General features: G+C 67.6%; 52 protein-coding genes (2 of these 52 only partly in view). 26 read left to right on the top strand and 26 right to left on the bottom strand.

The genetic code is table 11. The annotated features are described in order from the left end of the window. Positions 1 to 289: the final stretch of an FAD-binding oxidoreductase gene (locus tag SR870_RS15320; protein WP_322514399.1), read on the top strand. The gene continues 1,013 nt to the left of window position 1, outside the view; the window shows 289 of its 1,302 coding nt (coding positions 1,014–1,302); its start codon lies off the left edge, out of view; the stop codon is at positions 287 to 289. A 338-nt stretch (positions 290 to 627) separates the two neighbouring features. Here the strand turns inward: SR870_RS15320 and SR870_RS15315 are convergent, their stop codons facing one another. From SR870_RS15315 to cysD, 6 genes are all read right to left on the bottom strand, one after another. Continuing rightward, positions 628 to 2,265 (bottom strand): ABC transporter ATP-binding protein, encoded by a 1,638-nt coding sequence (locus SR870_RS15315; protein ID WP_322514398.1) that lies wholly within the window; start codon positions 2,263 to 2,265, stop codon positions 628 to 630. Beyond that, positions 2,262 to 3,092 carry an ABC transporter permease gene (locus tag SR870_RS15310; protein ID WP_322514397.1) on the bottom strand — a complete coding sequence of 277 codons (831 nt, stop codon included), beginning with the start codon at positions 3,090 to 3,092 and terminating at the stop codon, positions 2,262 to 2,264. The genes SR870_RS15315 and SR870_RS15310 overlap by 4 nt, the downstream gene beginning before the upstream one ends. A gap of 4 nt (positions 3,093 to 3,096) precedes the next feature. Then, positions 3,097 to 4,074, bottom strand: a complete 978-nt coding sequence (locus tag SR870_RS15305; protein WP_322514396.1) for an ABC transporter permease — start codon at positions 4,072 to 4,074, stop codon at positions 3,097 to 3,099. Between the two features lie 24 nt (positions 4,075 to 4,098). Next, positions 4,099 to 5,715 carry an ABC transporter substrate-binding protein gene (locus SR870_RS15300; protein WP_322514395.1) on the bottom strand — a complete coding sequence of 539 codons (1,617 nt, stop codon included), beginning with the start codon at positions 5,713 to 5,715 and terminating at the stop codon, positions 4,099 to 4,101. A gap of 156 nt (positions 5,716 to 5,871) precedes the next feature. Beyond that, positions 5,872 to 7,788, bottom strand: a complete 1,917-nt coding sequence (gene cysC, locus SR870_RS15295; protein WP_322514394.1) for an adenylyl-sulfate kinase — start codon at positions 7,786 to 7,788, stop codon at positions 5,872 to 5,874. A 43-nt stretch (positions 7,789 to 7,831) separates the two neighbouring features. Continuing rightward, positions 7,832 to 8,626, bottom strand: coding sequence for a sulfate adenylyltransferase subunit CysD (cysD, locus tag SR870_RS15290; protein WP_322518280.1), 795 nt, complete (start codon positions 8,624 to 8,626; stop codon positions 7,832 to 7,834). A gap of 368 nt (positions 8,627 to 8,994) precedes the next feature. Here cysD and SR870_RS15285 point away from each other — a divergent pair, with 368 nt between their 5' ends. From SR870_RS15285 to SR870_RS15265, 5 genes are all read left to right on the top strand, one after another. Further along, positions 8,995 to 9,729, top strand: a complete 735-nt coding sequence (locus SR870_RS15285; protein WP_322514393.1) for a phosphoadenylyl-sulfate reductase — start codon at positions 8,995 to 8,997, stop codon at positions 9,727 to 9,729. A 124-nt stretch (positions 9,730 to 9,853) separates the two neighbouring features. Beyond that, the gene (locus SR870_RS15280) at positions 9,854 to 10,843 is read left to right on the top strand and encodes a sulfate ABC transporter substrate-binding protein (RefSeq protein WP_322514392.1); all 990 of its coding nucleotides are present in this window, start codon (positions 9,854 to 9,856) and stop codon (positions 10,841 to 10,843) included. A gap of 271 nt (positions 10,844 to 11,114) precedes the next feature. Further along, entirely contained in the window at positions 11,115 to 11,951 is an 837-nt protein-coding gene (gene cysT, locus SR870_RS15275) for a sulfate ABC transporter permease subunit CysT (RefSeq protein WP_322514391.1), read from the top strand. 4 nt (positions 11,952 to 11,955) lie between these two features. Further along, complete coding sequence (gene cysW / locus SR870_RS15270; protein WP_322514390.1) at positions 11,956 to 12,885, top strand: sulfate ABC transporter permease subunit CysW; 930 nt, start codon at positions 11,956 to 11,958, stop codon at positions 12,883 to 12,885. Then, positions 12,875 to 13,921, top strand: a complete 1,047-nt coding sequence (locus SR870_RS15265; protein WP_322514389.1) for a sulfate ABC transporter ATP-binding protein — start codon at positions 12,875 to 12,877, stop codon at positions 13,919 to 13,921. Before cysW ends, SR870_RS15265 begins: the two co-directional genes overlap by 11 nt. A 195-nt stretch (positions 13,922 to 14,116) precedes the next feature. Here the strand turns inward: SR870_RS15265 and SR870_RS15260 are convergent, their stop codons facing one another. Next, positions 14,117 to 14,974, bottom strand: coding sequence for an alpha/beta hydrolase (locus SR870_RS15260; protein ID WP_322514388.1), 858 nt, complete (start codon positions 14,972 to 14,974; stop codon positions 14,117 to 14,119). Between the two features lie 173 nt (positions 14,975 to 15,147). On the opposite strand from SR870_RS15260, the gene SR870_RS15255 reads away from it, so the two are divergent. Continuing rightward, a complete protein-coding gene (locus SR870_RS15255; RefSeq protein WP_322514387.1) occupies positions 15,148 to 15,573 on the top strand; it encodes a metalloregulator ArsR/SmtB family transcription factor in 426 nt (141 codons plus the stop codon). A gap of 18 nt (positions 15,574 to 15,591) precedes the next feature. Here SR870_RS15255 and SR870_RS15250 read toward each other — a convergent pair whose 3' ends face one another. Next, positions 15,592 to 15,960: a rhodanese-like domain-containing protein gene (locus SR870_RS15250; protein ID WP_322514386.1), complete on the bottom strand. Its 369-nt coding sequence runs from the start codon at positions 15,958 to 15,960 to the stop codon at positions 15,592 to 15,594. Between the two features lie 22 nt (positions 15,961 to 15,982). Beyond that, on the bottom strand, positions 15,983 to 17,113 hold the full coding sequence (locus SR870_RS15245; RefSeq protein WP_322514385.1) for an NAD(P)/FAD-dependent oxidoreductase: 1,131 nt from the start codon (positions 17,111 to 17,113) through the stop codon (positions 15,983 to 15,985). Positions 17,114 to 17,307: 194 nt separating this feature from the next. On the opposite strand from SR870_RS15245, the gene SR870_RS15240 reads away from it, so the two are divergent. Further along, positions 17,308 to 17,922, top strand: coding sequence for a class I SAM-dependent methyltransferase (locus SR870_RS15240; RefSeq protein WP_322514384.1), 615 nt, complete (start codon positions 17,308 to 17,310; stop codon positions 17,920 to 17,922). Positions 17,923 to 17,940: 18 nt separating this feature from the next. Here the strand turns inward: SR870_RS15240 and SR870_RS15235 are convergent, their stop codons facing one another. Then, a complete protein-coding gene (locus tag SR870_RS15235) occupies positions 17,941 to 18,333 on the bottom strand; it encodes an ArsC/Spx/MgsR family protein (protein WP_322514383.1) in 393 nt (130 codons plus the stop codon). Positions 18,334 to 18,345: 12 nt separating this feature from the next. After that, the gene (locus SR870_RS15230) at positions 18,346 to 18,969 is read right to left on the bottom strand and encodes a DUF2478 domain-containing protein (RefSeq protein ID WP_322514382.1); all 624 of its coding nucleotides are present in this window, start codon (positions 18,967 to 18,969) and stop codon (positions 18,346 to 18,348) included. A 235-nt stretch (positions 18,970 to 19,204) separates the two neighbouring features. Between SR870_RS15230 and modD the strand changes: the two genes are divergently transcribed. Continuing rightward, positions 19,205 to 20,053 (top strand): ModD protein, encoded by an 849-nt coding sequence (gene modD, locus SR870_RS15225; protein ID WP_322514381.1) that lies wholly within the window; start codon positions 19,205 to 19,207, stop codon positions 20,051 to 20,053. A 427-nt stretch (positions 20,054 to 20,480) separates the two neighbouring features. On the opposite strand, the gene SR870_RS15220 is transcribed toward modD, so the two are convergent. Beyond that, positions 20,481 to 22,118: a class I adenylate-forming enzyme family protein gene (locus SR870_RS15220; RefSeq protein ID WP_322514380.1), complete on the bottom strand. Its 1,638-nt coding sequence runs from the start codon at positions 22,116 to 22,118 to the stop codon at positions 20,481 to 20,483. Between the two features lie 173 nt (positions 22,119 to 22,291). On the opposite strand from SR870_RS15220, the gene SR870_RS15215 reads away from it, so the two are divergent. From SR870_RS15215 to SR870_RS15200, 4 genes are all read left to right on the top strand, one after another. Then, positions 22,292 to 22,915 carry an NUDIX hydrolase gene (locus SR870_RS15215; protein WP_322518279.1) on the top strand — a complete coding sequence of 208 codons (624 nt, stop codon included), beginning with the start codon at positions 22,292 to 22,294 and terminating at the stop codon, positions 22,913 to 22,915. Between the two features lie 118 nt (positions 22,916 to 23,033). Next, the gene (locus SR870_RS15210; protein WP_322514379.1) at positions 23,034 to 23,408 is read left to right on the top strand and encodes a protocatechuate 4,5-dioxygenase subunit alpha; all 375 of its coding nucleotides are present in this window, start codon (positions 23,034 to 23,036) and stop codon (positions 23,406 to 23,408) included. 13 nt (positions 23,409 to 23,421) lie between these two features. Then, positions 23,422 to 24,279, top strand: a complete 858-nt coding sequence (locus SR870_RS15205) for a class III extradiol dioxygenase family protein (protein WP_322514378.1) — start codon at positions 23,422 to 23,424, stop codon at positions 24,277 to 24,279. Positions 24,280 to 24,448: 169 nt separating this feature from the next. Then, positions 24,449 to 25,636, top strand: a complete 1,188-nt coding sequence (locus SR870_RS15200; RefSeq protein WP_322514377.1) for a cytochrome P450 — start codon at positions 24,449 to 24,451, stop codon at positions 25,634 to 25,636. A 190-nt stretch (positions 25,637 to 25,826) separates the two neighbouring features. On the opposite strand, the gene SR870_RS15195 is transcribed toward SR870_RS15200, so the two are convergent. The 7 genes from SR870_RS15195 to SR870_RS15165 form a co-directional block, all read right to left on the bottom strand. Then, positions 25,827 to 26,096, bottom strand: a complete 270-nt coding sequence (locus tag SR870_RS15195; RefSeq protein ID WP_322514376.1) for a hypothetical protein — start codon at positions 26,094 to 26,096, stop codon at positions 25,827 to 25,829. 213 nt (positions 26,097 to 26,309) lie between these two features. Next, positions 26,310 to 26,690, bottom strand: a complete 381-nt coding sequence (locus SR870_RS15190) for a hypothetical protein (RefSeq protein WP_322514375.1) — start codon at positions 26,688 to 26,690, stop codon at positions 26,310 to 26,312. A gap of 64 nt (positions 26,691 to 26,754) precedes the next feature. Then, positions 26,755 to 27,738 (bottom strand): small ribosomal subunit Rsm22 family protein, encoded by a 984-nt coding sequence (locus tag SR870_RS15185; RefSeq protein WP_322514374.1) that lies wholly within the window; start codon positions 27,736 to 27,738, stop codon positions 26,755 to 26,757. A gap of 218 nt (positions 27,739 to 27,956) precedes the next feature. Next, the gene (gene smc, locus SR870_RS15180) at positions 27,957 to 31,421 is read right to left on the bottom strand and encodes a chromosome segregation protein SMC (protein WP_322514373.1); all 3,465 of its coding nucleotides are present in this window, start codon (positions 31,419 to 31,421) and stop codon (positions 27,957 to 27,959) included. A 495-nt stretch (positions 31,422 to 31,916) separates the two neighbouring features. Then, positions 31,917 to 32,099 carry a hypothetical protein gene (locus tag SR870_RS15175; RefSeq protein WP_322514372.1) on the bottom strand — a complete coding sequence of 61 codons (183 nt, stop codon included), beginning with the start codon at positions 32,097 to 32,099 and terminating at the stop codon, positions 31,917 to 31,919. A gap of 963 nt (positions 32,100 to 33,062) precedes the next feature. Continuing rightward, positions 33,063 to 33,734 (bottom strand): DsbA family protein, encoded by a 672-nt coding sequence (locus tag SR870_RS15170; protein ID WP_322514371.1) that lies wholly within the window; start codon positions 33,732 to 33,734, stop codon positions 33,063 to 33,065. A gap of 133 nt (positions 33,735 to 33,867) precedes the next feature. Next, the gene (locus SR870_RS15165) at positions 33,868 to 34,365 is read right to left on the bottom strand and encodes a DUF721 domain-containing protein (RefSeq protein ID WP_322514370.1); all 498 of its coding nucleotides are present in this window, start codon (positions 34,363 to 34,365) and stop codon (positions 33,868 to 33,870) included. 28 nt (positions 34,366 to 34,393) lie between these two features. Between SR870_RS15165 and mutY the strand changes: the two genes are divergently transcribed. The 3 genes from mutY to SR870_RS15150 all read left to right on the top strand — a co-directional run bounded on the left by mutY (position 34,394) and on the right by SR870_RS15150 (position 37,469). Next, positions 34,394 to 35,518, top strand: a complete 1,125-nt coding sequence (gene mutY, locus SR870_RS15160; RefSeq protein ID WP_322514369.1) for an A/G-specific adenine glycosylase — start codon at positions 34,394 to 34,396, stop codon at positions 35,516 to 35,518. 129 nt (positions 35,519 to 35,647) lie between these two features. Further along, positions 35,648 to 36,184 carry a PAS domain-containing protein gene (locus tag SR870_RS15155; protein ID WP_322514368.1) on the top strand — a complete coding sequence of 179 codons (537 nt, stop codon included), beginning with the start codon at positions 35,648 to 35,650 and terminating at the stop codon, positions 36,182 to 36,184. Then, on the top strand, positions 36,147 to 37,469 hold the full coding sequence (locus SR870_RS15150; protein WP_322514367.1) for a methyl-accepting chemotaxis protein: 1,323 nt from the start codon (positions 36,147 to 36,149) through the stop codon (positions 37,467 to 37,469). The genes SR870_RS15155 and SR870_RS15150 overlap by 38 nt, the downstream gene beginning before the upstream one ends. Before the next feature lie 320 nt (positions 37,470 to 37,789). On the opposite strand, the gene SR870_RS15145 is transcribed toward SR870_RS15150, so the two are convergent. Then, a complete protein-coding gene (locus SR870_RS15145; protein WP_322514366.1) occupies positions 37,790 to 38,923 on the bottom strand; it encodes a site-specific DNA-methyltransferase in 1,134 nt (377 codons plus the stop codon). A gap of 363 nt (positions 38,924 to 39,286) precedes the next feature. Between SR870_RS15145 and SR870_RS15140 the strand changes: the two genes are divergently transcribed. The 4 genes from SR870_RS15140 (at position 39,287) to SR870_RS15125 (ending at position 42,580) form a co-directional block, all read left to right on the top strand. Beyond that, entirely contained in the window at positions 39,287 to 40,201 is a 915-nt protein-coding gene (locus SR870_RS15140) for a neutral zinc metallopeptidase (RefSeq protein WP_322514365.1), read from the top strand. A gap of 154 nt (positions 40,202 to 40,355) precedes the next feature. Continuing rightward, positions 40,356 to 40,904, top strand: a complete 549-nt coding sequence (gene moaB / locus SR870_RS15135; RefSeq protein ID WP_322514364.1) for a molybdenum cofactor biosynthesis protein B — start codon at positions 40,356 to 40,358, stop codon at positions 40,902 to 40,904. 108 nt (positions 40,905 to 41,012) lie between these two features. Beyond that, positions 41,013 to 41,831: a CoA transferase gene (locus SR870_RS15130; protein WP_322514363.1), complete on the top strand. Its 819-nt coding sequence runs from the start codon at positions 41,013 to 41,015 to the stop codon at positions 41,829 to 41,831. Beyond that, the gene (locus tag SR870_RS15125; protein ID WP_322514362.1) at positions 41,828 to 42,580 is read left to right on the top strand and encodes a CoA transferase; all 753 of its coding nucleotides are present in this window, start codon (positions 41,828 to 41,830) and stop codon (positions 42,578 to 42,580) included. The genes SR870_RS15130 and SR870_RS15125 overlap by 4 nt, the downstream gene beginning before the upstream one ends. Positions 42,581 to 42,589: 9 nt before the next feature. Here SR870_RS15125 and SR870_RS15120 read toward each other — a convergent pair whose 3' ends face one another. The 5 genes from SR870_RS15120 to SR870_RS15100 form a co-directional block, all read right to left on the bottom strand. Continuing rightward, positions 42,590 to 42,745, bottom strand: a complete 156-nt coding sequence (locus tag SR870_RS15120; RefSeq protein WP_322514361.1) for a hypothetical protein — start codon at positions 42,743 to 42,745, stop codon at positions 42,590 to 42,592. Continuing rightward, entirely contained in the window at positions 42,745 to 43,668 is a 924-nt protein-coding gene (locus SR870_RS15115; protein ID WP_322514360.1) for a helix-turn-helix domain-containing GNAT family N-acetyltransferase, read from the bottom strand. Before SR870_RS15115 ends, SR870_RS15120 begins: the two co-directional genes overlap by 1 nt. 85 nt (positions 43,669 to 43,753) lie before the next feature. Further along, positions 43,754 to 45,109: an APC family permease gene (locus SR870_RS15110; RefSeq protein WP_322514359.1), complete on the bottom strand. Its 1,356-nt coding sequence runs from the start codon at positions 45,107 to 45,109 to the stop codon at positions 43,754 to 43,756. Positions 45,110 to 45,180: 71 nt separating this feature from the next. Next, on the bottom strand, positions 45,181 to 45,966 hold the full coding sequence (locus SR870_RS15105) for a class I SAM-dependent methyltransferase (protein ID WP_322514358.1): 786 nt from the start codon (positions 45,964 to 45,966) through the stop codon (positions 45,181 to 45,183). Positions 45,967 to 46,127: 161 nt separating this feature from the next. Further along, the gene (locus tag SR870_RS15100; protein WP_322518278.1) at positions 46,128 to 46,691 is read right to left on the bottom strand and encodes a glycosyl transferase; all 564 of its coding nucleotides are present in this window, start codon (positions 46,689 to 46,691) and stop codon (positions 46,128 to 46,130) included. 164 nt (positions 46,692 to 46,855) lie between these two features. On the opposite strand from SR870_RS15100, the gene SR870_RS15095 reads away from it, so the two are divergent. The 3 genes from SR870_RS15095 (at position 46,856) to SR870_RS15085 (ending at position 50,615) form a co-directional block, all read left to right on the top strand. Beyond that, entirely contained in the window at positions 46,856 to 48,019 is a 1,164-nt protein-coding gene (locus SR870_RS15095; RefSeq protein WP_322514357.1) for a PA0069 family radical SAM protein, read from the top strand. 185 nt (positions 48,020 to 48,204) lie between these two features. Next, a complete protein-coding gene (locus SR870_RS15090; RefSeq protein ID WP_322514356.1) occupies positions 48,205 to 49,035 on the top strand; it encodes a ribonuclease HII in 831 nt (276 codons plus the stop codon). A 71-nt stretch (positions 49,036 to 49,106) separates the two neighbouring features. Further along, positions 49,107 to 50,615 carry a glycosyltransferase family 39 protein gene (locus SR870_RS15085; RefSeq protein WP_322514355.1) on the top strand — a complete coding sequence of 503 codons (1,509 nt, stop codon included), beginning with the start codon at positions 49,107 to 49,109 and terminating at the stop codon, positions 50,613 to 50,615. 12 nt (positions 50,616 to 50,627) lie between these two features. Here the strand turns inward: SR870_RS15085 and SR870_RS15080 are convergent, their stop codons facing one another. After that, positions 50,628 to 51,473 carry a uracil-DNA glycosylase gene (locus SR870_RS15080; protein ID WP_322514354.1) on the bottom strand — a complete coding sequence of 282 codons (846 nt, stop codon included), beginning with the start codon at positions 51,471 to 51,473 and terminating at the stop codon, positions 50,628 to 50,630. A gap of 198 nt (positions 51,474 to 51,671) precedes the next feature. Between SR870_RS15080 and SR870_RS15075 the strand changes: the two genes are divergently transcribed. The 3 genes from SR870_RS15075 to SR870_RS15065 all read left to right on the top strand — a co-directional run. Continuing rightward, positions 51,672 to 53,330 (top strand): electron transfer flavoprotein-ubiquinone oxidoreductase, encoded by a 1,659-nt coding sequence (locus tag SR870_RS15075; RefSeq protein WP_322514353.1) that lies wholly within the window; start codon positions 51,672 to 51,674, stop codon positions 53,328 to 53,330. 235 nt (positions 53,331 to 53,565) lie between these two features. Beyond that, a complete protein-coding gene (locus tag SR870_RS15070; protein ID WP_322514352.1) occupies positions 53,566 to 55,344 on the top strand; it encodes a tetratricopeptide repeat protein in 1,779 nt (592 codons plus the stop codon). A gap of 13 nt (positions 55,345 to 55,357) precedes the next feature. Then, positions 55,358 to 55,887, top strand: partial view of a 4-(cytidine 5'-diphospho)-2-C-methyl-D-erythritol kinase gene (locus tag SR870_RS15065; protein ID WP_322514351.1) — the 5' portion only. It continues 361 nt past the right edge of the window; only the first 530 of its 891 coding nucleotides appear in the window; it begins with the start codon at positions 55,358 to 55,360; the stop codon falls past the right edge of the window.

The raw sequence follows: 55,887 nt of genomic DNA, 5'->3' as shown, positions 1-55,887 counted from the left end.
GTTCGACTACGTCTGGAACGGCTTCATCGGCATGACGACGGACTACCTGCCGCACATCCACCGCCTCGGCCCCAATGCCTATGGCTGGACCGGCTGCAACGGCCGCGGCGTCGCGCTGTCGATCGCGCTCGGCGACGAATTGTCGAAAGCGGTGCGCGGCGTACCGGATGGCGAGCTGGCGCTGCCGTTCACCGAGCCTGTGCCGATCCCCGCCAACGAGCTGCTCCGCCCGTTCGCGCCGCTGATGATGGTGTTGTACCGGCATCGCGACAGCAAGGAGATCGCGTAGTTCGCGTAGCGTTGAGAGGCAGGCCCAGATGCGATTCTGCGCCCACCTCTCAACCGTCATGCCCGGGCTCGTCCCGGGCATCCACGTTCTCGAGCCGTGCAGCGTTGGAAGACGTGGATGGCCGGGACAAGCCCGGCCATGACGGGTGGAGAATGCGACCCTGAGTTTACAACAGGCACAACCTCATGGTGAGGAGGCGCGAAGCGCCGTCTCGAACCATGCGCCGCCGGCACCTGCCTCCTCATCCTTCGAGACGCCCGGCTGCGCCGGGCTCCTCAGGATGAGGAGGCAGTGTGCGCTCAAAAGCTGCCTGGCGATCCGATCAATCGGTAAGCGCGCTACACCACCGGCTCGACCGGATGGCTTCGCGCGAAATCGCCGCCCGGGATCGAGGCCAGCAGCGCCTGCGTATACGGGTGCTGCGGCGCGTTGAAGATGTCGCCCGCCGGGCCGTGTTCGACGACTTCGCCGTCCTTCATCACCGCGACGAGGTCGCAGATCTGCGCGGCGACGCGCAGGTCGTGGGTGATGAAGATGATCGACAGACCGAGCCGCTCGCGCAGGTCGGCGAGCAGCCGCAGCACCTGCGCCTGCACCGAGACGTCGAGCGCCGACACCGCTTCATCGGCGATCAGCACGTCGGGCTTCAGTGCGAGCGCGCGGGCCAGCCCGATGCGCTGGCGCTGGCCGCCGGAGAATTCGTGCGGCAGGCGGTCGCCGGCCGATGGATCGAGCCCGACCAGCGCGAACAGCTCGCGCGCCTCGGCGATCGCCTGCTTGCGCGGCGTGCCGTGGATGATCGGGCCCTGCGCAACTAATTCCTCGGCCTTGTGGCGCGGGTTGAGTGAGGCGAACGGATCCTGAAACACCATCTGCATGTGGCGGGTTTCGCGGCGGACGTCTTCGCGCGGCATCGTCGCCCAGTCGCGGCCGTCGAGCAGGATCGAGCCGCCGTCGGGATCGAGCAGCCGGATGATGCAGCGCGCCAGCGTCGACTTGCCGGAGCCGCTTTCGCCGACGATGCCGAGCGTGGCGCCGCGCGGCAGTTGCAGCGAGACTGACTTCACGGCGTGGGTGACGCGCGTGCCGCGGCCGAGGAAGCCGCCGGTGCGGAACGTCTTGGAGACGTTGTCGATGCCGAGAATAGTCTCGGCCGCGATCGGCCGCGGCGGCGGCGCCGTCAAGGGTGGCACCGCGGCGATCAGTTGCCGCGTGTAGGGATGCTGCGGACGGTGCAGCACGTCGTCGGCCGCGCCCTGCTCGACGATGACGCCGTGCTGCATCACCGCGACGCGATCGGCGATCTCGGCGACGACGCCGAAATCATGGGTGATGAACAGCACCGCGGTGTTGCGGCGATGCTGCAATTCGCGGATCAGCGTCAGGATCTGCGCTTGCGTCGTGACGTCGAGCGCGGTGGTGGGCTCGTCGGCGATCAACAGCTTCGGGTCGAGCGCCAGCGCCATCGCGATCATCGCGCGCTGGCGTTGCCCGCCGGAGAGCTCGTGCGGATAGGCATCGGCGGCGCGCGCCGGATCGGGGATCCGCACGTCTTCGAGCAGCGCCAGAACCTTGGCGCGGATGTCCTTCTTCGACAGATTGGTGTGGATGCGGAACATCTCGCCGATCTGGTCGCCGATGCTGCGCAGCGGGTTGAGCGCCGTCATCGGCTCCTGGAACACCATGGCGATGCCGGCGCCGCGCACCGCGCGCATCTCGGCGGCGCTGGCCTGCGCCAGATCGCGGCCCTCGAACAGCACGCGGCCGCCGTCGAGGTCGACGCCGCCGGGCAGCAGCCGCATCACCGCATTCGCCATGATCGATTTGCCGGAGCCGGACTCGCCGACGACGCAGAGGATTTCATCGGCGGCGATCGACAGCGAGGCGTCGCGCACGGCGTGGCTGCGGTCGGCGCCCTTGGGCAGCCGGACGCTGAGCTTGTCGAGTGTCAGGACGGCGGGCCTGGTCTCCGTCATCGTCCCTTGAGCCTCGGATTGAGCGCGTCGTTGAGGCCCTGTCCGACCAGCGACACCGCCAGCACGGTGAGCAGGATGGCGATGCCGGGGATCGCCGCGACGTACCATTGCACGCGCAGCACGTCGCGGCCGAGCCCGATCAGATTGCCCCACGAGGCGACGTTGGGATCGGACAGCCGCAGGAACGCCAGCGCGCTTTCCAGCAGGATCGCCACCGCCATCACCACGCTGGCATAGACGATCACCGGGGGCAGCGCGTTGGGCAGGATCTCGCCGAGGATCAATTGCAGATCTTTCATGCCCAGCGTGCGGCCGGCCTGGACGAATTCGCGGTTGCGCAAGCTGAGGAATTCGGCGCGCGTCAGTCGCGCCGGCGCCGGCCACGACACGATGCCGACCGCGATCGTCACCGTGGTCAGCGTCGAGCCGAACACCGCGACCAGCACAAGTAACAAAACGAAGTTCGGCAGGATCTGGAACGCCTCGGTGATGCGCATCAGCACGGTGTCGACCCAGCCGCCGAAATAGCCCGCGAAGGCGCCGATCAGCACCCCGATCACTACCGCGATCACGGTGGCGGCGCCGCCGATCAGCAGCGCGATCCGGGCGCCGTGGAAGATCTGGGCTGCGATGTCGCGGCCGGAATTGTCGGTGCCGAGCAAAAAGCGCGGATTGCTGAACGGCCAGATCAGCGGCCGGCCGGCGAGCGACAAGGGATCGCGCGGGTAGAACCAGCCGGCACTGATCGCCATGCCGATCACCACCAGCAGCAGCAGCAGGCCGACGATCGCGGCGGGGCTGCGGAAGTAACGCTTGATCGCATCCATCGCTTTACGTCCCGGCCGAGATGCGCGGGTCGAGCCGCGCATACAACAGGTCGACCAGGAAGTTGACGGCGATCACCAGCAGCGCCGAGACGAACACGATGCCGAGCAATGTGTTGAGGTCGCGCTGCACCACCGATTCATAGGCGAGCCGGCCGAGGCCGGGCAGCGAGAACACGCTCTCGACCACCACCGAGCCGCCCAGCATGGTGCCGGCCTGCAGCCCGATCAGCGTCACCATCGGCAGCAGCGCGTTGCGCAGCACGTGGCGCACCACGATGCGGGTCTCGTCGAGGCCCTTGGCGCGGGCGGTGCGGACGAAATCGAGGTTGAGCACTTCCAGCATCGAGGCCCGCATGATGCGTAAGTAGATCGCCAGAAAGATCAGCCCCAGCGTCAGCGTCGGCAGCACCAGATGGCTGGCGATGTCGAGCGTCCGCGCCAGCCCGGTCGAGGCCGCGCCGATGTCCTCGAAGCCGCCGGCCGGCAGCCATTGCAGATAGACGGAGAACACCACGATCGCCATCAGGCCGAACCAGAAGGACGGCGTCGCGTAGAAGATCAGGCCGAGCGTCGAGATCAGCGTGTCGGGCCATTTGTTGACGCCGCGCGCGGCGATCACGCCGAGCACGAGGCCGGCGAAGAACGCGAACGACAACGATGCGGTCATCAACAGCAGCGTCGGCGGCAGCCGCTCCAGAATCACGGTGGCGACCGGCTTGCCGTAGATCGACGAGAAGCCGAGATCGAACCGCACCAGCCGCCACAGATAGTTGCCGAGCTGCATCGGGATCGACAGGTCGAGCCCGTAGAACTGCCGCAGCTCGCGCGCGGTCGCGGCGTCGCCGCCACCCATCTGCGCCATCATCGCGTCGACGGTGTCGCCCGGCGCAAATTGCAGCAGCAGGAAGATGCCGATCAGGATCAGCAACAAGGTCGGGATCGAGGCGGCGAGTCGCCGCCCCGCAAGATTCAGGATACGCATGACTCTATCTTGGCGGAGTTGGTGCTATTCGGCCAGCCAAAGATCGTGCCAGGTCGACGACGCCCAGCGCGGATTGTTGGAGGCATTGCGTGCCTTCGCCGAGATCACCGTGACGAATAATTGTTCAATCGGCATCCACAGCGGCAGCTCGCCATTGGCGCGGGTGACGAAGTCGGCATACAGCGCCTTGCGTTTGACCGGATCGACTTCGGTGGCGGCGTCGTCGATGATCTTGTCGATCGCCTCGTCCTTCCAGCCCCATTGATTGGTCCAGGGCGCGCCCTTGGGCTGGCCGGAGCGGTACCACACCGTGGTCGAGACCGCCGGATCGTTGCGATACTGATGCCAGCCGGTGGCGAGGTCGAAGGCGTGCTCGTCATAGACCTGCTTGAGGAAGCCGCCGCCGTCGTTGCGCACCACCTCGACCTGGATGCCGACTTCGCCCAGCGACTGCTGGATGAAGGTCGCCCACAGCGAGATGTCCTCGCCCCACGGCGCGGGCAGCAGCCGCAACGTGAGGCGGTTGCCGCCGGCGGCCGGCTTCAGCCCGGCCTCGTCGAGCAGCGCGATCGCCTTCTTCTTGTCGTAAGCGTATTGCGGCGTGTTCGGGCCGGGATAGAAGTCGGTCGAGGTCGAGGGGATCGGGCCGGTGCCGAGCTTGGCGAAGTCGCCGAGGAAGTTCTCGATGAAGAACGGCACGTTGATCGCGTGCGCGATCGCCTGGCGGACGCGGATGTCCGACAGCTCCTGGCGGCGGAAGTTGAACTCCAGCGTGTTGGTGCGGGCGTTGCCCTCGTTGCCCTTGGTCGAGACGATGAAGCGCTTGTCCTTGCCGAGCCGCGCCATGTCGGAGATCGTCAGACCCGAGAACGGGCTGAGATGCAGGCTGCCGGCTTCGAGCTGCGCCGCCGCCGCGGCGCGGTCGGTGATCACACGCCAGACGATGCGGTCGAGATAGGGCGCGTTCGGCCGCCAGTAATTGTCGTTGCGGTCGGCGATGATGTACTGGCCGCGCTCGTATTTGTTGAACTTGAACGGGCCGGTGCCGATCGGCGCGAGATTGACCGGGTTCTGGCGGATATCGCCGGTCTCGTAGATGTGCTTCGGCGAAATGTAGCCGAGGTCCGGCAGCGCGCGCAGCAGCAGGTTGAGCGGCATCGGCCGCTCGTAGCGGAAGATCGCGGTCTGCGGATCGGGGGTGTCGACCGCGGTCAGGAACAGTTGCAGCGTCGATCCGTAGTTCAGGATCTTCTTCCACATGTTCAGCGCGGTGAAGGCGACGTCCTCGGACGTGAACGGCTTGCCGTCGTGCCAGGTCACGCCCTTGCGCAGCCGGAAGGTGATGGTCTTGCCGTCCGGCGTCGATTCCCAGCTCTCCGCCAGCACGCCGACCGGATTGCCGGCGGCGTCGAGATCGACCAGCGGCTCCTGGATCTTGCCGCCGATGATGTAGACGCCGGTCGAGGCCTGCAAGCTGGGGTTGAGCTGGCGCTGCTCGGCGCCGTAGTGAACGTTGAACACCCCGCCCTTGCGCGGCGTTTCCTGCGCGAAGGCCCGCATCGGATTGATCACGTTGGCGGCGATGGCGGCCGACGTCATCAGGACGGTCCGGCGGTTGATCTCGATGCGCGACAAGGCCATGCGGTCTCCTGGAGTGATGCTGCAGTGCGGGGCGGACCCATCAAACGATAAGGGGCCGCCGCTGATCAAGCCATTTCTAATTGCGGCCGGCCCCGGCAGATTTCTGCTGCCGGATGCGGATGGCGTGAATGATCAGTTTCGGCGGGCCGAAGACGATCAGATATTCGCGGCGAGATCGACAAGTTCGTCGACCAGCACGCCGCTGCGCGCCAACATCGCCTCGATCGTGTCGGCGGCCTCGGCCACGGTCAGCGCCGAGGTGTCGATCACCAGTTCGCTCGCGGTCGGCGGCTGATAGTCGTTGCCGATCCCGGTGAAATTCTGCAGCGCGCCGGCGCGCGCTTTCGCATAGTGCCCCTTCGGGTCGCGCTGCTCGCAGATTTCGGCCGGCGTCGCGACATGGATTTCGCGGAAGCGATCGCCGGCGATGCGGCGCGCGGCGGCGCGATCATCCAGCGCCGGCGACACCGCGGCGACGATCGCGATATGGCCGTTGGCGGCGAGATGCGCGGCGATCTCGGCGAGGCGGCGGATGTTCTCGGCGCGGTCCTGCGGCGCAAAGCCGAGGTCGCTGTTGAGCCCGGCGCGCAGCGTGTCGCCGTCGAGCAGGATCGGCGAGCCGCCGCGATCGAACAGCCGCCGCTCCAGCGCTTTCGCCAGCGTCGACTTGCCCGAGCCGGGCAGGCCGGTGAACCACAGCACCGCGCCCTTGTGCCGGAAGCGCGCAGCGCGCTCGTCCGGCCGCAGCGCGGATTCCACCGGCACGATGTCGGCGGTGGCGGCGCGCTGGCCGCTATCGACGCTGAGCACCAGCCCGCCGCCGGCGATCCGGCCGCCGACCTCGATCACCAGCCGGCCGCTGCGCGGGAATTCGTCGGCCTGATCGGCCGCCACCGGCTGCGCCAGCGACAGGTCGATCTCGCCGACATGATTGCGCTTGATCGCGGTGGCCGCCTCGCTGGCGAGATCGCCGGGATCGACCGCCTTCTCGATCGCCACCACGGTGGCGCGGGTTTCGCGGGTGCCGAGCCGCACCAGGATCGACGCGCCGGCTTCGAGCGGTTGATCGTGCAGCCAGAAGATCCGCGCGCGCAGCCGTCGCGTATCACGCGGCGCCGAGCCCGCATGCGCGATGACGTCGCCGCGCTCGATGAACAATTCGCGGTCGAGCGTGATGCCGACCGAACGGCCGGCGCCCTGCGGGCCTTCGACCGGCGTCGCCGGCCAGCTCTCGACGGTCTTGATCTTCGCGATCTTGCCGGCCGGCATGATGACGATGTCGTCGCCGGCTTGCAGCTTGCCGGACTCGATGCGGCCGGCGACGATGCGGCGATCGTCGAATTTGTAGATCGCCTGCACCGGCAGCCGCAGGGCGAGCTGATCGAGCGGCTGCGATGGCGTCAGCGAATCCAGCGCCTCGACCACGGTCGGGCCGATGTACCAGTTGATATTGTCGGTGCGCTCGGCGACGCCGTCGCCGTCGCGCGCCGAGATCGGGATCACCGCAGTGGGCGTGACGCCGAGCCCGATCAGATGGGCGCTGATCTCGTCGCTGATCGCGCCGAAGCGCTCGGCCGAGAAGTCGACGCGGTCCATCTTGTTGACGACGACGGCGACCTGCTTGATGCCGAGCAGTTGCAAGAGATAGCCGTGCCGCCGCGTCTGGTCGCGGACGCCTTCCAGCGCGTCGATGATCAGCACCGCGCCGTCGGCCTGCGAGGCGCCGGTGATCATGTTGCGCAGGAATTCGGCGTGGCCGGGCGCGTCGATCAGCACCACGTCGCGCGAGCGGGTGCGGAACGAGATCTGCGTGGTGTCGATGGTGATGCCCTGGTCGCGCTCGGTCTGCAGCGCATCCAGCAGGAACGACCATTCGAACGGCATGCCGCGCCGGGCGCTGACTGCCTTCAGCATTTCGAGCTTGCCGTCGGGCAGCGAACCGGTCTCGTGCAGCAGGCGGCCGACCAGTGTCGATTTGCCGTGGTCGACATGGCCGACGATGACGATGCGCACCAAGGGGCGGGTGGTGCCGTTCGGCGTGGAAAGCGTGGCGGGCGGGACGGCGATGGTCATGGCGTCACTCATTGTCGGGAATCACTTGGTGCGAAGTCACAGCTCACAGATAGCCGGCGACGCGCAGCCGCTCGAACGCGTCTTCGGTCTCGTGATCGAGCGCGCGGCCGGCGCGTTCCGGCACCTTGGTGGTCTGCAATTCGTGCAGGATCTCGTCGATCGACGACGCATTCGACGACACCGGGAAGGTGATGTCCTGATCGCCCAGCGAGCGATAGCGCTTGCCGTTCTGCGACAGATACAGCGGGATGATCGGGATGTTCTCGCGCTTTGTGTAGGCCCAGATGTCGGCCTCGGTCCAATGCAGGATCGGGTGAATACGCAGATGAGCGCCGGGCGGCGGCGAGGCGTTGAACTGATCCCAGAATTCCGGCGGCTGGTCGCGCACGTCCCATCCGCCCTCGGTGCCGCGCGGCGAGAACACGCGCTCTTTGGCGCGGGTCGCTTCCTCGTCGCGGCGGATGCCGGCGATCAGTCCGTCGAAGCCGTATTTGGCGAGCGCGAGTTTCAGCCCTTCGGTCTTGCGCGCCGCCGAGCGCGCCGCCGGCGGCAAAGTCGGGTCGACGCTGTCGATCGGCGGGCAGGGATCGACCCGCAAATCGAGATCCCACTCTTTCGCGTAGTGCTCGCGGAAGGCGTACATCTCGGGAAATTTCTTGCCGGTGTCGACGTGTAGCGCCGGGAACGGCACCTTGCCGAAGAACGCCTTGCGCGCCAGCCAGATCATCACATTGGAGTCTTTGCCGAGCGACCACAGCAGCGCCAGCTTCTTCAGCCGGGCAAAACCTTCGCGGAAAATGTAGATGCTCTGCGCTTCCAGCGCGTCGAGATGATCCATCGGGCGGAGCCGTTCGCGCGGGTCGAGATCGGCGAAGGACACCGGCTCTGGGATGCGTGTTTCGCGTGCGGCAGAGGTCATTCGCGGCTCCCGGAATGGCAGTCCCGGATTGCGCCGGGATGGTCGTGATGGCGCGGCCGGGACGTCGCCTTGATCATCAGGAGAACGATCATCTCTGCCGCAGGCTGGTAAGGGATAGAATTTCTCTCAAGAAAGCCGCCAATAGGAAGAATAATTTTCTATCAATCTGGCTTGCAAGATACTTAGATAGAAAATAATTCTAGTCAATCCTCCTTCGGATCATTCGGCACCGGCAGTCGCGGTTTTGCTGTTTGAATGGCTGCCGCGGCGATCAGGACGTAACGAGCATGAGTGAATTGGCGCAGTCCCTGTCTTCGCGATCACCGAGTCCGTCCGAGATCCGCGCGCGCGATCTGGATGCGGCGCTGCGCAGCGCGTCGCCGCCGGAGATCATCGCCGCGGCGCTGCGCGAGGTCGGCCGCGACAGGCTCGCGCTGGTGTCGTCGTTCGGCACCGAATCGGCGGCGCTGCTGAAGGTGATGGCCGACGTCGATCCGGCGATCCCGGTGGTGTTTCTCGACACCGGCTGGCTGTTCGCCGAGACGCTGGCCTATCGCGACACGCTGATCGATCAGTTGGGGCTCACCGACGTCCGATCGATCAAGCCGCTTGACGCCGATCTCGACCGCGACGATCCGGCGCGCGATCTGTGGTTCTCCGATCCGGACCAGTGCTGTTTCATCCGCAAGGTCGAGCCGCTGCGCCGCGCGCTGGCGCCGTTCGATGCGTGGCTCAACGGCCGCAAGCGGTTCCAGGGCGGCGTGCGCGCCGAGATCCCGGTGGTCGAAGCCGACGGCGTCCGGCTCAAATTCAATCCGTTCGCCAACGTGTCGCGCGAGGACATCGCCGCGATCTATGCGCTCGGCAGGCTGCCGCCGCACCCGCTGCTGGCATCGGGCTTTCTGTCGGTCGGCTGCATGCCGTGCACCAGCCGCGCCGATTCGGACCAGGATACGCGCTCCGGCCGCTGGCAGGGCCGCGGCAAGACGGAATGCGGCATTCACACGATGAAGACGTCGTAGCAGATTGCTGTCGCAACGACGCCAACATTGAAATCCGGTTTCGTTGACTTGATCGGGTTTATTCCTGAGTTTCGCAGCTCCGCCGCTGACGACGACGGCGTCGTCCGGTCCATGGAGATCTGAAATGTTTCGCCGAATGATGGCTCTGTTCGCCGGCCTTCTGGTCGCGAGCTCCGCGCATGCCGCGGACGTGACGCTGCTCAACGTGTCGTACGATCCGACCCGCGAGCTCTATGCCGAATTCAACAAGGCGTTCATCGCGTCCTACAAGCAGGAAGCCGGCAAGACCGTGCAGATCAAGCAGTCGCATGGCGGCTCCGGCTCGCAGGCGCGCTCGGTGATCGACGGCTTGCAGGCCGACGTCGTCACCATCGCGCTGGCCTACGACATCGATGCGATCGCCAACAAGGGCTTGCTGGCGAAAGATTGGCAGAAGCGGCTGCCGGACAACGCTTCGCCTTATACCTCCACCATCGTGTTCCTGGTGCGCAAGGGCAACCCGAAGGGCATCAGGGATTGGGACGATCTGATCAAGTCCGGCGTCAGCGTGGTCACGCCGAATCCGAAGACCTCCGGGGGCGCGCGCTGGAACTATCTGGCGGCCTGGGGCTACGCATTGAAGACATACGGCTCGGACGACAAGGCGCGGGAATTCGTCGGCAACATCTACAAGAACGTCCCGGTGCTCGACACCGGCGCCCGCGGCGCGACGATGACTTTCGTCCAGCGCGGCGTCGGCGACGTGCTGCTGGCCTGGGAGAACGAGGCGTTCCTGGCGGTCAAGGAATTCGGCAAGGACAAGTTCGAGATCGTGGCACCATCGCTGTCGATTCTCGCCGAGCCGCCGATCGCGGTTGTCGACAGCGTGGTCGACAAGAAGGGCACCAGGGTGGTGGCCGATGCCTATCTGAAGTATTGGTACACACCGGAAGGTCAGGAAATCGCCGCACGGAACTTCTATCGTCCGCGCGATCCCGAGGTGGCGAAGAAGCACGCCGATTCGTTCGCAAAGGTCGAGCTGTTCACCATCGACGAGACCTTCGGCGGCTGGACCAGGGCGCAGGCCGAGCACTTCGCCGAAGGCGGCGTGTTCGACAAGATCTACAAGAACTGAGCGGCGCGCGGGTCGCAACGCGATCGCTCATTGGGGGTGACATGCTTCGCAGCAACGGCAGCGCGCTCCCTCTCCCCCGCGGGGAGAGGGGTGGGGTGAGGGGGCGTCTCGACGAGTCTGAGCCTATGCGGGCGATCTTCAGCGCCTCCCCACGTCATTGCGAGCGGAGCGAAGCAATCCAGAAGCCTCACGCCCGAGACTGGATTGCTTCGTCGGCTTTGCCTCCTCGCAATGACGGCGCAGGTCGCAATGACGGCGCGCAGGTGACACTGTGAGCGCGATCGCACGACGACGGTCGCTGCCCGGGTTCGGCCTCACCATCGGCCTGACCCTGATGTGGCTGTCGCTGATGATCCTGATTCCGCTGGCCGGGCTGTTCGTCAAGACCGCCGAACTCAGCCCCTCGGAATTCTTCGCGACGGTGACGGCGCCGCGCACGTTGCACGCGTTGAAGATCTCGTTCGGCCTGGCCTTCGCCGCCGCCTGCGTCAACCTCGTCGCCGGGGTGCTGATCGTCTGGGCGCTGGTGCGCTATCGTTTCCCCGGCCGGCGGATCTTCGACGCCATCGTCGATATTCCGTTCGCGCTGCCGACCGCGGTGGCCGGCATCGCGCTGACGACGCTGTTCGCGCAGAACGGCTGGCTCGGCGCGCCGCTCGCCGAACTCGGCATCAAGGTGGCGTTCACGCCGCTCGGGATTTTCCTGGCGATGGTGTTCATCGGGATTCCGTTCGTGGTGCGCACCGTGCAGCCGGTGCTGATCGACCTCGATGTCGAGATCGAGGAAGCCGCCGAATCGCTCGGCGCGTCGCGTTGGCAGACCATCCGCCGCGTCATCCTGCCGTCGCTGGCGCCGGCGGTGATGACCGGCTTCGCGCTGGCCTTCGCCCGCGCCGTCGGCGAATACGGCTCGGTGATCTTCATCGCCGGCAATCTGCCCAACGTCTCGGAGATCGCGCCGCTGCTGATCGTGATCCGGCTGTCGGAATTCCGCTATGCCGACGCCACCGCCATTGCGGTGGTGATGCTGATCTTCTCCTTCCTGATCATTCTCGTTCTGAACCGGCTGCAGCATTGGGCGCAGACCCGGTCGCTGGCCGGAGCGTGACGCGATGACGCTGGTCGCGACCACGCCGGTGCGGCGCTCCGCCCGCAAGCCCGCCGCCGCCACCGCAGCAGCCGCTGCCGGCACGGGACATTCGGCGCGGCGCCCGACGCACAGCGAGCCGGCCTGGGTGCGCCTGCTGATCATCGGCTTCGCCGTGAGTTTTCTCACCGTCTTGGTGGTGCTGCCGCTGATCCTGGTGTTCTCGGAGGCCTTGTCGAAGGGCGTTTCGTTCTATCTCGATGCGCTGGCCGAGCAAGAAGCGCTGGCGGCGATCCGGCTGACGCTGGTCGCGGCGGCGATCTCGGTCGGGCTCAACCTGGTGTTCGGCGTGATCGCCGCCTGGGCGATCGCGAAGTTCGAATTTCGCGGCAAGACGCTGCTGATCACGCTGATCGATCTGCCGTTCTCGGTCAGCCCGGTGATCTCCGGCCTGGTGTTCGTGCTGCTGTTCGGCGCGCAGGGCTTCGTCGGCCCGTGGCTGATGGCCCACGACGTGCGGATCCTGTTCGCGCTGCCGGCGATCGTGCTGGCGACGACCTTCGTGACCTTCCCGTTCGTCGCGCGCGAACTGATCCCGCTGATGCAGGAGCAGGGCCAGCACGAGGAGGAAGCCGCGATCTCGCTCGGCGCCAGCGGCTGGCGAACGTTCTGGCGGGTGACGCTGCCGAACATCAAATGGGGCCTCTTGTACGGCGTGCTGCTGTGCAATGCGCGGGCGATGGGCGAGTTCGGCGCGGTGTCGGTGGTGTCGGGTCACATCCGTGGCGAGACCAACACCATGCCGCTGCTGGTCGAAATTCTCTACAACGAGTATCAGATGGTCGCCGCCTTCGCGATCGCCTCGCTGCTGGCGCTGCTCGCGCTGGTGACGCTGATCGTCAAGACAATCCTGGAAGGCCGTATCGAGGAAGGGCTGCACACCGATGACCATTGAAGTCCGCAATATCGTCAAGGAATTCGGCAGCTTCCGCGCGCTCGACAATGTCGACCTGCGGGTCGAGACCGGCGAGCTGATGGCGCTGCTCGGCCCGTCCGGCTCCGGCAAGACCACGCTGCTGCGGATCATCGCCGGGCTGGAATGGCCCGACGCCGGCTCGATCGCGTTCGACGGCGAGGACGCGCTGGCGCGCGGCGCCGCCGAGCGCCATGTCGGCTTCGTGTTCCAGCACTACGCGCTGTTCCGGCACATGAGCGTGTTCGAGAACGTCGCCTTCGGGCTGCGGGTGCAGCCGCGCAAGATCCGCAAGAGCGAGGCGGAGATCAGGAAGCGGGTCGGCGATCTGCTCGATCTCGTCCAACTCGGCTGGCTCGCCGACCGCTATCCGAACCAGCTCTCCGGCGGCCAGCGCCAGCGCATCGCGCTGGCCCGTGCGCTGGCGATCGAGCCGCGCATCCTGCTGCTCGACGAGCCGTTCGGCGCGCTCGACGCCAAGGTGCGCAAGGAACTACGCGCCTGGCTGCGCAATCTGCACGAGGAGATCCACGTCACCTCGATCTTCGTCACCCACGATCAGGAAGAGGCGCTCGAAGTCGCCAACCGCGTGGTGGTGATGGACAAGGGCCGGATCGAACAGATCGGCTCGCCCGGCGACGTCTACGAGCGCCCGGCCTCCGCCTTCGTGCACGGCTTCATCGGCGAGTCCATCGTGCTGCCGGTCGAGGTGCAGGATGGTCGCGTCCGGCTCGGCGATCGCGTGCTCGACCTCGCGCCGACCGACACGGCCTCCGGCCCGTCGAAGCTGTTCGTCCGCCGCCACGACGTCGCGGTCGGGCCGAGCGGCAGCGGCGTGTTCGAGGGCGCCGTCAAGTCGGTGCGCGCGTTCGGCCCGATGCAGCGCGCCGATATCGTGCTGCAAGGCGTCGGCGGCGACACGCTGGTCGAGATCGACGCGCCGCGCGATCACTCGCTCAAGGTCGGCGACCGCATCGGCCTGCAGCCGCAGCGCTACCGGATTTTTGCCGACCGCTGAGAGCATGATCCCGAAAAGTCGCCGCAGGCACAACCTCATGGTGAGGAGGCGCGAAAGCGCCGTCTCGAACCATGCGCCGCCGGCCATCATCTGTCGCCCCATCCTTCGAGACGCCCGGCTTCGCCGGGCTCCTCAGGATGAGGGGGCAGTGCATCTGGCAAGGGCCATACCGCTTCGATCAATCGATGAAACGCTCTATCCGAGCAGGAATTCGCGGATCAGCCGCAGCACCTCGTCGGGCCGGTCGTGCTGCAGCCAGTGGCCGGCGCCGGCGACGGTTTCGGCGCGGGCCTGCGGGAAGTAGTCGGCGATGCCCGCGGCGGCCGCGTCGCCGAGAAAGCTCTCGCCGGCGAACAGCAGCAGCGTCGGGCAGGCGATGCGGCCCCACAAGGCGACGTGATCGTCCGGCCACAGCCGGTGCGGCGCCATCACCCGCTGATACGGATCGAACTTCCAGGAGTAGCTGCCGTCGTCGTTCTGCTTCACGCCGTACGTGGCGAGATGCAGCGCCAGCTCCGGCGCCAGCCGCTTGTTGTGCGCCTGCATCTGCGCCGCGGCCTCGGCGATGTCGCGATAGCGCCGCGGCTCGCGCTGTTCCAGCGCCTCGAGCTGGCCGATCCATTTGCGGGTGCGCTCGTGCACCGGCGGCTTCGCGGCATTCGGCAGCACGGTGACGCCGTCGAGCACCACCAGCTTGGCGATCTGCTCCGGAAAGGCGCCGGCATAAATCAGGCTCACCATGCCGCCCATCGAATGGCCGATGATCGTGATCGGCCCGCGGCCTTCGAACGCCGGCAGCCGCGTCAGGTCGTAGACATATTCCGGCAGGCTGTAGCTGCCCCCCAGCGTCCAGTCGGAATCGCCGTGGCCGCGCAGATCCGGCGCGACGACGTGGAAGTCCGGCCGCAGCGACCGCGCCAGATGATCCCAGCTCCGGCCGTGGTCGCGGCCGCCATGGATCAGCAGCAGCGGCGGCGCGGTGTCGTTGCCCCAGTCGGCGTAGTGAAGCCGCAGCCCGTGCGACCGATAGAAGCGACTTTCCGGATTCTGCATGGTCTCTCGCGGGTGAATCTGCCGGGCCGTCGCGCGCGGGGCGCGATGACGCGCCATGGTGGCGCGACAACAGGCTTGCTCGGACGACAATGTGTTGCAACATCGGATCGATCGTCGGATTATCCTGCGAGCGGTGAATTTCCAACTCCCTATTCCTGCAAGAGGCGAACTTGATGTCCGTGCCGAAGCGAGCCCGAAGGCCATCGACCGATGGGCTGAGGGATGTCGACACCAGCGATCTGCGCGACAATGCGAGGGTCGCCAGCGAATTTCTCAAGACCTTGTCGAACCCGTCGCGGCTGGTGATGCTGTGCCTGCTCGCCGAGGGCGAGAAGTCGGTGTCGGAACTCGCCGCGACGCTGGACGAGCGTCAGCCGACGGTGTCGCAGCAGCTCGCGCGGCTGCGCGGCGAGCGGCTGGTGGAGACCCGTCGCGACGGCCAGCAGGTGTTCTATTCGCTCGCGAGCGAGGAAGTCCGCAGCCTGATTCTCGCGCTTCACGCGATCTTCTGCGCCAAGCCGCGGAGCAAGGCGGCCAAGGTCACGGTGCTGCGGCCGGTCAAGGCGGTCGCCGCGAAGAAGACCTCCGCGCGCCGGTAGTCCGGATCGCGGTGACGATCAGTCGGTGTTGCCGCCGAACAGGCGCTTGAACAGGCCCGGCGGTTGCGGGCCTTTGACGGTGTCGAAGCCGGCCTTGCGCCACGCCAGAATGCCGCCGCCCAGCACATAGGGCTCGCAGATTCCGTTAGCCTTGGCGGCGATCTGGCCGGCATACATCCGCGTCCGGCCGCCGGAATGGCAGAAGAAGATCGCCTTGCGGCCGCGCGCGTCGTGCAGGTCGCCGTGCCTGAAGCCGGTCAGCGGCAGTTCGATCGCGCCGTCGATGCGCTCGCGCTCGATCTCGTGGCGCTCGCGGACATCGACCAGCACCGCGCCGGCGTCCAGCAACCGCTGCGCCTCGATCGGCGATATCGTTTTCACACCCATCATCGGCTCCCGGCGGGCTGCATCAGCGGAACGTCGTCAGATAATGCCGTTCGAACAGCCGCTTCAGCCAGTGGAACAGCTTCATCTTCGGCCCGACGAAATTGAACTTCTCGTTGCGGAACACCAGCATGCCGGAATCCAGCGTGTCGACGATGCACACCAGCTCCGGCTTGAACCGCGTGGCGGGCTCGGCGCCGGTCTCGACCGCGGCGATGTTCGCCGCCACCGCGAGCGCCTGCAGGTCGGCCTGATGCGCCTGCTTGGGCATCCAGTCCGGGCCGGGGAACGACCCGGCGTCGCCGGCCACCCAGACGTTCGGCAGCCCCTCGACGCGGCAGCATTCGTCGGCCTTGATCATGCCGCCCGGCGACAGCGGCAGTTCGGTATTCGCCAGCCATGCCGGGCCGGTCAGGCCCGGCATGAACAGGATCAGATCGGCGTCGATCTCGCCGCCGCCGTCGAGCACGACCTTTCGCTCCTCGATGCGCAGGATCTTGCGGCCGAGCTGCGTGGCGATGCCGCGATCCTTCATCTCCCGCAGCAGGCCGTCGACGGCGCGTTCGCCGAGCCGCGCGCCCGGCCGTGCCGCTGGGCTGAAGAACACGATCTGGAACCCCGGCCGCTTGCCGCGCTGGCGCAGCAGCGTGTCGATGATGAACAGGAACTCGAACATCGGCCCGCCGCGCATCGCGCCGGGCTCGTCCGGATTGGTGGCGAAGCCGACCGCGATGGTGCCGCCCTTCATCGCGTCGAGCCGCCGGCCGATCTCCTCGCCGACCGCGATGCCCTCGCACGGGATCAGCGCATGCTCGATGCCGGGCAGCTTGCGGATGAAGCGGGCGCCGCTGGCGACGATCAGATGATCGTTCGCATAGTCGCCACGATCGGTCTCGACGACGCGGCCGCCGTCCTTCAGTCCCGTCACCGAGCCCTCGACGAAATCGATCCGGTGCTTTTGGAAGAAATGCGCCAGCGGCACTCTCAGCCGCGCGCCGCTGCGGATGCCGGCCGGAATCCAGATCGTGCTCGGCAGGAAATGCAGCTCGCGCCGCGGCGAGATCATCGTGATCGTCGCATCGACCTTGCGCTTGCGCAGCGCGCGGGCCGCGGTGAGCGCCGCGAAGCCCGAACCGATGATGGTGATGTTGGTCATCCCTGGCATTCCCATTGGCGTCGGCGGCCTCCGCCTCTGCGCCCGGTTGCTCGCATGGCCGCGCCAAAGCGTCTGTGACGATGTCACCGCGGCCGCGTCCGATGGCTGCCATCGACGGATCGGGGATTGCGCCGGACCGCCGGCGCGGCCTAGCCTGCGCTGCGTGCTTGCGTGATGGGAAAGTCGGGACGCTGATGGCATCGGACGAATTCAACCGCTGGGAAGGCCGGTTCGCGGTCGAGGACTATGTGTTCGGCACCGCGCCGAACGCGTTTCTGGCGTCGTGCCGGGACATCCTGCCGAAGCAGGGGCGGGCGCTGTCGATCGCCGACGGCGAGGGCCGCAACGGCGTGTTCCTGGCGGAGTGCGGATTGTCGGTGCTGTCGGTCGACTTCTCGCCGGCCGCGCAGGGCAAGGCGCAACGGCTCGCCGCCGAGCGCGGCGTCACGATCGAGACGCAGACCGCCGATCTGCTGAGCTGGGACTGGCCGGGCGGCTTCGATATGATCGCCGGGATCTTCTTCCAGTTCGTCGAGGCAGAGCAGCGCCCGCGAATCTTCCAGGCGATCCGCGACGCGCTGAAGCCGGGCGGGTTGCTGCTGATCGAGGGCTATCGGCCGAAGCAACTGATCTACAAGACCGGCGGCCCGAGCCGCGCCGACAATCTCTACACCCACGAACTGCTCGAAGTCGCATTCGGCGATTTCGACAATCTCAGCATCCGCGAGCACGACAGCGAAATCGCCGAAGGCAGCGGCCATGTCGGGATGTCGGCGCTGATCGACCTGATCGGCTGGAAGCCGAAATAACGGTAGGCCCGCCGCGAACTACTCCATTGCGCAGCGATCGGTCACCGGAATGTCGGTGTGTTTGAGGCCGATCCAGGCGTCGACGGTCGGCTGATCGAAGCCGGACTCGCGGCGGTCGCCGGCCTGCAGCAGCGGCCGGCGGATCAGCAGCGGGTCGGCGATCATCAGCGCCAGCGCCGACTCCTCCGTCAGTGCAGCAAAGTCGATCGCGCCGGCTTTCACTTTCGGCGACGACGCGTTGAACCATTCAGCCAGCGGCTTGCTGCCGAAGAACGGCCGCAGCGTCTCCGGCGTCCAGGTCTCGCTCAGCAGATTGCGCACATCGAGCTCGTGGCCCGACGCGACCAGCAACGCCTTCTGCAACGCGTTGCCGACGCAACCGGGCTTTTCGTAGAACACCAGAACAGCCATTTGCTCGCTCCCTCAGCAGATCGTTCGCCACAGCCAGTCACGGTCGTCGGGCTGCCGGTCGGTGGTGCCGGTTCGGCCCTGCGCGCAGAGCGCTGCGGTGCGCTCCGAACTCGCCTCGCGCCACCACGCCTCGACGGCGGCGCGCGTGCACGGCAGTTCGGCGCCACCATCGCCGATGAAGTCGCGCCAGGCCTCGGCGCATTTCTCCGGCACCGCGGTCAGCAGCGGCCGCCCGGCGACGATCGCCTCGGCGAACTCGCTGCGCAGCCCGTGGCCGGTGGCCTCCTGTTTGGAGAATTTGTTGATGACGACGAGCGCGACCTCGGCCGCGACGGCGCGGCTCACCGCCTGCGCCGACTCCGCGAGCCCGGCGGCGTCGAGCTTGCACGATCCGGCGCCGCCGCCGAGCGTCTGCGAGATGCCGATCGCCTGCCCGGTCATCAGGTCGATCAGTTGCATGTCGGTCCTGCGGCCGGACGCGTCCTTGACGTTCCGCTGCACCACGCCGCCGAGCCGGTCGCCGGCGCGCAGCCGGTCGAACGCGAACGCCGCCAGCAGGCCGTCGACGTCGTCCTCGGCGCGATAGACGATCGCGGCGATGCGCGGGGAGTCTGCCTCGGGCGGGGTCTCGGTCATGGCCTGCGTCCTTCGGTCGGCGGGGCGGGTCGCCGCTGATAGCAGATCAGCAATCTCCATGCCGGACGTTCCGACCATCGGGGGAGCGGCCAGCACGTTGATCCGACGGGTTTATTCGCCGTGGAGCGACATGATACCGCCGTCGCAAACCCGACAGCGTTGTATAATCATAGACACAACGGTCGCGACCGGGAATGGTCCTGACCCCTCCATTGCCCGCCTGAAGGATGACCCGATGCCCGCGGCCACCACCACCGAACTGGAGCGCCTGCTCGACGACGACGTCCCGCATGGCGACCTCACCACCGAGTCGCTCGGCATCGGCGCAGAAGCCGGGGTGATGGAGTTCACCGCGCGCGACCCGATGGTGCTGGCGCTGGCCGAGGATGCGGCGGCGATCCTGCGTCTGTGCGGCTGCGAGGTCGAACAGATCGCCGCGTCCGGAGACCGGCTCGCGCCCGGCGCGCCGATCCTGATTGCGCGCGGCGCGGCGTCCGGCCTGCTGCGCGGCTGGAAGGTGGCGCAGACGCTGATCGAGATCTGGTCCGGCGTTGCGACCGCCACCCGCGAGATCGTCGAGGCCGCGCGCGCGGTGTCGCCGTCGATCGCCGTCGCCTGCACCCGCAAGAACACGCCCGGCACCAAGCGCTTCGCGGTCGCCGCGGTGAAGGCCGGGGGCGCCGGCATGCACCGGCTCGGCCTGTCGGAAACCATCCTGGTGTTCGCCGAACATCGCGACTTTCTCGACGAGCCGCTGGGCGCCACCGTGGCGCGGCTGCGCTCCGCCGTGCCGGAAAAGAAGCTGGTCACCGAAGTGTCCTCGATCGACGCGGCGCTGGCTGCGGCGGTGGCCGGCTTCGACGTGCTGCAGCTCGAGAAATTCGCGCCCGCCGATGTCGCGGCGCTGGTCGCGCGGCTCGCCGAGACGCCGCTGCGCCCGGTGATCGCCGCCGCCGGCGGCGTCAACGCCGCCAACGCCGCGAACTACGCGCAGGCCGGCGCGCAGGTGTTGGTGACATCGGCGCCCTACATGGCGAAGCCGCGCGATGTGCAGGTGCGGATCAGGCGGGAAGCTACAAAGTAACGAGTTGAGACCCCAGGCACAGCGCGCCCCCTCTCCCGCCTGCGGGAGAGGGCCGGGGTGAGGGCGCGCCGAGCACCGCGCGCTCCCTCTCCCGCCTGCGGGAGAGGTTGCGCCGCGGCTGGGCGAAGGCGGTGTTGTGCCGTCATTGCGAGCGCAGCGAAGCAATCCAGAGGCCGCGCGTGCCGTGCTGAATTGCTTCGTCGCTGCGCTCCTCGCAATGACGGAGAGGCGGAGGTGATTGTGGGCGCGCGGACGAAGTAACAATCACAATCGTCATTGCCGGGCTCGACCCGGCATCCATCCTCTTTCCAAGAGATATGGATGCGCGGGCCTACGCCGCGCCGAAGGGGCTACGGCCCCGCAGGCGGGTCAAGCCCGCGCATGACGATCCGTGGCGGTGAGAGTCGGTGCGCACAACCTGCGTCGACTAGGCCCGTGCGTAGCTCGCCGCCCGCTCCGCAATCGTCTCCCGCAGCACCGTCTTCTGGATCTTGCCGTTGGCGTTGCGCGGCAGTGGCTCGGAACGGATGATGATGCTTTCCGGCACCTTGTAGTCCGACATCCGCGCCGCGCAGTAGGCGGCGACGTCGCGCTCGCTCAGCCGCGCATCCCCGTTGGTCACCACGATGGCGTTGACGCGTTCGCCGAGCACGGGATCCGGCGTGCCGATGATCGCGGTCTCCAGCACGCCGTCGATGCCGCAGATCACGTTCTCGACCTCGGCCGAGAAGATCTTGAAGCCGCCGCGGTTGATCATGTCCTTCTTGCGGTCGAACACCCGGACGAAGCCGTCGGCATCGATCGAACCGATATCGCCGCTGCGCCAGTAGCCGCCGACGAACTCCCTGGCGTTGGCATCTTCCCGCTGCCAATAGCGCGGCACCACCATCGGCCCCGCGATCAGCAACTCGCCGGGCTCGCCCGGTGCGACCTCGCGATCGTCGGCGTCGACGACGCGGACCTGCGCATAGGGGATCGGCTGGCCGACGCTGTCCATGTGATCGCGCCAATGGGCCTGCGGCATGATCGTGGTCGGCGACGTCGTCTCGGTCGCCCCATAGGCGTTGCGCAGTTGCAGTTGCGGCAGCCGCTTCGTCAGCATCTCGATGGTCGGCACCGGCATCGGCGCGCCGCCGAAGCAGCCGATCCGCCACGCCGACAGATCGTAGCGGTCGAACTCCGGATGCATCGCCGCCAGCGTGTAGATCGCCGGCACCAGGATCGACCAGGTGATCTTCTCGCGGCTCGCCAGCGCGAGGAAGTCCGCGGTCTTGAACGCCTGCCGCATCAGCACCACGCAGCCGCCGGCGGCGAGCGTGGCGTAGGTGACGCCGACCAGGCCGGTGACATGCGACAGCGGCACCGCGACCAGGCCGCGGTCGCGTTCGGTCAGTTCATGCGCGCGGGCGAAGGCGTAGGCCGAATGCAGGATGCTGAGATGCGTCAGCTCGGCGCCCTTCGGTTTGCCAGTGGTGCCCGAGGTGTAGAGGATCACCGCGGTGTCGTCCTCGTGCATCGCCACAACAGGTGCGTCGGCGGGTGCGGCCGTCAGCAGATCGTCGAACGACCGCGCGCCGTCCGCCTCGCCATGCGCGGCGAAGCGATGCGTCAGCGTCGGGACGTCGACGGCCTCCGGAATCTCCGCGGCGAGTTCGGCCTCGAACACCAGCACCTTGGCGCCGCTGTTGCCGAGCAGGAAGTCCAGCTCGGCCTTGCGCTGCCGCGTCCCGATCGGCACCAGCAGCGCGCCGATCCGGTTGCAGGCCAGCGCGCAGGCGACGAATTCCCGGCAATTGCCGAGAAACAGCGCGACCCGGTCGCCCGCCGTGACGCCGAGGCCGGCCAGCGACGCCGCGATCCGGCGGACGAGGTCGTCGAGTTCGCGATAGGTCAGCGTGGCGTCCTCGTCGACGATCGCCGGGCGGTCGCCGAATTTCGTCACCAGATCGTCGACCATCGCCGCCAGCGTCGGCGGGCGGTCGGCGAAGCACAGCATCGTCCGGTCACCGTAATGCGTTTCGCGGCGCAGCGATCCGCCGATGCCGGAAGGGGCCCAAAAAGTCATGCGCGTGTCCTCGTCGTCGTTTCGTCTTCGTTTCTTGGGGCGCCGCGGTGCGTCCGCGATCAGCCCGGCGACGGCTCTGCGTCCGCCGCGGGCAGACTATCCGCCCGACGCGCCTGCCGCCAGTCGCAACGCGCATGTCCGCCGCACTCGCTCTGCGGCGTGGTACGTTCTATATGCTGCGCAAGCAGTTTCATGCAGCGGACGAGGATGTGACCTTGCGGGCACCAGTGCTGGCAGCGGGCGGGATTGTATTGCGGCGCGGCGGTGAGCCGTTGTTCGCCGTTGTCCACATGCGCAAGCGCAGCGATTGGGTGCTGCCGAAGGGCAAGCTCGACGACGGCGAAACGCCGCGCGACGCCGCCGAGCGCGAGGTGGTGGAGGAGACCGGGCATCTCGTCGAGGTCCACCAATTCGTCGGCACGCTCGCCTATGAGGTCGGCGGCCGCTCCAAGGTGGTGCATTTCTGGCGGATGGAGGCGGCGCCGGTGCAGACCCGGCCGCTGATGAAGGACATCCGCGCGATCGACTGGCTGCCGCTGGACGAAGCGGTCCTGCGGCTGTCGCGCAGCTACGAAAAGGCGTTTCTGGCCCATGTCGGGCCGCTGGTGCTCGACTCCGCGGCGCGGACCGTGTCGTCGCCGCCCGCGCCGGCACCCCATCCCGCGCCGCCGGCCGATGACGAACCGGTCGCCGAGCTGACCGTTTCACCGTCGCTGGCGCTGGAGCAGCCGGGCGATGCGCAACCCACCATGCTGCAGCGCATCCGAGCCTGGTGGCGCGGCCGCTCCCGCGCGTGACTGCGCCGGCGGCCCGCCGCTGATTTGATCCAGCTCAATCCCGGGTTCCCGCCTCCGCATATCGTTCGCGAAACGCGGCCGCACGGCCGCGATCGGAAACGATCAGGAGGGGACGGCCATGAATCAGGCTGTGGCGCGCGAACGCATCGGCGCCAAGCGCGAAATCTTCGGGACGCCGATCTTCGGCCCGGAGGCGGCGCAGAAGGGCTACGCCCTCAACAAGATGTGCTTCTCCTTCAATTCCGCCGCCGCCCGCGCCGAGTTCGTCGCGGACGAAGCCGCCTATTGCGCCCGCTACGGCCTCACCGCGGCGCAGACCGACGCGATCCTGAAGCGCGACCTGCTGAAGCTGCTCGCCGAGGGCGGCAATGCCTACTACCTCGCCAAATTCGCCGGCATCCTCGGCCTCAACATGCAGGACATCGGCGCGCTGCAGACCGGCATGAGCGTCGAACAGTTCAAGGCCAAGCTTCTGGCCGCCAGAGATTCGTGAAGGGGGAGCGCTCATGGCGACGATCATCGGCGGCCTCGCCGCCTCGCACGTGCCCGCGATCGGCGGCGCGATGGCCAGGGGCCTGCAGAAGGACCCCTATTGGGCGCCGTTCTTCGACGGCTTCGACGCCACGCATCGCTGGCTCGACGCGGTCAAGCCCGACGCCGCGGTGGTGATCTACAACGATCACGGCCTCAATTTCTTCCTCGACAAGATGCCGACCTTCGCGGTCGGCGCCGCGCCGGACTATCGCAACGAGGACGAAGGCTGGGGCATTCCGGTGATGGCGCCGTTCAGGGGCGACACCAGATTGTCGTGGCACATCATCGAGACGCTGGTGGAATCCGAGTTCGATCCGGTGACCTGCCAGGAGATGCTGGTCGATCACGCCTTCAGCCTGCCGATGGAATTGTTCTTCCGCGAAAGGGCGCACGACATTCCGGCGGTGCCGGTGGTGGTCAACACCGTGCAGCATCCGCTGCCGAGCCTCCGCAGGTGTTTCAAGCTCGGCCAGGCGATCGGCCGCGCCATCGAGAGCTATCCGGAAGATCTGAAAGTCGTGGTGATCGGCACCGGCGGGCTGTCGCACCAGCTCGAAGGCGAGCGCGCCGGCTTCATCAACACCGCGTTCGACCGGCGCTGCATGGACGCGATGACCGGCGACATCGACAGCCTGCTCGGCATCGACCCGCACGAACTGGTCGAACTTGCCGGCAGCCAGGGCGTCGAGGTGATGAACTGGGTCGCGATGCGCGGCGCGCTGCTGGGCGACGTCCACGAGCTGCACCGCAACTATCATTTGCCGATCTCCAACACCGCGTCGGGAATCATGCTGCTGGAGAACCGGCCGAAGCTGGCGCAGGCGGCGTAGCGCTTCGTTGATCCGCTGAACTCGCCCCACAACAACCGTCATGCCCGGGCTTGACCCGGGCATCCACGAAGCCAAGCAGCGCGGTGCCTGTTGCCGTGGATGGCCGGGTCAAGCCCGGCCATGACGCGGTGGGAGGAGCGGCCGCTACAACACCCGAGGAAACACCGCAATGTTCAGCTTCGATCCCTACTCCCCCGCGGTCGATGCCGACCCGTTTCCGTTGTACAAGACCCTGCGCGACGCGCATCCGGTGTATTGGAGCGAGCCGGCGCAGATGTGGGTGCTGTCGCGCTATCTCGACGTCGCCGGCGCCGGCACCAATTGGCAGGTGTTCTCCTCGGCCAAGGGCAATCTGATGACCGAGCTGCCGGGCCGCGCCGGCGCCACGCTCGGCACCACCGATCCGCCGCGCCATGACCGGCTGCGTGGTCTCGTCCAGCACGCCTTCATGAAGCGCAATCTGGAGGCGCTGGCCGAGCCGATGCGCGACATCGCGCGCGACGCCGCCGAAGCGCTGCGCGGCCGCGAGCGGTTCGACTTCATCGCCGACTTCTCGTCGAAATTCACCGTCCGGGTGCTGTTCGCTGCCCTCGGCCTGCCGCTCGGTGACGAGCAGACGGTGCGCGACAAGGCGGTGCTGATGGTGCAGAGCGATCCCGTCAGCCGCGCCAAGGGGCCGGAGCATCTCGCCGCCTATGCGTGGATGCAGGACTACGCCGCGAAGGTGATCGCGCAGCGCCGCGCCGAACCGCAGAACGACCTGATCTCGCATTTCTCGATGGCCGAGATCGACGGCGACAGGCTCGACGAGCGCGAGGTGTTGCTGACCACCACGACGCTGATCATGGCCGGCATCGAGTCGCTCGGCGGCTTCATGAGCATGTTGGCGCTCAATCTCGCCGATTTCGCCGACGCCCGCCGCGCGGTCGCCGCCGATCCGGCGCTGCTGCCGGACGCGGTCGAGGAATCGCTGCGCTACAACACATCGGCGCAGCGGTTCAAGCGCTGCCTGCAGAGCGACCTGACGCTGCACGGCGTCACCATGAAGGCCGGCGACTTCGTCTGTCTCGCCTACGGCTCGGCCAATCGCGACGAGCGGCAGTTTCCGGACGCCGATGTGTACGATCTCAAGCGCAAGCCGAAGGGCCATCTCGGCTTCGGCGGCGGCGTCCACGGCTGCCTCGGCTCGGCGATCGCCCGGATGGCGATCAGGATCGCGTTCGACGAATTTCACAAGGTGGTGCCGGACTACACGCGGGTGCAGCCCCGGCTCGACTGGATGCCGTCCTCCACCTTCCGCAGCCCGCTGCGGCTGGAGATGGCGGTCGAAAGCCGGGCGAAGCAGGCCGCGGCGTAGCTCGGTCTGATGAAATCGGCGTTCGTCCCAAGCGCCGCGTCATCCTGAGGCACGGCGTGCGCGGCACGCCGTGCCTCGAAGGATGAGCCGCCAGCGCGCGCGTCCGCATCCTTCGAGGCGCGCTACAGCGCGCACCCCGGATCAAGTCCGGGGCAGGCTCTCGGGATGACGGCACCTGCCACGTTTCGAGCTAATCGTCTTCGCTCGAGATCAGCGCCGCTCCGGTCAGCGTCGTGACGATTCCGAAGGCGAGCGCGCAGGTGATGGTGAAGTCGGCGAGCCGGAAGCCTGAGGGATCGAGGGCCATCAGCACCGGCCGGACGCCGTAGGCGGACCACGTGGCCAGCAGCGCGAAGCCGAGGCCGAGCGCGACGCCCATCATACCGTGGCCGGCGAGCGCGATCGCCCGGGTGACGGTCTGGGCGGATAATCTGCGGATCCGTGGCGACGGTTCGGGCATGCGGCGCCTCCTCGATGAGGCGGCAACGCGTCCGTCCGCGCGACGTTCCTCGGCAGGCCGACCGAATTGCAAAGCCTGCTATCAGCCGCATCGGCGGCCTGAATCGACCATCCTGAGGGACCTCGGTTATTGCGCCGTCGATCAAAGCAAGGGCTTCCCCCACGTCATGCCCGGGTCGAGCCCGGCCATGACGGGGCGTGAGTGGACGATGACTTACGGCTTGGCGATGTGCCAGGCGCCGTTGAGGAAGCCGTCGCCGGTGGTGTCGCCGGGCTTCATGTCCTTGGCGAACGTATACAGCGGCTTGCCCTTGTAGGCCCACATCTTGGAGCCGTCGTCGCGCGTCACGATGGTCATGTCGGCGGTCGGCTTGGCGCTGGCTTCGGCTGCGAGCGGCGGCCAGTTGGTGGCGCAGGGGCCGTTGCACATCGACTTGCCGCCGGCATCCTTGTCGAACGTGTAGAGCGTCATGCCCTTGGCGTCGACGAAGGTCTTGCCGGCCGGGGTGTCGGCGGTCTTGAGCGTCATGGCGGAGGCCGCGGACGCGGCGAGCGCGAAAACGGCGGCGGTGAAAAGCGTGAGCGTGCGGGACATGGTGACTCCTGGTGATCGGGGCGACGCGGGGCGCGTCGTCCTCACCAACAGCGCCGCGCGCCGATTATTCCCGTGCCGTGTCGGTGCTGATCGCGTCGCCCCAACTCAGCCTTCGGAACCGCGCATAGGCCGGCTTGTCGCGGCGCGGCGCGACGACGTGCGCGAGCCCCTGCGGCGTGCACAGTTTCGCCGTGATCGCCGCCTTGGTCAGCTCCGGCTGCGTCAGCACGCGCGAGGGCCGCGACGGCGGCGGGCTGCGGCTCAGCGCGACGTAGATGAATTTTTCGTCCTCGTAGGGAAGTTCGGCGCCCTTGAGGTGTTGATGCAATCTGGACCGCGGCAGCCGCTGCACGAAATGGCACCAGTCCGGCGGCTGCAACGGGCAGGCATTGTCGTGCGGGCACGGCGCGATCACGCGCGCGCCCTGTGCGATCAGCCGGGCGCGGACCGCGAGGATGCGGGCGTAGCCGGCCGGCGTGCCGGGCTCGATGATCAGCAGCGTATCGCCGGTCTTGCGCCACAGGGCGTCGGCGAAGCCGTCGCGCGCGCTGTCGTCGAGTTCGTTGATGACGTAGCTCGCGATCACCAATGCGGCCTCCGGCGCGTCGCCGAGCAGTTTGCGCGCGTCGCCGAGTTGGTAGTTGGCTTTCGCGAGCCGGCTGTCCTGCGCCAGCGTCAGCGCCAATGTACGCAGCGCGCCGTTCGCATCGAGCAGCGTGAAGCCGCTCAACGACTCGAATGCCTGCGCGGCGGCCCAGCTCGCGGTGCCGGGTCCGGCGCCGACATCGAGCAGCGTCGCGGGCGCGAAGTCCGGGCGGATCTCGCGCAGCGCATTCAGGCTCGCCGCCACCGCCGCATAGGTCGCGGGCATCCGCGCCCCCGCATAGGCCAGCGCGTCGGTCGCGGTCCTGATCGGCGACGAATTCCCGCCGTCGCGATAGGTCTGTGAGATAGCAGCCGCCCGCGTCGCCGCCGCGTCGCGCTGCAGCCCGTGCAGCGCCTGCTCCAGCGCGGCCTTCAATTCGGCGGGGAGGGCGGGGGAGATCATGTCTTACCCTCCCCTGGAGGGGGAGGGTCGCTCGCGTAGCGAGCGGGGTGGGGTGGCGAAGAGTTCATCCGCCGTGCCCGCTTCTCACCCCACCCCGTCACGCATCCCGCACAGCGGGCTGCGTGCCGACCCTCCCCCTCGAGGGGAGGGTGAAGAAAGCGCCGGCGCGATAGCCCAAGATATTCCATCGACGATCGCCTCGCCCCTGAGAGGGGAGCTCACGCCACGTGCTGATCCAGGATCTCCACCGCGCCTTCGAGGTCGACGGAGACGAGTTGCGACACGCCGCGCTCCGCCATGGTGACGCCGAACAGCCGGTTCATCCGCGCCATGGTGATCGGGTTGTGGGTGATGATGATGAAGCGGGTTTCGGTGGTCGAGGTCATCTCGTTCAACAGGTCGCAGAACCGTTCGACGTTGTGGTCGTCGAGCGGCGCGTCGACTTCGTCCAGCACGCAGATCGGCGACGGGTTGGTGAGGAACACCGCGAAGATCAGCGCCATCGCGGTCAGCGCCTGCTCGCCGCCGGACAACAGCGACAGCGATTGCGGCTTCTTGCCGGGGGGCTTGGCGATGATCTCGAGGCCGGCCTCGAGCGGATCGTCGCTCTCGATCAGCTTCAGCTCGGCCTCGCCGCCGCCGAACAGCGTGGTGAACAGCCGCTTGAAATGGCCGTTGACCACTTCGAACGATGCCAAGAGCCGCTCGCGCGCCTCCTTGTTGAGGCTCTGGATGCCGGTGCGCAGCTTCTTGATCGCCTCGACCAAATCGTCGCGCTCGGCGGCGAGCGAGCCGTGCTGGGTCTCGACTTCGTTGAGCTCTTCCTCGGCGCGCAGATTGACGGCGCCGAGCCGCTCGCGGTCGCGGCGCAGCTTTTCCAGATCGGCCTCGATCTCGGCGAGCGGCGGCAGCTCCACGCCCTCCTGGACCTCGGCGAGCGAGGCGGCGGCCTGCGGCTCGACTTCGAGCATGTCGCGGATCTCGCGCTCGACGTCTTCGAGCCGGCGTCGCGCCGCTTCCATCCGTTCCTCGGCGCGGGCGCAGGCTTCGCGGGCGCTGGAGAGAAGTTCGAGCGTCGCTTTCGCGGCGCGGTCGGTGTCGGCCATCGCCCGTTCGGCGGTGGCGAGCGCGTCGGCGGCGGTGCGGCGGTCGCTCTCGGCGTATTCGATCTCGGTGATGATCGCGCTGCGCTTCTCGGCGAACACGGTCGGCGCGTTGTCGAGTTCGGCGCGCTCGGCGGTCAGCTCGGCGACGCGCTCTTCGACGGTCGCGATCTGCGACGCCGCGCTCTGCTTGCGGTGGATCCACTGGTTGCGCTCGGCGACGATCGCCTGCAGCCGCTTGTCGGCGAGCTCGGCTTCACGCGCCAGCGCCTGCGCCTCGGCGCGGACCTGTGCGGCGAGGCGGCGGTGGTTTTCGATGTCGCCGCGCACGGCAGACAGCCGCTGTTCGGCATCGTCGTTGGGCGCGAGATCCGCCAGCGCGTTCTCGGCGGTCTCGCAGGCCATCTCGGCTTCGAGCCGGTCGGCGGCGAGGCGCGAATGCGCCTCGGTCAGCGCCGAGCGCCGCGCGGCGTGGCGGTTGATCTCGCGTTCGGCGGCGGCGTGGCGTTCGCGCGCGGCATCGACCTCGCGGCGGGCGCCGCGGAGCGACTCGCGCGAGGCGGTTTCGGCCTGCGCGGCGTTGCGCAATTCGGCCTCGGCCATCTCCAGCGCGTCGCGCTTGGCGGCGGCGTCGATCCGCGCCTGTTCGAGGTCGTTCTCGATATCCACGAGGCGGGCGCGTTCGGCGAGGCGCCGCGCCGCGCCGGTCGGCGCGTGGGCCGAGGCGACGAAGCCGTCCCAGCGCCAGACGTCGCCGTCGAGCGACACCAGCCGCTGGCCGGTCTTGAGGAGCCCGACCAGCTCGCCGCCGCGCTCCTTCGCCACCACGCCGATCTGCGCCAGACGCCGCGCCAGCTCCGGCGGCGCGTTGACGTGGCTACTCAGCGCCTCGACGCCGTCCGGCAGCGCCGGATCGTCGGCCTGCACGCCGATATCGGTCCAGCGCATCGGCGCGGTCGGGTCGACCGGCGCATCGAGATCGTCGCCCAGCACGGCGCCGATCGCCTTTTCATAGCCCTTGGCGACCGTGATGCCGTCGATGATCGGCGGCCACAGATTCTTGGTCTCGCCGTTGAGGATCTTGCTGATCGTCTTGGCTTCGGTCTCGAGCCGCTGCACCCGCTTGTCGGCTTCGGTCACCGGGCCGCGCGAACCCTCGAGCTTCTGCCGGGCGCCGACATGCGCGGCTTCGGCCTGCTGCACCGAGGCTTCGAGTTCGGCCAGCGTCTCCTGCGCCATCGCCACGGCTTCGGCGAGTTCGTCGACATTGCCGGCGCCGCTGGTCTCCGCCGTCAGCCGCTCGATCTCGCTGTCGACGTTCCTGATCTCGGTGTCGAGCCGGCCGAGCCGGTCGCGATGGCTGCGCACCGCCTGCTCGAACTGGTTGCGCCGCGCGGTGAGCTGGGCGAGCTGGGTGGTGAGTTCGGCGAACAGCCGCTCGGCTTCGCCGAGGGCTTCCTCGGCGAGGCCGACGCGCTCGTCGACGCCGCCGCGCTTCTCGACCCGCTCCAGAATCTCTTCGCGCAGTTCGATGTCCTCGGCCTGCAGCCGTTCGAGTGCCGCGTCGGCGTCGATCGCCTGTTGCTGCTCGCGCGCGACGTCGGAGGAAAACTGCGCCAGCCGGCGCTCCAGCTCGACGACGCGCTCCTTGGCGCGGGCCTCTTCGCGGTCGAGCAGTTCGCGGGCGTTGACCAGCCGCTGCAGGCCGGCGGCGGCGCGCGCCTCGGACTCGCGCAGGCCGGGCAGTTCGGAAGCGCGGTCGGCCTGGATGCGGGCGGCCTCGGCCTGCTCGCGGGTGCGCTCGGCGAGTTCGCGGACGCCGAGATCGTGCACCTGCGCCGCGGCGGCGACCTCGGTGTTCGCGTCGCGCCAGCGCAGATGATACAGCATCGCCTCGGTCTTGCGGACCTTGGCGGCGACTTCGCGGAACCGGATCGCCTGCCGCGCCTGCTTCTTCAGCCCGTCGACCTGCGACGACAATTGCCCGATCACGTCCTCGACGCGGGTGAGGTTGGTTTCGGCCGCCTTCAGCCTCAATTCGGCCTCGTGGCGGCGGGCATGCAGGCCGGCGACGCCGGCGGCGTCTTCCAGCACGCGGCGGCGCTGCTCGGGTTTCGCCTGAATGATCTCGCCGATCTTGCCCTGGTGGACCAGCGCCGGCGAGCGCGCGCCGGTGGCGGCATCGGCGAACAACAGCTGCACGTCGCGGGCGCGGACCTCGCGGCCGTTGATGCGATATTGCGAGCCGGCCTCGCGCTCGATCCGGCGGGAGATTTCCAGAATCTCCGAATCGTTCAGCGCCGCCGGCGCAGTGCGGTCGGTGTTGTCGATCGACATCACCACTTCGGCGTGGTTGCGCGACGGCCGGTTGCCGGAGCCCGCAAAGATCACCGCGTCCATGTCGGTCGCGCGCAGCGATTTGTGCGAAGTCTCGCCCATCGCCCAGCGCAGCGCCTCGACCAGATTGGACTTGCCGCAGCCGTTCGGCCCGACCACGCCGGTCAGCCCCGGCTCGATCATGAAGTCGGTGGGCTCGACGAACGACTTGAAGCCGTGAAGGCGGAGACGCGTGAGTTTCATCTGGTCCGATGCTCGTTTGGCCGCGATTCGGGCGGCGCGTGCGAATCTCTCAAGGGCCACAATACCATAGCGGCATCACGGCGGCGCGATTCGCTCGCAACCGGCGGCATATTCAGCCGGCGACAATGGCCGCCCGGAACAGAGTGAGCAACCGCGGAACCGGGCTTTTCCACGGGGGGATTTGCGGGAAAGGCGCGAGAAAGCTGGGGATTTCGAGGGGCGGCGAGCTCCGGAGCGGCTTCCGTAAGGACGCTGCGCCATTCAGCGCGCGCGGCGCGATCATCTCTCGTTCGTCATTCCGGGTCGCTCACGGAGTGAGCGAACCCGGAATCTATAGCCCCTGGACTCGCGGTGACGCACCGTGGCGGCGCCGCGCGCTTCGCCAGCGCGGTGGTTATGGATTCCGGGTTCGCGCTGCGCGCGCCCCGGAATGACGGAGGCGAGAGGTTTTCCGGGGCGATCGTCAGGAGCGATGTCCTCAAGCGCTGACCACGATCACGCCCGATCACGCTCGGCGCGGATCACGTCGGCCGGCGCTACCGACAGGGTCGTCTCGGGGCGGCTGCGCAATCGCGCGCGCAGAGATGCGTTGGCTTGACGTTTGCTGTGCCAGATCACGCCGGCGGTCATCAGCATTGCGACAACCGGAACGGCAAGTAAGTAGAGGATGTCGGTCATCGGATCCTCCGCAGCGCACTGCGACCCAACAAATGTAGGGCCGCTCCCAGCACTGCGCAACCGAGGCCTTGGTGTCCCGCACGATCGCCTCTTGACAATAATCCTATTATGATTATAGTCCGCGTCGTCCTGTCCGTGAGGGGCGCTTCGCGAGGCGTCGTACAAGCGGGACAGATCGCGAAGGCCGGGCAACCGACCGGAGTGATAGTCCGGGATAGCCAGCTTTGCTGGCGAAGCCGGGTGGACGCGGCGTCCTGCGCGTTGCGGCTCGCACCCGCACGTCCGGGAGGCAGAGGTCACCGTCCGCCGCTACTACGAGCGGCTGCCGCTTTCGTGGCTGGACGGGCGCAGCAAGGCCGGGGAGATCCCGCTCCGCTGTGTTCCCGGAAGAACGGTCCCGATGCCCAAAACCGCCGCGGTGGGCGCGCCGGAACGGCGTTGCGCGGTCCTTCGCAAGAAGTGATCGCGAGAACCACCACCAACCCGCGCCGACCGGCGCGCCCCCACCCCTCGCTGTGACAGCGACGGGTGCACACCTCGGGCTCGATGGAGCCGCGAGAAGAATTTCGCTTGGCTGTTTGATAGTTGAATCGGAGATCGTGGAGAGGCAGTGCGCTTGCCACCTCCACTCCCGTCATGCGCGGGCTCGACCCGCGCATCCATCGCGCGCGTCAGCGCGCTACGACGAGTCTTTGCGAAGAGGATGGATTGCCGGGTCGAGCCCGGCAATGACGTTGTTCGATGACAATGACGCGGTTCAGCGACACGATGTGGGGAGACGCCTCTTTCCCCTCTCCCCTTGTGGGAGAGGGTGCCTGAGACGCGAAGCGTCGAAGGCGGGTGAGGGGTGCCGCGGGCAGTGCGCAGGAGAGGCGCGCAACAGCCCCCTCATCCGTCGCGGACTGCGTCCGCGCCACCTTCTCCCACGAGGGGAGAAGGAAGAAGAGCCTCGGCGCTCCCGCCTCAGCTCTTCAGCAGCGGGTCGATGCGCTTGGCGAATTCTTCCAGCGAGGTTTCGCCGCGCAGCATCTCGCCGTTGATGAAGAAGCTCGGGGTCGAGTTCACCTTGAGCACTTCGTTGGCGTATTTCTGGTCGGCGGCGATCTTGTCGAGCAGCGCCTGGTCCTTGAGGCAGGTCTCGACTTCGGCGGCGCTGAGGCCGGCCTGCTTGCCGATCCGCTTGAGCTGCTCGGTGGTGTCCTTCATCACCCAGTCGGCCTGGGTCTTGAACAGCAAATCGGTGACGGCGAAGTACTTCACCGAATCGTCCTTGGCGATGCAGCGCGACAGCATCGAGCCGGCGGCGGCCTTGATGTCGAGCGGGAACTCGCGGAACACGTAGCGGACCTTGCCGGTGTCGATATAGGCAGCCTTCAGCTTCGGGAACACCTCCTCGGCGAAGGTCGCGCAATGCGAACAAGTCAACGAGGCGTATTCGGTGATGGTGACGGCGGCGTCCTTGGGGCCGAGCGCCATGTCGGGCAGCGCCATCGGCTTGGCGACGTCGGCGGCGGTGGCGGCCTTGGTGCTCTGGGCGAAGGCGTCGTCGATCAGGCGGAACGGCGAGACGCCGGCGAAAGCGGCGAGGCCGGTCAGCGACAAGGCGGCGGTGAAGGTGCGGCGCGTGATCATCAAGGTGCTCCAACGCGGCGGTCGCGCCGCCGAGGCATGAAGGGGCGCGGCGCGTTCGCCGCAGACAGGGCCGTTGGCTAGCTTGAAACCGCAATTGTGGCAATGCCGGGCCGAAACCGCGCCGCTCGCAAAAGCGTCAATTCCGCTTGATCGTGGCGCCGAGCCGGGCCAGCGCAATGCGCAGATCGTCGTCCTCGACGGCGTCGAGGCCGGCCGCGACCTTGGCGACGGCGGCGGCGTCCGGCGGCTTCGGCAGCGGCTTGCGGATCTTGCGCGTCAACGGCGCCTGGCGCAGCGCCAGTTTGCCGACCGCGGCCCAGCCGAAGAAGCGGTTGACCCGCTGCAGGATCTGGTCGGACGAATGCTGGATCTCCAGCGCCATCGGCCCTTCGACCCGCAGCACCAGCGTCGCCGGTTCCTGCTTCTGGCCCTCGACCGGGCGCGGCCATTGCATCTTCAGCGGCTCGCAATGCGCGGCGATCTGCGCGCCGGCGATCTCCGGCCAGCGGGTGACGAGTTCCCGCGCGGCAAAACCCTGTTTGGCGAACGCCTCGTTGAGCGTCGCGCCGAGCAGCCCCGACAGCGGCTTGGCGCTGATCGGGCCGGGCTTGTAGATCGGGGCGGGCTTGCTCATGGCATGATGCTTTGCGACGATACGGCCCATGAGTCTAGCAGAGAGTCCGGCGGCCGCGGCGCCGCGGCGGAAACGATCCCCGGTCATCACAGCGGAAGCGAGCGACGGCCCCGGCCGCCCGGCGGCGCTGCTGGCCTGGTACGACCGCCACCGCCGCGTGCTGCCGTGGCGCCCGCCCGCCGGCGCCGCCGCCGACCCCTATGCGGTGTGGCTGTCCGAAATCATGCTGCAGCAAACCACCGTCCGCGCAGTCGGTCCGTATTTCGAAAAGTTCCTGGCGCGCTGGCCGACCGCGAAGGCGCTCGGCGACGCTTCTCTCGATGACGTGCTGCGGATGTGGGCCGGGCTCGGCTACTACTCGCGCGCGCGCAATCTGCACGCCTGCGCGGTCGCGGTGGCGACGCAGCACGGCGGCCGCTTTCCCGATACGGAAGACGGCCTGCGCGCCTTGCCGGGCGTCGGTCCGTATACGGCGGCGGCGATCGCGGCGATCGCCTTCGGCCGGCAGACCATGCCGGTCGACGGCAATATCGAGCGCGTGGTGTCGCGGCTCTACGCGGTCGAGGACGAGATGCCCAAGGCGAAGCCGCGGATCCAGGAGCTGGCGCGCACGCTGCTCGGGCCGGCGCGCGCCGGCGACAGCGCCCAGGCGCTGATGGATCTCGGCGCCACCATCTGCACGCCGAAGAAGCCGGCCTGCGCGCTGTGCCCGCTCGACGACGGCTGCGCGGCGCGGCTGCGCGGCGACGCCGAGACGTTTCCGCGCAAGGCGCCGAAGAAGACCGGCGCGTTGCGCCGCGGCGCGGCCTTCGTGGTGATCCGCGGCGACGCCATCCTGCTACGCTCGCGCGAAGCGAAGGGTCTGCTCGGCGGCATGACCGAAGTGCCGAACTCCGAGTGGCTCGCGGGATACAGCGACGCCGCGGCGCGCGCGCAGGCGCCAAAGCTCGCCGGCGTCACGCGCTGGCATCGCAAGGCGGGACACGTCAGCCACGTGTTCACGCATTTTCCGCTCGAGCTCGTGGTCTACACCGCGCAGGCGCCGGCCGGGACGCGCGCGCCGAAGGGGATGCGCTGGGAGAAGATCGCCACGCTCGCCGGCGAAGCGCTGCCCAATCTGATGCGCAAGGTGATCGCGCATGCGCTCGACTAATCACGGTTCTAGCTCGTAGCATTCCGGATGCGGCGGATTTTGTGGATTTCCGCCGATGGTATTTTAAGCCGTCCTTAATCCGGCTGCTCTTAAGGACGGTTGTCACGTCAATCACATCGGAGACCGGCGATGGCCACAAAAATCCGGCCCACCGGCAAGGAAGTCGTGTTTCCCGCCGCGGAACTAATCGTCTCCAAGACCGATCTCAAGGGGCGCATCACTTACGCGAACCGGACGTTCTGCCGGATCGCCGGCTACAGCGAGGCCGAACTACTCGGCCAGCCGCACAGCATCATCCGCCATCCCGACATGCCGCGCGCGGTGTTCCGCCTGCTGTGGGAAACCATCGCCGCCGGCCGCGAGATCTTCGGCTACGTCAAGAACATGGCGCATTCCGGCGATCATTATTGGGTGTTCGCGCACGTCACTCCGTCGTTCGACGATGCCGGCAAGATCATCGGTTATCATTCCAATCGCCGCGCGCCGGACCGCAGCGTGATCGACAACGCGATCGCCCCGCTCTACGCCGAGGTGCTGCGGATCGAGAACAGCCACGCCAACGGCAAGGACGCGGTCGAGGCCGGCTATCGGGCACTGGTGGATTTCGTCGCTTCCAAGAAGGTCAGCTATGACGAACTCATGTTCGCTCTCAAAAGCGCAGCTTAACATCGCGATCGCGATCGCCGCCGCGACGATCGCAGCGGGGCTGGCCTGGATGAACTACCCGACGGTCGCGTCGGCGTTTCAGGCGGTCGCGCTGATTGCGGCGGTGCTTGCATTCGCCAGTGTGGCCACGGCCACGCGGCTGATCGAGCAGGCGCGCGACGTCTGCCAGCGGGTCGCGGACGGCGATTTCGAGGCGCGCATCCTGCACATTCCCACGTCGGGCCGCATCGGCGGTCTGCTCGGCGCGATCAACGACGTGATCGACGATTGCGACGCCTTCGTGCGCGAAGCCACCGCGTCGATGCGCGCGGTGCAGCAGCGCCGCTATTTCCGGCGCATCCTGCCGGGCGGGCTGCACGGCGCGCTGCTGCGCGGCGCCGCCACCTTCAACGACGCGACCGACAGCATCGAAGGCCGGATCCGGAGTTTCGAGCAACAGGCCGCGCGGCTCGAAGGCGCGGTCAGCACCGTGGTCGGCTCGCTCGATGCCGATTCGAAGGACATGCGCGAAACCGCCGGTCATCTCACCAGCGGCGCCTCGACGACGCGCGAACGCCTCACCGCGGTCGCCGGCGCGTCCGAACAGGCGAGCGGCAGTATGCGTCACGTCGCGGATGCGACGGCGGGCCTGTCGGCGAGCGCGCGCGAGGTCGGCGCCGACGTCGCACGCTCCGCCGAGATCGTCGGCCGCGCGGTGGCGCGGGTGTCGGAAGCGACCAGCAACGTCGCGGCGCTGCGCAGCGTCGCCGAGCGGATCAGCGAAGTGGTGAAGTCGATCGAGGCGATCGCCAGCCAGACCAATCTGCTCGCGCTGAACGCCACGATCGAAGCGGCGCGGGCCGGCGATGCGGGACGCGGCTTCGCCGTGGTCGCGCAGGAGGTCAAGGCGCTGGCCGAACAGACCGCGAAATTCACCGGCGAAATCGAATCGCAGGTCGATCACGTCCACGGCGCCGCCGACGTCGTCAGCCAGTCGATCACCGATATCGGCGCGGTGATGACCGAGGTCGAGAGCATCACCACCAAGGTCGCGGGCGCCGCCGAAGCGCAATCGGACGCGACCGCCGACATCGCCCAGACCATCGAGCAGGCCTTCGCGGTGGTCAGCGACATCGCCACCAGCATCCAGGCGATCGCCGCGAACGCGCGCGACACCGAACGCTACGCCGAATCGACCATGACGGCGTCGACGCATCTGTCGTCGAATTCGGAGACCCTCGCGGAGCAGATCCGCGGCTATCTCGGCCAGGTGCGCAAGGACCTGATCCAGCAGAACGCGGCGTGAGGTCGATCGAGTGACGAGCTTCGGATCGGAGCGGTGCTGTCTTGGCGTCGCTGAGTCGCGGTGGAGTCAGCCCGGATCAACTCATGGTAGCTCGCAACTGATTCCGTCATGGCCGGGCTCGTCCCGGCCATCCACGTCCTTCTCGCGGCTTCGGCTGCAAGACGTGGATGCCCGGCACAAGGCCGGGCATGACGGGTTGAAGCAAAAGCGCTCGATTTCATTGATCGCTTTTTGAGTCAGGCTCTGAGGAGCCCGGCGAAGCCGGGCGTCTCGAAGGATGAGTTGGTGAAGGCCGGGCTTGCGCCGAATCCGCAGAGCCGTCAGCCCGCCGCCATCGCGCTGCGCACTTCGGCGCGCAGTTCGTCGATCAGCCTGAGGCCCTTCGGCGTCTCGAGGTGCCAGAAGGTCCAGCCGTTGCAGGCTTCGGAACCTTGCGCCACCGCGCCGATGCGGTGGATCGAGCCGACCTTGTCGCCGAGCATAATGGCGCCGTCGGCGCGGACCAGGGCGCCGTGGCGCTTCTTCGAATCGACCAGCTTGGCGCCCGGCGAAATCATGCCGCGCTCGATCAGTTCGGAGAACGCCACCCGCGGCGCGTCGCGCGCGGTGAGGAACGGCTTCAGCGTGTCTTCCGGCAGCGGCTCGATCGCGTCGATCCGCGCCCGCGCCGCGTCGGCGTAAGTGCGGTCGCGCTCGAAGCCGATGTAGTTGCGGCGCAGCCGTTTGGCGACGGCACCGGTGGTGCCGGTGCCGTTGAACGGATCGATCACCAGATCGCCGGGTTTCGACGAACTCAAGAGCACGCGCGCCAGCAGGCCTTCCGGCTTCTGCGTCGGATGCACCTTCTTGCCGTCGGTGCCCTTCAGCCGCTCGTCGCCGGTGCACAAGGGAATCAGCCAGTCGGAGCGCGCCTGGACGTCTTCGTTGGAGGCCTTCAGCGCCTCGTAGTTGAAGGTGTAGCCCTTGGCGTTCTCGTCGCGCGCCGCCCAGATCATGGTCTCGTGCGCGTTGGTGAACCTGCGGCCGCGGAAATTCGGCATCGGATTGGTCTTGCGCCAGACGATGTCGTTGAGCACCCAGAAGCCCAGGTCCTGCATGATCGCGCCGACGCGGAAGATGTTGTGATACGAGCCGATCACCCAGATCGTCGCCGACGGCTTCATGATCCGCCGAGCGGCGAGCAGCCAGGCGCGGGTGAAGTCGTCATAGGCGGCGAACGACGAGAACTTGTCCCAATCGTCGTCGACTGCGTCGACCTGCGACTCGTCGGGGCGCTTCAGCGCGCCCTTGAGTTGCAGATTGTACGGCGGATCTGCGAACACCAGATCGACCGATTTGGCCGGAAGCTTCGACATCTCGGCGACGCAATCGCCGACGATGATCCGGCTGTCCGGAGCGGGTTCGAATTGAGTGCGGGGCGCCCTTGCAGACGCCCCGCGACGCGACAAAATCATGACTCAACTACTCTGACTCATGTGACGCCGTCGGAGACGCGGGACTAAACAACCGACTGGCGTCACCTTGCCCCGGCAAAGTAAAAATCGACTTAATTGAAATCGAATTCGTTGTTACCGGAACGAGAACGAGTGGCGGGTGTTTTCCCGGTCGCTCGCTGCCGGTTGCACCGAGGGGGTGAGATTGCGCTTCGTTTCAGGGGATCGGGTGCGTTCTGCCGTCTCGTCGATGCGCTGCGAACAGGCTTTTGATGTGCGCACTAGGCAATATTTGCCGGGCGGGTTATTTCTAATTGTCGCGGATGTGTTCGTGTCGGCCGTATCGTGCGGGCGGCGGTCCGCCGTGAAGCCGAGGAAAAACTGATGCGTGACGATGACTTCCGTCGCAGCGACAACATCGACGACCGGCGTGACAGCGGCGGCGGGGGCGGCGGCTTCGGGTTTCCGACCGGCGGCGGCGGCCTCGGCATCGGCGCCATCGTCGTGCTGGGTCTGGTCGGCTGGGCGTTCGGCATTGATCCGCGGCTGCTGATCAGCGGTGCCGAGGTTCTGACCGGCGGCGCGCCGACTCAGCAGAGCGAGCGGGCCTCGCCCGGCAAGCAGGGCGCCCCGACCGACGATATGGGCAAAATGATCTCCGGCGTGCTCGGCGAGATCGACGATCGCTGGACGGAGATCTTCAAGGCCAGCGGCCAGACCTATGTCGGGCCGAAGATCGTGCTGTTCCGCAATTCCACCAATGGCGGCCGCTGCGGCATGGCGCAATCGGCGATGGGGCCGTTCTACTGTCCGCCGGACAAGCAGATCTTCATCGACACCAATTTCTTCAAGCAGGTCGAGACCCGCTTCAAGGGCTGCTCCGGCAGCGCCTGCCGGTTCACCGCGGCCTACATCATCGCCCACGAGGCGGGACATCACGTCCAGAACCTGCTCGGCATCCTGCCGCGCGTGACGCGGCTGCAGCAGCAGGCGGGCTCGCGCGCCGAATCCAACGCACTGCAGGTGCGCGTCGAATTGCAGGCCGATTGCCTGTCCGGCGTCTGGGTCAATCGGGAAGAAAAGAAACGCCCGAACTTCCTGGAGCCCGGCGACATCGACGCGGCGCTGACCACGGCGAGCGCGATCGGCGACGACACGCTGCAACGCAACGCCGGCCGCGACGTGGTGCCGGATTCCTTCACCCACGGCTCGGCCGCGCAGCGCAAGCGCTGGTTCATGACCGGCTATCAGCAGGGCACGATCCAGTCGTGCAACACCTTCGCGGCGGAGAGGCTGTAAGAGAGGCCGAGACGCGCACAGCGTCATCCTGAGGTGTGCGCCCGACGGGCGCACCTCGAAGGATGGAAAACACGCACAGCATCATCCTTCGAGGCTCGCTTCGCTCGCACCTCAGGATGACGGTCGTAGCGTTGAGATGCAATTAGGATCGACAATGGCCTCCTCCGAACAGCCGAAGACTTTCATTCCTCTCAACATCGCGGTGCTGACCGTGTCCGACACCCGCGCGCTCGACGACGACAAGTCGGGTGCGACGCTGGTGGAGCGGCTGACGGCGGCGGGACATTTGCTGGCGTCGCGGGAGATCGTGAAAGACGATGTCGAGGCGATTCGCGCGATCGTGCGGCGCTGGATCGCCGACGCGAGCATCGATGCGATCATCACCACCGGCGGCACCGGCTTCACCGGCCGCGACGTCACGCCGGAGGCGATCGAGCCGCTGTTCGAGAAGCGCATGGACGGGTTCTCGATCGCGTTTCACATGATGAGCTACGCCAAGATCGGGACCTCGACGATCCAGAGCCGCGCCACCGCCGGCGTCGCGGGCGCGACCTACATCTTCTGCCTGCCGGGCTCGCCCGGCGCCTGCCGCGACGGCTGGGACGGCATTCTCGCCCCGCAGCTCGATTACCGCACCCGCCCATGCAACTTCGTCGAGATCATGCCGCGACTCGACGAACACCTGCGCCGCGACAAGGCCTGATCTCACAGCATCCGTGGTGAGCGGCTCCGCGGCTTGACAGTTCCGCCGGCTCACGAAACCATCCGTCCAAACGACAGCCGCGACCACGCGGCGATGATGGAGGATGCCGTGGGAGAAATCGTTTCGCTGCAGCAACTGGCCGCGCAGGTGCGCGACGGCATGACGGTGGCGCTGTCGTCCGACAATGCCGGCGTCGCGATGGCCGCCACCGCCGCCATCCTCGCCAACCGCCCGAAAGACCTGCACCTCGTCTGCGTTCCGATCAGCGGCATGCAGGCCGACATGCTGATCGGCGAGGGGCTGGTCGGCACGCTCGAAACCAGCGCGGTGACGCTCGGCGAAGCCGGCGGCGCGCCGCGTTTCGCCGACGGCATTCGCAACGCCGCCTTCAAGATGATGGACGCGACCTGCCCGGCGATCCTCGCCGGCCTCGTCGCCGGCCAGAAGGGAGTGCCGTTCATGCCGATCCGCGGCATCATCGGCAGCGATCTGCTGGCCTCGCGGCCGGACTGGACGATCATCGACAACCCGTTCGCACAGGACGATCCGATCGTCGTGGTGTCGGCGATCCGGCCCGACATCGCGCTGTTTCACGCCCCCGAGGCCGATCGATTCGGCAATGTCCGGATCGGACGGCAGGCCGAGCTCGCGGCGATGGCCTATGCGGCGAAGACCACGCTGGTGACCGTCGAGCGCATCGTCGAGACCTCGCTGCTCGCCGACGAGCGCAGCGCCGCCGGCGTGTTGCCGGCGCTGTATGTCGGCGCGATCGCCGAGGCGAAGCACGGCGCATGGCCGCTGGGGCTCGCCGGCGAATACGTCACCGACTCGGCCGAAGTCGCGCGCTACGCCAAGATGGCCCGCTCGGCCGACGGCTTCGCGGCTTACATGAAGGGCTTCGCGCAGGCGTTCGAGGCCGTGGCATGAGCGCGCTGCCCGCGAGCCGACGCGAAATCCTGATCGCCACCATCGCCGATCTGCTCGACGGCGTGCGAACCGTCGCGGTCGGCGCGTCGTCGCCGATGCCGGCGGCCGGCGCGATGCTGCTGCGCGCCCGCAACGAACAGCGCGGCCGCGAGCGCGTGCGGGTGATCGTGCTGGGTTCGCGCCAGCATAATTTCTTCACCAACGGCTCGTTCGAACTGTTCGACGCCACCGCGCAGGGGCGGATCGATGCGTTCTTTCTCGGCGGCGGTCAGATCGACGGGCAGGCCAACATCAATCTGGTCGGCACCGGCGACTATCCGTCGAGCACCGTGCGGTGGCCGGGCTCGTTCGGCTCCGCCTTCATGTACTATCTGATCCCGCGGGTGATCCTGTTCCGCGAGGAACATTCGCCGCGGGTGCTGGTCGACAAGGTCGATTTCGTCAGCGCGCCGGGCTCGAGCGACGGTATTCATCGCAGCGGCGGGCCGCACGCCTTGCTGACTGGTCTCGCGCTGTTCGACTTCGACAAAGAGAACAAGCGCTTCCGGTTGCGCAGCGTGCATCGCGGCGGCTCGGCTTCGGATGTCCGCGCCGCCACCGGCTTCGACTACGATTCGCCGGACGAGGTGCCGTTCACGCCGGAACCCGATGCCGAGACGCTGGCGCTGCTGCGCGGCCGGGTCACCACCGAACTGGCTGAGTGCTATCCGCAATTCGTCGAGACGATGGTGGCCGATCGCGCCGCGTGATGCGGCCGGTCAAAGGCGGCGCCGGCCCAGCGCCGCGCGCAGCCAGCCGATCAGTGCTCGCATGGCCGCATAGATCGCGGCAAGCTGAAGCGCCCGCCCACGCCGGGCGTGGAACGCGATCAGCTCGGAGGTGACCTGCCGCGACTGGTCGCGACGCGGCGCCATTACAGCGTCAGCTCCCAGGTCTCGCCGATCAAGTCGGGGCCGAAGCTGCGGTGCGGCTCGGTCGCGACCAGCACGAAGCCAGCGTCCTGATAGATTTTTCGCGCGGCGACGAGGATGCTTTGCGTCCACAGCGTCACTTTACGATAGCCGCATTGCCGGGCGAAGCCGATCGCCTCCTGCACCATCCGCTGTCCGAGCCGATGGCCGCGCGCCTGCGGCGTCACCAGCAGCAGCCGCAGCTTGGCGACCTCGTCGCTGGCCCGCACCAGAAACAGCGAGCCGGCCTGCGCGCCGTCGAGTTCGGCGATCCAGCAGCGCTCGCGCCTGGGATCGTGCGCGGCGAGAAACCGGCCGGCGATCTCGGCGACCAGCGCCTCGAACGAGGCGCCGAAGCCGTATTCGGCGGCGTAGAACGCGCCGTGGCTCTGCACCACCCAGCCGATGTCGCCGGGCTGCGGGCCGCGCAGGATCGGGCCTTGCGACGGTGCTGCTCGGAGCAATCGCTCGATGGTGGTCATCGCCGCCACCACCCGCGACCGCTCGGACGGCTGCAGGCCCGCGAGCATCGCCGCGATCTCCTGCTGCGAGCGCTGCTCGAGGCGGCCGTAGGTGGTGCGGCCCTTCGCGGTCAGGCCGATCCGCGACTGCCGCCGATCGTCCGGCGACGGCTTGCGGCTGATCAGGCCCTGATCGTCGAAGCTTTGAAGGATCCGGCTGAGATAGCCGGCGTCGATGCCCAACTCGGCGCCGATCTCCTTGGCGAGCGGGGCGTCGCGATGCGCCAGCTCGTACAGCACCCGGGCTTCGGTGAGCGAAAAAGGCGTATTCAGCAGGTGCTGCTCGAGCACGCCGAGCCGGCGGGTATAGAAGCGGTTGAAGCCGCGGACGCTGGCGACCTGATCGGGCGGGACGGGGTTCGACATGGCAACTCTTCAATGGTTGCCATTGTCAAATAAATGGTTGCCTTTGGCAAGTGTCTCGGCGGTCGGCGGCGGTCGCCGCGGCGGTTCACTCGGCCGGGACCATCGTGCTCCGGCGCCGCGCCACCGCGATCAGCGGCACCCCGGCCAGCAGCACCGCGAGGCCGATCAGCGCACCCAGCCCGGTGTGCATCAGGCTGGCGTAGAACAGGTAGCCGCAGGCGGCGCAGAACAGCGCAGGCACCAGCGGATACAACGGCGCCGGCAGCAGACGTGGCTGCGCCTGGTCGCGGCGCCGCAGCACAAAAAACGAAATCCCGACCAGCAGCATGAACAGCCAGAATGCGGGGGCGGTGTATTCCACGATCGCCTGAAAGCCGTCGCGCTGCATCGCGCCGAACATCACCAGCAGCAGCGCCACCGCGCCCTGAAGCAGCATCGCGCGGCGCGGATTGTTGCCGCGCGGATCCCACGCGCCGAGCCGGCGCAGCGCGGGCAGGTCGGAGCCGAGCGCGAAATACACCCGCGCGCCGGTGAAGATCGACGCGTTGAGCGTGCTCAGCGCGGCGATGCAGACCGCGAGGCTGAGCAGAAGCGCCCCGGTATCGCCCGCGGTCAGCCGCATCAGGTCGGTGGCGACCGCGCTGGAGCGACGCATCGCGTCGAGCCCGAGCACGCTCAGATAAGCGAGATTGGTGAGAAGATAGATCGCGGTGATCGCCAGCGTCCCGAACAGCAGCACTCGCAGCATGTTGCGGCGGCCGTCGCGGACGTCGGCGGAGATGTAAGCGATCTCGTTCCAGCCGCCGTAAGTCAGCAGAATGAACACCATGGCGAGCCCGGCAGCGCCGCCGGCGGCCGTTTCGCCGTCCCCGGCCGCAGGCCGCGGATCGGCCGGCACCTGCTCCGGCGCGAGAAACAGCGCGGCGATGATGATCAGGACGATCACCGTCAGCGTCAGTCCGCTCAGCAGGTTCTGCGCGGTCTTGCCCTGATGGGTGCCGCGCAGATTGACCGCGGTCATGATCACAAGCACCGCCGCCGCGTAGATCGCCACGCCCGAGGAGCCGATCGGCACGATGGCCTGGGCGTAGTCGCCAAATACGAAGGCGACCGCGGCGATCGCCCCGGTCTGGATGATCGAGATCCGGCCCCATGCGAACAGCAGCGCGATGTTTCGCCCCAGCCCGCGATCGAGGAAGGTGTACTCGCCGCCCGCACTGGGATAGCGCGCGGCGAGTTCGGCATAGACCAGAGCTCCGGCCAGCGTGATCAGCCCGCCCAGCAGCCACAGCCCGATGAACTCAGCCTCGCTGCCGACATTGGCGGCCACCAGCGACGGGGTCTTGAAGATCCCGATGCCGACGACGACGCCGATCACCATCGAGATGCCGTCGAGCAGAGACAGGCTGGGCCGCGGCGCGGCTGAGGTCGAATCGGTCATGACAGGCTCGCTGGCGGACTCGCTGTGAGGCGGCGCCATGACGGCGTCCGGCCGTAAGGAAAGCGCGTTGGTCAGATACGCTCGGCGCGCCAGTCGCCCGTGCCCGACGGGACGATGCTGTTGCCGTCGACTTTGCCCTGATAGGTCTGCCCGCCGATCCGGAAACTCAGCTCTGCTCCGCGCAGGCTGACCTGCTCGATCGGCAAGGGCTTGCCTTCCATCGTGGCGGTGCCGGTGACGACCTGGTATTTCTGTTTCAGGCTGAGATTCACGACGGCTTCGGAGCCGTTCTGCAGCCGCCATTCGCCTTCCACGCGGGCCGGCACGATCCAGAAATAGACGTCACGCCCGCCCACCGTTTCGTGGCGGTCGGCCGTCCAGTCGCCCATCGAGAAACTATGCGACACCACGCGTGTGCCGGGACGCAGTTCGTTCAGCAGTCGTGGCCGCAGCTTGGCGTTCAGCGTCTGCAGCAGATACAGCGTGACGATGTCGGCCTTGCTGATGTCGGTCTCGAACAGGTCGGCTTGAATGAATTCGACCTTGTCCTGAACGCCGGCGCTCTTGGCGTTGGCCTCGGCTTCGGTGATGCGGACCGGGTCGATATCGACGCCGTGGCCGCTGATCCCGAAGCGCTTTGCGGCCGCGATCGGAATCCGCCCGTCGCCGGATCCCAGATCGATAAGGTACTCGCCGGGCTTCGGCGCGGTCAGTTCCAGCATGCGGTCGACGACGTTCTGGGGGGTCGGCACGTAGTGCACATCGGGCGTTCGGGCCGGCGCGGAGACGATCGTGGCGCCGGTGGCGAGGACGATGGCGGCGAGGCCGGCGAAGGAGCGGATCGATGCGTGCTGCATGGACATGTTTCCCTGTTCGAACTCGTCCTGCAACACCGCGGCGCGCGACCTGATCCCGGCGCAACGACGCGACGGATTGCCTCCCGCAATGTGTCGCGCGACATCGACGCGCGGAGCCGGGATGGAGTTCGCGAGTTGTGAGTTGAAACGCGGAGCCGCGCTCAGACCAGCACGATCCGGCTGCGCAGCAGCGTGCGGGAGGAGCGGCCGAGCTGCCGCAGCAGCCGCGCTTCGGAGCGCTCCGGATCGTGGCCGCCGAGCTGGTCGTAGTGATCGCGGGCGATCAGCAGCCCCTGATCGGCCCGCGGTCCCGAGATCTGCCGGCGAAGGGCGTTGAAGGTCTCGCGCCAGCTCGGCTCCGCATAGGGCGAGCGCGCATAGCGGAAGATCCCCGCGCGCGGCCGGCCGCTGAGCGAGACGCCCTGGATGAACTGCGAGGTCTCTTCGATCCAGCCGGAATCCAGCACCGCGCCGGCATGCAGGAACATCAACCATGGCGACCGCGACTGCTGCGCGCCCGCCGCCAATGCCGCGGCGCGGCTGCCCTGCACCGCAAGAAATCCGCAGCCGGCGACGTCCGCGACCCGTTCGATCACGCCGTCGTCCTTGCGATCGACCAGCACCACCTCGCGGACAACGCCCGCGGCCGCGCCTGGAACCAGCGCCGCCAATGTGGCGACCGCGGTCCGTTCGACACCTTCAGTAGGGATGATGACGCTCAGCATGTCCGCCGACGGCTTCGATTGCGACAGTGCCATGCACGCTTAGCATCTCGTGGCGTCGAAATCAGCACGGAATTGCGGTCTGCCCCGAAACTAGGCTTGGGCCTGGGTTGTGTGATTCATGAGTTTGTTCTTGATTTGTTCCTTCGACTCGCTATCTTCGAGCCATGAGCAGAGCATCCAGCAGTGCCCTCAAGCGCCCGCCGGTCACGGCGCCCTCCGAGCCGGTGGGCGCGCCTTCTCCTTTTCCCGCCATCGAAATTGCTATCGACAAGCAACGTCGTCGCGGCCGCGGCGCGCAATCCAACGACTCGGGTCGGTTCGAGGCCGAAGCGCGGGTCGCGTTCGACGACGGCTGGCAGAGCCTCGACGAACTGCCGCCGTTCAAGACCACGGTCGCGCTCGACACCGCGCGAAAAGTCATCACCCGCAACGACTCGCCGGATATCGGCTTCGACCGTTCGATCAATCCGTATCGCGGCTGCGAGCACGGCTGCGTCTACTGTTTCGCGCGGCCGACCCACGCCTATCTCGGCCTGTCGCCGGGGCTGGACTTCGAGTCCCGGCTGTTCGCCAAGCCGGACGCGCCGGCGCTGCTGGAGAAGGAACTCGCCGCCGCCGACTACGAGCCGAAAATGATCGCGATCGGCACCAACACCGATCCGTACCAGCCGATCGAGCGCGAGCACAAGATCATGCGCGGCGTGCTCGAAGTGCTGGAAAAGACCGGGCATCCGGTCGGCATCGTCACCAAATCGGCGCTGGTCACCCGCGATATCGATATTCTGGCGCGGATGGCGAAGCGTCAGCTCGTCAAGGTCGCGCTGTCGGTGACATCGCTCGACCCGAAACTGGCGCGCACCATGGAGCCGCGCGCCTCGACACCTGAAAAGCGGCTGGAGGCGTTGAAGCGGCTGTCGGAGGCCGGCATTCCGACCACCGTGATGGTGGCGCCGGTGATCCCGGCGCTCAACGACGTCGAGATCGAGCGCATCCTCGACGCCGCCGCCCATGCCGGCGTCAAGGAGGCGAGCTACGTAATGCTGCGGCTGCCGCTGGAAGTGCGCGACCTGTTCCGCGAATGGCTGATGGCGAACTACCCGGACCGCTACCGCCACGTCTTCACGCTGATCCGCGATATGCGCGGCGGCCGCGACTACGATTCGCAATGGGGCACGCGGATGAAAGGCACCGGCCCGATCGCCTGGATGATCGGCCGGAGGTTCGAGACCGCCTGCGCGAGGCTCGGCCTGAACAAGCGCCGCTCCAAGCTGACGATCGATCATTTCGAGAAGCCTGAGCGCGCCGGGCAGCAGTTGAGTTTGTTTTAGGTGCCGATCCGTAGGATGGGTTGAGCCTACGGCGAAACCCATCGCCCCACGGTGCGCCGCTCGATGGGTTTCGCTGCGCTCAACCCATCCTACGGGAAGATGCGGGGAACCACGCTCCCTTTGAATTGGGGGCATGGCGGGGATTTCGGGTTGCGCGTGCCGGCGCTTGCCCGCAGCATCCCGGCATGATTCGAGACACCAAGAAGCCGGCGAAAGCCGCGACGGCCAGACCGTCGAAGGCTGTGGCCAAAGCCGCCACTGGAAAGGCGCAAGCCGCAAAAGCGGCGCCCGCCAAAGGCCTCGGCCGTGGCGTCATCGCCGTCGCGCCGCCGGGCTTCCGGCGCGAACGGGCGCTGATCAAGCGCGGCGTCTGGCCGGTCGCCGGCTGCGACGAGGCTGGCCGCGGGCCGCTCGCCGGCCCGGTGGTTGCGGCTGCCGTGGTGCTCGACCCGAAGCGGGTTCCAAAGGGCCTCGATGATTCGAAGCGGCTGACCGCCGAGCGGCGCGAGGAACTGTTCGAGGAAATCTGCGCCACCGCGCAGGTCGCGGTGGCGTGCGCCTCGCCGGAACGGATCAATCGCGACAACATCCTGCGCGCCTCGCTATGGGCGCTGACCCGCGCCGTCCATGCGCTGCCGGATCTGCCGCAACACGTTTTCGTCGACGGCCGCGACCGGCTCGCAACCCGCTGCGAGAGCGAGGCGGTGATCGGCGGCGACGGCCTGATCGCCTCGATCGCGGCGGCCTCGATCATCGCCAAGGTCACGCGCGACCGGCTGATGTGCCGGCTGGCGCAGGACTGCCCGGGTTACGGCTTCGAGCAGCACAAGGGCTACGGCGTGCCCGAGCATCTCGCGGCGCTGGCGCGACTCGGTCCGACGGAACATCACCGCCGGTTCTTTGCGCCGGTCGCCGCCGCCTGGCGGAAGATCGAAGGCGTGCCGGCGGAGGTCGCCGCCCTCAGCGGCGATCTGTTCGACACACCCGCGGATTCCCCGATTGAGGCCGCCCTTTAGGCGCGGCCAAGCCGGTTGCCTGGTCCGCCGGTGGGCTCTATCACGGGCGAACCGAACTCCGCTGGCCCCTTATGCGCTTTACCTCCCTGATCATCGAATTGATCCGCGCCCGGCCGCGGCTGATGTTCTGGCTGGTGGTGTCGGCGCAGGCGCTGCTGTGGGTGGTCGTGCCGCTGCTGGTCTATGCCGGCCCGCCGGACGGCGTCGCCACCGTGCTCGCCTATGGCCGGGAATATCAGGTCGGCAGCGACCTCGGGCCGCCGCTGGCGTTCTGGCTCGCCGACATCGCGTTTCGCGCCGCCGGCGGCCACATCGCCGGCGTCTATGTACTGGCGCAGCTCTGCTTCATCGTGACGTTCTACGGGCTGTTCCAGCTCGCGCGCAGCATGGTCGGCCCGCAGCATGCGGTGATCGCCGTGCTGCTGACCTCGACCATCACCGCGTTCGCGGAAGCGGGCGTCGAATTCGGACCGCTGGTGCTGGCGCGTCCGCTGTGGGCGCTGGTGCTGTGGCATAGCTGGGAGATCATCGGCCGCCGCCGGCGCAATGCCTGGTTCGCGCTGTCGATCGAGGTCGGGCTGTTGCTGCTGACCACGGTGGCCGCACCGGCCTTGCTGCTGCTGCCGATCGGCTTCGCGCTCGCCACCGCCCGGACCCGCCGCGCGCTGATGTCGCTCGATCCGCTGTTCGGCCTGCTGGTGATCGCCGTGCTGGTGCTGCCCTACGGCATCTGGCTGGTGCGCGCCGACATCTTCGCGCTGCCGCCGCTGCCGGCGACCGCCGAGTTGACCGAACGCGCGATCCTCGCCGCCGCGCTGTTCGGCGGCCTGCTGGTCGCGCTCGGCGGCGTGGCGCTGCTGGCGTTGCTCAACGCCAGGTTCGATCGCAGGGCGGACGATGCGCCGGTGGTCTATCGGGCGCCGGTCGATCCGCTGGCGCGGCAGTTCGTATATTTCTTCGCGCTGGCGCCGGCGCTGCTCGGCAGCATCGCCGCGGCCTTGTTCGGCCTGCCTCACGTCGTCGGCGGCGCCGGCATCGCGCTGCTGCTGGTCGGCCTCGCGGTGGTGGTGGCGACCGGGGACCTGATCCGTCTGCGCCGGCAGCGGGTGCTGCGCGCCGCCTGGGCGGCGCTGGTGGCGGCGCCGGCGGTGGCGGTGATTTTGATTGCGGTGGTGCAGCCCTGGGTCAGCCCGACCGAACGCGCGACGTCGCTGCCGGCCAGGGATATCGCGCGGTTCTTCGGCGACAGTTTCGAGCGCCGCACCGGCCGGCCGCTGCCGGCGGTCGCGGGCGATCCCGAACTCGCCGGACTGATCGCGATGGGCCGGTCGCGGCCGCATCTGTTTCTCGATGCGACGCCGGCCCGCACGCCCTGGGTGACACCGGCGACGTTCAGCGAGCGCGGCGGCGTCGTGGTCTGGCGCGCCGCCGACACCGCCGGCAAGCCGCCGCCGGACATCGCGCAGCGGTTTCCCGAGATCGTGCCGGAGCTGCCGCGCGCGTTCGAGCGGATGATCGCCGGGCGCCAGCCGCCGTTGCGGATCGGCTGGGCGATCGTGCGGCCGAAGGCCGCGCAGTAAATCCGATCGCGATCAGTTCGCCGGCGAGTCCGTTGCGGCGAGCGCCGTGGCGATCGCGCGCAAATCCTGCCACGCCAGCCGCTTGTAGGTCGGCTGCCGCAGCAGATAGGCCGGGTGCAGCGTCGGCATCGCGCGGATCATGCGCGCGCCGGCGTCGTAGTCGAACCAGCGTCCGCGGGTGCGCGTGATGCCGTCGCGGGTCGACAGCAGCGTCTGGGTCGAGGGATTGCCGAGCGTCACAAGGATCGCGGGGTTCACCAGCTCGATCTGCCGTTTGATGAAGGGCAGGCAGATCTGGGTCTCCTGCGGCGTCGGCGTGCGGTTGCCCGGCGGCCGCCACGGAATCACATTGGCGATATAGACCTTGTTGCGATCGAGTCCGATCGCCGCGAGCATCAGATCGAGCAGCTTGCCGGAGCGGCCGACGAACGGCAGCCCCTCGATATCCTCTTCGCGGCCCGGCGCTTCGCCGACCAGCATGAGGCGCGCCTGCGGATTGCCGTCGGCGAATACCAGCCGCGTCGCCGTCGCTCGCAGCGCGCATCCGTCGAACTGCTCCATCAATGCGCGCAGCGCGTCGAGCGTCGGCGCCGTCGCGGCGGCCTCGCGGGCCGACACGATCGCGGCTTCCGGCGAAGACGGCGCAGCGCCATGCGCCGCCGCCGGCCGCGGCGCAAGCGGTCGAATTGTTTCCGGACGCACGACCGGGGCGGCGATGCGCGCATCGGCTTCGACCGGCGCGACGATCTCGTCGTCGAGCATCCGGTTGACGGGCTCGTCGTTGAGCGCGCAGTCCACCCCGGCCTCGAGGTAGAACGCCAGCAACTGCTGCAGGCTCGGCGCGGGTTCAGGCATCATGATGAGCGGTCGATCAGGGGCTGGTGAGCAAGTCCGGACATCGCCGGCGGTTTCGCAGAGCGGACTCTGCCCGAGAAAAACCCCGCATGAAAGCCGGAACGATCGGGCGGCCGGTACATTTGGGAGGTTGTCCTTCGCGGAAAAATAAGAAAGAACACCGGCTGGAAACGTTCAAGAGTGTCCCTGCGAGAAAATAAAATGAGCGACGAAACGCTGCCGCCCCGCGAATCGATGGAATTCGACGTTGTGATCGTCGGCGCAGGACCCTCGGGACTGGCTTCCGCCATCCGCCTGAAACAGCTCAATCCGGAGCTGTCGGTGGTCGTGGTCGAGAAGGGCTCCGAAGTCGGCGCGCACATCCTCTCGGGCGCGGTGATCGACGTGACGCCGCTCGACGCATTGATGCCGGGCTGGCGCGAGGACGAGACCTGTCCGCTCAAGACGCATGTCGAGGACGATCATTTCTACGTCATGACGGCGGACAAGGCCTACAAGGTCCCGGGCATCATGGTCCCGCCGATGCTCAACAACCACAAGAACTTCATCGGATCGCTCGGCGATCTGTGCCGCTGGCTCGGCCCCAAGGCCGAAGAGCTCGGCGTCGAGATCTATCCCGGTTTCGCCGCGACCGAAGTGCTCTACGGCGACGACGGTGAAGTGCGCGGCATCGCCACCGGCGACATGGGCATCGGCCGCGACGGTCAGCCGAAGGATTCCTACACCCGCGGTATGGAGCTGCTCGGCAAGTACACGCTGTTCGCCGAGGGCGCGCGCGGCAGCCTGGCGAAGCAACTGATCGCGAAGTACAAGCTCGACAAGGACAGTGATCCGCCGAAATTCGGCATCGGCCTGAAGGAAGTCTGGGAGATCGATCCGGCGAAGCACCGCAAGGGGCGGATCGCGCATTCGTTCGGCTGGCCGCTCAGCAACAATATCGGCGGCGGCTCGTTCCTGTATCACTACGGCACCAACCTGGTCGCGGTCGGCTTCGTCGTGCATCTCAACTACGACGATCCTTATCTGTCGCCGTTCGAGCAGTTCCAGAAATTCAAGACGCATCGTTCGGTGGCGCCGACCTTCGAGGGCGGCAAGCGGATCTCCTACGGCGCGCGCGCCATCACCGAAGGCGGCTGGCAGTCGGTGCCGCGGCTGACGTTCCCGGGCGGCGCGCTGGTCGGCTGCGCGGCGGGCTTCGTCAACGTGCCGCGCATCAAGGGCGTCCACAACGCCATCGGGTCCGGCATGCTGGCCGCCGAGCACGTTGTCGCGGCGCTCGCCGAGGGGCGCAGCAACGACGAGGTCAAGAGCTACGAGGAATCGTGGCGCGAGTCCGCGATCGGCCGTGATCTGTTCAGGATCCGCAACGTCAAGCCGCTGTGGTCGAAGTTCGGCACCGCGGTCGGCGTGGTGCTGGCCGGATTCGAGATGTGGTGTTCGACGCTCGGCTTCTCGGTGTTCGGCACGCTGTCGCATGGCAAGCCGGACCGCTCGACGCTCGATCCCGCCAAGTCGCACGAGCGGCATCCGGCCGCGAAGCCCGATGGTAAGCTCACCTTCGACCGGCTGTCCTCGGTGTTCCTGTCGAATACCAATCACGAGGAAGACCAGCCGGTGCATCTGAAGGTCGCCGACATGGACCTGCAGAAGAAGTCGGAACACGACGTCTTCGCCGGCCCGTCGGGGCGCTATTGCCCGGCCGCGGTGTACGAATGGGTCGAGGAACCGTCGGGACCGCGCTTCGTGATCAATGCGCAGAACTGCGTCCACTGCAAAACCTGCGACATCAAGGATCCCAACGGCAACATCACCTGGGTGCCGCCCGAAGGTGGCGGCGGCCCGAATTATCAGGGCATGTAGCCACGATGTCGTGAGCGCCGGCGCGCTGCGAGCGACGCGCCGGTCACGATGCTGCCATGTTGCGACCGTCTCAATCGGATCGAGGGCCGCGCCGCGACACTTTGCGGAGCGGTGCGGTGGATGTGTGCCTGGTCCGATCCTTGCGATCGGTCGCCAAACCCGGCATTGTCATCGGCCAGACGCTGCCGGCTCGGCGGCCGGGATATCCGAGCCCTTTCCTGGAGCTAGGCATTTGATGCTCGTTCACCGATTCCGTCGTTCGATGTTTGTCGCCGTCACCGTGGCGGCGCTGCCGATCGCGGGTCAGGCGCTGGCGCAGACGCCGGACCATCCGGCCGACAATTCCGCGCAGTTTCCGACCAGTCAGGATCTGCGATCGATGACCACGGCCGGCAGCTATCTCGCCGCCCGCCATGCCAGCGTTGAACGCGATGCGGCTTCCGCCGCGGCGTTCTATCGATCCGCGCTGCGCACCGACCCGAAGAACAACGAGCTGCTCGACCGCGCTTTCATCTCGTCGCTGGCCGAAGGCAATATCGAGGAGTCGGTCAAGCTCGCCGACCGGATCCTCAAGATCGACAAGACCAACCGCGTGGCGCGGCTGGTGATCGGCGTTCGCGATCTGAAGACCAAGAAATACGCCGCAGCGGTCCAGAACGTAAATCTGTCGGTCCGCGGCCCGATCACCGACCTGGTCGCGACCCTGCTGTCGAGCTGGGCGATGGAAGGTGCCGGCGACGTCAAGGGCGCGGTCGCCAATATCGACAAGCTCGCCGGTCCGGAATGGTATCCGATCTTCAAGGATCTGCATTCCGGCATGATGCTCGAGCTTGCCAACAAGCAGAAAGACGCCGGCGTCCGCTTCGAGCGCGCCTACAAGCTCGACGATTCCGCGCTGCGGGTGACGGATGCCTATGCGCGCTGGCTGTCGCGCAACAAGGACGACGGCTCGGCGGTCGCGATCTACGAGGGCTTCGACAAGAAACTGTCGCGCCATCCGCTGGTGCTGGAAGGATTGCGCGAGGCCAAGGCCGGCAAGAAGCTGCCGCCGCTGGTCGACAGCCCGCAGGCCGGCGCCGCCGAAGCGCTGTACGGCATCGGCGCGTCGCTGACCCGCCGCGGCGGTGAAGACCTCGCATTGGTCTATCTGCAGCTCGCGCTGTACCTGAAGCCCGACCACGCGCTGGCGCTGCTGGCGCTCGGCGATCTGTACGAATCGGTCAAGAAGCCGCAGATGGCGGTGAAGGTCTACGAGCGCGTGCCGGCGGATTCGCCGCTGAAGCGCAACGCCCAGATCCAGCTCGCCACCGATCTCGACGCGACCGACCGCAGCGAGGAAGCGATCAAGATCCTGAAGACCGTGATCGCCGAGGACGGCAAGGACCTCGAGGCGATCATGGCGCTCGGCAATATCGAGCGCGGCCGCAAGAAGTTCGCCGACTGCGCCGTGACCTACACCAAGGGCATCGAGTCGCTCACCGGCAGCGAGAAGAACAGCTGGGTGTATTACTACTTCCGCGGCATCTGCGAGGAGCGCTCCAAGCAGTGGGCCAAGGCCGAGGTCGACATGAAGAAGGCGCTGCAGCTCCAGCCGGAGCAGCCGCATGTCCTCAATTATCTCGGCTATTCCTGGATCGACCAGGGCATCAATCTCGACGAAGCGATGAAGATGATCCGGCGCGCCGTGGACCAGCGCCCCGACGACGGCTACATCGTCGACTCGCTCGGCTGGGCGTATTTCCGCATCGGCAATTACGAAGAGGCGGTGAAGACGCTGGAGCGCGCGATCGATCTGAAGCCGGAAGATCCGACCATCAACGATCACCTCGGCGACGCCTATTGGCGCGTCGGGCGAACGCTGGAGGCGCGCTTCCAGTGGGCGCATGCGCGCGATCTCAAGCCGGATCCGGATGAGCTGCCGAAGATCGAGGCCAAGCTCGCCAACGGCCTGCCGGAAGACACCTCGTCGGCAGCCTCGGCGGACAAGAAAAAAGAAGACGACAAGGGCGGCTGAGTTGAGCGACGCAATGCCAACGACGGCTTTGAGCGATCAGGCCCGCGCCAAGGTCAACCTCACTTTGCGCGTGGTGGGCCGCCGCGTCGACGGCTATCACGACCTCGAAAGCGTGGTGGCGTTCGCCGACTGCGCCGACCGCCTGACGCTGCATCCCGGCGCCGAGCTGAGCCTCGTCACCTCCGGCCCCGGCGCGCAGGACTGCGGCGATACGGCCGACAATCTGGTGCTGAAGGCGACCCGCCTGCTCTCCGAGCGCGTTCCGAAGCTGCGCACCGGCGCCTTCGTGCTCGACAAGCATCTGCCGGTCGCGGCCGGAATCGGCGGCGGCTCGGCCGACGCCGCGGCGGCGCTGCGGCTGCTCGCCCGCGCCAACGATCTGTCGGCCGACGATCCCCGCGTCGTCGAGGCCGCCCGGCTGACCGGCGCCGACGTGCCGGTCTGCCTGCCGTCCCGGCCCTGCATCATGACCGGCGTCGGCGACAATCTGACGCCGTTGCCGTTGCCGAGGCTGCCGGCGGTGATGGTCAATCCGCGCGTGCC

It is taken from the genome of Rhodopseudomonas palustris (assembly GCF_034479375.1).
GTDB lineage: Bacteria > Pseudomonadota > Alphaproteobacteria > Rhizobiales > Xanthobacteraceae > Rhodopseudomonas > Rhodopseudomonas palustris_M.
Note: the sequence above shows the minus strand (reverse complement) of the source record. Positions and strands in the feature narration are given on the sequence as shown.

Excerpts from the sequence above, each read along its gene's own strand:
- mutY (WP_322514369.1), top strand. The coding sequence starts at position 34,394 with ATGAGTCTAGCAGAGAGTCCGGCGGCCGCGGCGCCGCGGCGGAAACGA.
- SR870_RS15120 (WP_322514361.1), bottom strand. The coding sequence starts at position 42,745 with ATGGCGCCGCGTCGCGACCAGTCGCGGCAGGTCACCTCCGAGCTGATC.
- SR870_RS15220 (WP_322514380.1), bottom strand. The coding sequence starts at position 22,118 with ATGACTTTTTGGGCCCCTTCCGGCATCGGCGGATCGCTGCGCCGCGAA.
- SR870_RS15100 (WP_322518278.1), bottom strand. The coding sequence starts at position 46,691 with ATGCTGAGCGTCATCATCCCTACTGAAGGTGTCGAACGGACCGCGGTC.
- SR870_RS15080 (WP_322514354.1), bottom strand. The coding sequence starts at position 51,473 with ATGATGCCTGAACCCGCGCCGAGCCTGCAGCAGTTGCTGGCGTTCTAC.
- SR870_RS15115 (WP_322514360.1), bottom strand. The coding sequence starts at position 43,668 with ATGTCGAACCCCGTCCCGCCCGATCAGGTCGCCAGCGTCCGCGGCTTC.
- SR870_RS15140 (WP_322514365.1), top strand. The coding sequence starts at position 39,287 with ATGCGTGACGATGACTTCCGTCGCAGCGACAACATCGACGACCGGCGT.
- SR870_RS15145 (WP_322514366.1), bottom strand. The coding sequence starts at position 38,923 with ATGATTTTGTCGCGTCGCGGGGCGTCTGCAAGGGCGCCCCGCACTCAA.
- SR870_RS15175 (WP_322514372.1), bottom strand. The coding sequence starts at position 32,099 with ATGACCGACATCCTCTACTTACTTGCCGTTCCGGTTGTCGCAATGCTG.
- cysW (WP_322514390.1), top strand. The coding sequence starts at position 11,956 with ATGACGCTGGTCGCGACCACGCCGGTGCGGCGCTCCGCCCGCAAGCCC.
- SR870_RS15210 (WP_322514379.1), top strand. The coding sequence starts at position 23,034 with ATGAATCAGGCTGTGGCGCGCGAACGCATCGGCGCCAAGCGCGAAATC.
- cysC (WP_322514394.1), bottom strand. The coding sequence starts at position 7,788 with ATGACCATCGCCGTCCCGCCCGCCACGCTTTCCACGCCGAACGGCACC.
- SR870_RS15250 (WP_322514386.1), bottom strand. The coding sequence starts at position 15,960 with ATGGGTGTGAAAACGATATCGCCGATCGAGGCGCAGCGGTTGCTGGAC.
- SR870_RS15105 (WP_322514358.1), bottom strand. The coding sequence starts at position 45,966 with ATGCAGCACGCATCGATCCGCTCCTTCGCCGGCCTCGCCGCCATCGTC.
- smc (WP_322514373.1), bottom strand. The coding sequence starts at position 31,421 with ATGAAACTCACGCGTCTCCGCCTTCACGGCTTCAAGTCGTTCGTCGAG.
- SR870_RS15200 (WP_322514377.1), top strand. The coding sequence starts at position 24,449 with ATGTTCAGCTTCGATCCCTACTCCCCCGCGGTCGATGCCGACCCGTTT.
- SR870_RS15070 (WP_322514352.1), top strand. The coding sequence starts at position 53,566 with ATGCTCGTTCACCGATTCCGTCGTTCGATGTTTGTCGCCGTCACCGTG.
- SR870_RS15245 (WP_322514385.1), bottom strand. The coding sequence starts at position 17,113 with ATGACCAACATCACCATCATCGGTTCGGGCTTCGCGGCGCTCACCGCG.
- SR870_RS15300 (WP_322514395.1), bottom strand. The coding sequence starts at position 5,715 with ATGGCCTTGTCGCGCATCGAGATCAACCGCCGGACCGTCCTGATGACG.
- SR870_RS15230 (WP_322514382.1), bottom strand. The coding sequence starts at position 18,969 with ATGACCGAGACCCCGCCCGAGGCAGACTCCCCGCGCATCGCCGCGATC.
- SR870_RS15205 (WP_322514378.1), top strand. The coding sequence starts at position 23,422 with ATGGCGACGATCATCGGCGGCCTCGCCGCCTCGCACGTGCCCGCGATC.
- SR870_RS15110 (WP_322514359.1), bottom strand. The coding sequence starts at position 45,109 with ATGACCGATTCGACCTCAGCCGCGCCGCGGCCCAGCCTGTCTCTGCTC.
- SR870_RS15265 (WP_322514389.1), top strand. The coding sequence starts at position 12,875 with ATGACCATTGAAGTCCGCAATATCGTCAAGGAATTCGGCAGCTTCCGC.
- SR870_RS15310 (WP_322514397.1), bottom strand. The coding sequence starts at position 3,092 with ATGGATGCGATCAAGCGTTACTTCCGCAGCCCCGCCGCGATCGTCGGC.
- SR870_RS15195 (WP_322514376.1), bottom strand. The coding sequence starts at position 26,096 with ATGCCCGAACCGTCGCCACGGATCCGCAGATTATCCGCCCAGACCGTC.
- SR870_RS15165 (WP_322514370.1), bottom strand. The coding sequence starts at position 34,365 with ATGAGCAAGCCCGCCCCGATCTACAAGCCCGGCCCGATCAGCGCCAAG.
- SR870_RS15075 (WP_322514353.1), top strand. The coding sequence starts at position 51,672 with ATGAGCGACGAAACGCTGCCGCCCCGCGAATCGATGGAATTCGACGTT.
- SR870_RS15315 (WP_322514398.1), bottom strand. The coding sequence starts at position 2,265 with ATGACGGAGACCAGGCCCGCCGTCCTGACACTCGACAAGCTCAGCGTC.
- SR870_RS15155 (WP_322514368.1), top strand. The coding sequence starts at position 35,648 with ATGGCCACAAAAATCCGGCCCACCGGCAAGGAAGTCGTGTTTCCCGCC.
- SR870_RS15285 (WP_322514393.1), top strand. The coding sequence starts at position 8,995 with ATGAGTGAATTGGCGCAGTCCCTGTCTTCGCGATCACCGAGTCCGTCC.
- SR870_RS15235 (WP_322514383.1), bottom strand. The coding sequence starts at position 18,333 with ATGGCTGTTCTGGTGTTCTACGAAAAGCCCGGTTGCGTCGGCAACGCG.
- SR870_RS15260 (WP_322514388.1), bottom strand. The coding sequence starts at position 14,974 with ATGCAGAATCCGGAAAGTCGCTTCTATCGGTCGCACGGGCTGCGGCTT.
- moaB (WP_322514364.1), top strand. The coding sequence starts at position 40,356 with ATGGCCTCCTCCGAACAGCCGAAGACTTTCATTCCTCTCAACATCGCG.
- SR870_RS15185 (WP_322514374.1), bottom strand. The coding sequence starts at position 27,738 with ATGATCTCCCCCGCCCTCCCCGCCGAATTGAAGGCCGCGCTGGAGCAG.
- cysD (WP_322518280.1), bottom strand. The coding sequence starts at position 8,626 with ATGGATCATCTCGACGCGCTGGAAGCGCAGAGCATCTACATTTTCCGC.
- SR870_RS15085 (WP_322514355.1), top strand. The coding sequence starts at position 49,107 with ATGCGCTTTACCTCCCTGATCATCGAATTGATCCGCGCCCGGCCGCGG.
- SR870_RS15305 (WP_322514396.1), bottom strand. The coding sequence starts at position 4,074 with ATGCGTATCCTGAATCTTGCGGGGCGGCGACTCGCCGCCTCGATCCCG.
- SR870_RS15125 (WP_322514362.1), top strand. The coding sequence starts at position 41,828 with ATGAGCGCGCTGCCCGCGAGCCGACGCGAAATCCTGATCGCCACCATC.
- SR870_RS15090 (WP_322514356.1), top strand. The coding sequence starts at position 48,205 with ATGATTCGAGACACCAAGAAGCCGGCGAAAGCCGCGACGGCCAGACCG.
- SR870_RS15150 (WP_322514367.1), top strand. The coding sequence starts at position 36,147 with ATGACGAACTCATGTTCGCTCTCAAAAGCGCAGCTTAACATCGCGATC.
- modD (WP_322514381.1), top strand. The coding sequence starts at position 19,205 with ATGCCCGCGGCCACCACCACCGAACTGGAGCGCCTGCTCGACGACGAC.
- SR870_RS15095 (WP_322514357.1), top strand. The coding sequence starts at position 46,856 with ATGAGCAGAGCATCCAGCAGTGCCCTCAAGCGCCCGCCGGTCACGGCG.
- SR870_RS15215 (WP_322518279.1), top strand. The coding sequence starts at position 22,292 with ATGCTGCGCAAGCAGTTTCATGCAGCGGACGAGGATGTGACCTTGCGG.
- SR870_RS15240 (WP_322514384.1), top strand. The coding sequence starts at position 17,308 with ATGGCATCGGACGAATTCAACCGCTGGGAAGGCCGGTTCGCGGTCGAG.
- SR870_RS15190 (WP_322514375.1), bottom strand. The coding sequence starts at position 26,690 with ATGTCCCGCACGCTCACGCTTTTCACCGCCGCCGTTTTCGCGCTCGCC.
- SR870_RS15255 (WP_322514387.1), top strand. The coding sequence starts at position 15,148 with ATGTCCGTGCCGAAGCGAGCCCGAAGGCCATCGACCGATGGGCTGAGG.
- SR870_RS15280 (WP_322514392.1), top strand. The coding sequence starts at position 9,854 with ATGTTTCGCCGAATGATGGCTCTGTTCGCCGGCCTTCTGGTCGCGAGC.